Genomic DNA, 55,277 nt, shown 5'->3' with positions numbered 1-55,277 from the left:
CATTCCGAAAGAGGAAGCGCCTTTGTCCGTCTTCAACAACCTGCCCTCCCCGCCCGTCGCTGCGAAGAAGCCCGTTTCCGACACGCGCCACGGCGTCACCCGAACGGACGATTACGCCTGGCTGCGCGCCGACAACTGGCAGGCGATGTTCAAGGACACCTCGATCCTCGATCCTGAGATCCGCTCCTATCTGGAGGCCGAAAACGCCTATATGGAAGCAGCGATGGCGGACACCAAGGAGCTGCAGAAGACGCTGTTTGCCGAGATGAAGGGGCGCATCAAGGAAGACGATTCGTCGATCCCAATGAAGGACGGCGCGTTTGCCTATGGCTCGGCCTTCGTCACCGGCGGCGAGCAGCCACGCTATTTCCGCATTCCGCGTGACGGCAATCCGAAGGACGAGACGATCCGCGACCTCCTGCTCGACGGCGACAAGGAGGCAACGGGTAAGGACTATTTCCGCCTTTCCGGCATCGATCACACCACCGACCACAGCTTCGGCATCTGGGGCTACGACGACAAGGGCTCGGAATACTACACGCTGCGCATCCGCGATCTTTCGACCAAGCAGGATCTCGACGACGTTCTGGAAAACACTGCCGGCGGCGGCGTCTGGGCGCCCGATGGCAAGAGCTTCTTCTATACGCTGCAGGACGAGAACCACCGGCCGTCCAAGGTCTTCCACCATATCGTCGGTCAGCCGCAATCGGCAGATCGTCTTGTCTATGAGGAGAAGGATCCGGGCTTCTTCATGGGCGTCGGTGGCTCGCTGCTCGACGACTTCATCTTCATCGACATTCATGACCACGAGACATCCGAATACCGCCTGCTTTCGACCAAGGACCTGATGGCCGAGCCGATGCTGGTTGCGGAGCGCGAGGAAGGCGTCGAGTATTCGATGACGGAAGGCGGAGACGTTTTCTACATCCTGACCAATGCCGATGATGCCAAGGACTTCAAGATCGTCGAGGCGCCGGTGACTGCTCCCGGCAAGGCGAACTGGAAAGAGGTGGTGCCGCATGAGCCGGGCCGTCTGATCCTCAACCACATGGCCTTTGCCCGCCATCTCGTCTGGCTGGAGCGCCGCGAAGGCCTGCCGGTCATCATGATCCGCGACCGCAAGTCGGGCGAAGAGCATTCGATCGCCTTTGCCGAAGAAGCCTATTCGCTGGGGCTTCAGGGCGCTGCGGAATACGAGACGGATGTCATCCGCTTCTCCTACTCCTCGATGACGACGCCAAGCCAGCTGTTCGACTACAACATGGCGACGCGCGAGCGCACGCTTCTGAAGACCCAGGAAGTGCCATCAGGTCACACGCCGGAAGACTACGTCACGCGCCGGGTCTTTGCCGAAGCGCATGATGGGGAGAAGGTGCCGGTCACCCTGCTCTACCGCCGCGACACCAAGCTCGACGGCTCCGCACCCTGCCTGCTCTATGGCTACGGCGCCTATGGCATCACCATCCCCGCCGGCTTCAACACCAATTGCCTGTCGCTCGCCGATCGCGGCTTCGTCTATGCCATCGCGCATATCCGTGGCGGCAAGGACAAGGGATTTTCCTGGTATGAAGACGGCAAGATGGAAAAGAAGGTCAACACCTTCAAGGACTTCATCTCGGCCGCCGATCATCTGGTGAAAGAGGGCTTCACCGCATACGACCGAATCATCGCCGAAGGCGGTTCTGCCGGCGGAATGCTGATGGGGGCCGTCGCCAACATGGCGCCAGAGAAGTTCGCCGGCATCATCGCCGCCGTGCCCTTCGTAGACGTGCTCAACACCATGCTCGACGACACGCTGCCGCTCACCCCGCCGGAATGGCCGGAATGGGGCAATCCGATCGAGTCGGAGGAGGAATATCGCTGGATTGCGGCCTACAGCCCTTACGACAATGTCGAGAAGAAGCCTTACCCGCCGATCATCGCGCTTTCGGGTCTCACCGACCCACGCGTGACCTATTGGGAGCCGACCAAGTGGATCGCCAAGCTGCGCGAAACCGTACCGGAGGCCGGACCATTCCTGCTCAAAACCAACATGGCCGCCGGCCATGGCGGCAAGTCCGGGCGCTTCCAGCGATTGGAAGAGATCGCGTTTGAATATGCCTATGCGATCAAGGTGGCCGGCAAGATGTGAGGCGGCCGCGCAATAGAGCGCTGCAAGCAATAACGGGTGCGTTTTTGGCATTGTCTCAGCAACTCCTGAAACAGCCACACCTTAACGGCTTGATTCGCTGCCCGTACTTTCAGTCGCGACATTGCGCAAGGGGCAATTCTCATAGCGACACAGCCGGCGCAAGCTTCGCGCAAGGTTGAAAGGTTAACAAAAGGTTAATTCTTCAACTGAGGTGTCCGCCATGAGGATCGATAGCGGCCTGAGCGGCTACTCCTACCAAAGCCGGTACGTGCCAAACACGACCGGCGCAGAGGATGCAGCCCCCGAAACGTCGAATACCAGCACGCCCCGCGCGAGCGGTGCCAGCACGTTTTCCAGCACGCTTCTGTCGAACCAGCTGGCTTCGGCGCTTTGGACCGTCGAAGGGTCGCGCAAGGCGATCGTCGATATCGGCAATGGTCCGAACCGGGACCGCCAGCCCGCCGATTCCCGGGTGCAGGCGGTGGAAGCCGCCTACCGCGAATACGAGATACCCCCTTCGCCCTATCAGGAATTCTGATGAGACGATGCGGTCAAGAAGGCCGGCCGGCATGATGCCAGGCCGGCCTTCTTGCGTCTGGGCATTCCCTTAGGGGTGTCGATGCGCATGATGAGCGTGATCATGGCCATGCCCCGACCCGCAGGATGCCTTCCCCGTCCGACAGCAGGACGAGGACAGGGTGACTGCCTCCCCCGCTCTCCACTCGCGGTAACTCTGGCTGAGGATCTGGACGGAGGAGTAGAGGAAGAGGCCTGCCATGATACCGGCGACGATCAGGTCGGGCCAGGCAGTCGCGGTGCCCCAGACGCCGAGGGCCGCGATCATCACGATGACATTGCCGATCGCATCGTTGCGGGAGCAGAGCCAGACGGAGCGGACATTGGCGTCTCCATCCTTGTAGGACATCAGGAGAAGCACGCTGGCGACATTGGCGGCGAGCGCCAGAAGGCCGATGAGACCCATGACCGGCGCCTCAGGCACACCGCCCTGAAAGACACGCCAGATGGTGGAGCCGAAGACCCAGAGCCCCATCAGGAAGAGGCTTAGCCCCTTGCCTGCGGCGGCGATGCTGCGGGTCTTCAGCGATGCGCCGATCACGGCGAGCGAGATGCCGTAGGTTATGGCATCGGCGAAGAAATCCAGCGCATCGGCCTGAAGCGCCTGGGACCGCGCCAGCTGGCCGGCCGTCATTTCGACGGCAAACATTCCGGCATTGATGGCGATCACCAGCCAGAGCCGGCGCTTGTAGATGTCGGACATACCGTCGAAAGGCGCGTGATCATGGCCGCAGGCTGCACTCATTTCCAGAATCCTTCAGATCTTGATGTGGTCATGCATCCACCTTAGGATCTCTAGCAACTAGAGGTTCAAGAGGTTTTTTTCATGTTTTCGATCGGGGATCTGTCGCGGCGCGCCGGTGTGAAGGTGCCGACCATCCGTTACTACGAGCAGATGGGGCTGATCTCGGCGCCCGACCGCACGGAAGGCAATCAGAGGCGCTACGAGAAAAGCGACCTGGAGCGACTGACCTTCATCCGCCATGCCCGCGATCTCGGCTTCCCGATCGAAGCGATTCGGGAATTGCTGTCGCTCAGCGGCCACCCGGAAGAGCCCTGCGAACGGGCAGACCACATCGCCCGGGAACAGCTCGACGACGTCAGGGCAAAGATCGCCCGGCTGAAGAAGCTGGAGGCGGAACTGGCGCGGATCGTATCGCATGCGGACTGCCATACCGTCGGCGATTGCTACGTGATCCGGGCGCTGTCCGACCACGGCTTGTGCGGGCACGAGCATTGAGGAAGCTCTTTCAGCTCCCGTCGCTCACACCCTGATCGGCTCGATCACGCAGCCGACTCGATTTCGAACTCGATGTGGATCCGGTCATAGGGGAAAACGACGCCTTCATCTGACCTGTCGATAACACCGCTGCTCAAGAGGGTCTCAAGATCGGCATGAACGGCCTTGAAGTCGCGACCGACACGTCGGGCAACTTCGCGCTTGGTCAGCGGACCCTGCCCTGTCATGACCTTCATGATCTCAAGCCTTTTGGGTGTCAAAACCCGATGCATTGCTTCCCAAGAGGGGAAACTGAAGCTGCACTCGCTGCGTGGTGCCGACTGCCCCGTAGCAGCCTTCATGGCATCGGCGAGCGCTTCCATTGTCTGCTCGAGACTTTCGATCTTAACCTTGAGCGTTGTCATCCAACCACCCTTCCACGTCTGCCAGAAAATCCGCAGTCAATTGATCTATGCCACTAAACGCATAAGGAGTTTCAAACGCTCCAATATGCCGGTGATCACCCTTCCCGGCCTCATTGTCATAACGCAACACGCATACACCTTCGGAAATCAGGGCGAGGCTGTACTTGAACTCATGAAGGCTACCCCGGACGACAACCGGGACATGCCAAATCAAGACCTCGACGAAGACCCCGTCGCGCACAAAGCTGCGCATCTTACGGATCAACGTCGCCTTCACCATCCCTCACCTCACGGTCATTGATGGACTTTACTCCATCAGCGACCATCCGAAAAGATCGCCGTTGACAATCGATTTAATCTGGCGCATCTAACCCTCCATGATCGACATTCGCGCAAACATCACCTGCACGTATTTTTGGGCCTACCGGTAACCGGCGGCCCGACAAGATCACATTGTCAACAGGCCGCCGTCAGGCGGCCTTGTTGTTTTCCGGACGACTTTCCCCCTGACGGCACGAAATGAGACCAAGGGAAAGTGACATGACCGAAGATACTGATCTCACCCTACCCCGCCCGCCGATCGTGGCCATTCGCCATGCGAAGCCGCGAGACCTGCCGGAACTCAACGCAATGATCCTGGCGCTCGCGCAGCATCACGGCGATGCTTCCGCGATGACGCCCGATGTCCTTGAGCGCGATCTGTTCGGCCCGATGCCCTGGATCCAGGCGCTGGTCGCCGACAGCGGCGAAGAAGGCCTGATCGGCTACGCGATCCTGGTGCCGCTCTACAAGGCGCAGGAAGGCAAACGCGGCATGGAACTGCATCATCTCTTCGTGCGCGACGGCCAGCGCGGCAATGGCATCGGCCAACACCTCGTCGATCGCGCAAAGCAGATTGCCCGTGCGTCGGGCTGCGATTTCCTCTCCGTCTCGGCCGCCACCGGCAATTTCGCCGCGCATCGCTTCTACGAGAACATGGATTTCATCCCACGCCCGGTGACCGGCATGCGTTACCTGCAGGCTTTGAGCTGAGCCTCACCGACAAACGTAAGGAGGAACCTCATGCCCCGCATCGTGATTGCCCTGCAGAACGACTATGCCGATTGGGAGCCCGCGCTCTTGATGGCGGCAACGCGGTACTGGCTCGACTGCGACGTGGTGACGGCGAGCCCGGATGGCAAACCCGTCATCTCCATGGGCGGGCTGAAGGTCACACCCGACATCGGCTTTGACGCCATCGATGCCGAGCAGTTCGATGCGCTGATCATTCCCGGCGGCTATGCCTGGGAAAAGGGCGGCGCCCATGACTTCACGGCGCTGGCCACGGCGTTTCGGGACAAAGGCAAGGTTCTTGGCGGGATCTGTGCTGCCGCAAGCGCGCTGGCGGCGGCCGGCGTTCTCGATGACGTGGCGCATACCGGCAACTCGCTTGCTTCGCACAAGAAGTATTCCGCCTATCGCGGCGAAACGCGCTATGTCGACCAGCCGCAAGCGATGCGCGATGGCATAATCGTGACAGCCGCCGGCACTGCGCCGGATACGTTTACCGTCGAGGTGTTGAAAGCGCTTGGTCTTTATGGACCCGAAGCGGAAGCAGAGCTGGCGGCCTTTGCCGCCGAACACCGCCGCTAAATGAGTCCCTTGAGGTCAGTGGCGAACGGGCGGGTTTTCCGACCACTTCTGCAGCGTCGTCTTGATCAGAATGAGAGCGGCCTGTTGCGCGTGATCGCGCTCGCGGGGATCGACGATCGCTGAAAGACGCTTTTCGAAGGCGCGAACCGTCTCGTCCACCCAGCGGTGCAAGGCCGGATCAGGATAGTTGTCGAGCAGGGACCGGAGCGCATACTCCATCCGCCGTCGTTCAATGCTCATATCCCCTCCGCAGTCAGTTCGACGACGGAAAGATGACAGGCAAGGCTTGCGCGATGCTGAACAGGCCTGACGCCCGTTATTGCACCGCCGTAATGGCCTTCAGGTAGGCCGCAATGGCCTCTCTATCGGCGGCGGGAAGCTCCGCCATGTTCTTCTGCACTTCGACCATGGAGCCGCCGACGCTGTCGTAGTCGGGCGTAAAGCCGGTCTCCAGATAGCTGACGATGTCGCCCTCGCTCCAGGAGCCCATGCTTCTGGAACCCGGGGTGATATTGGGAATCGATCCCTCGCCTTCAGGGTTCGGACCGCCCGCGAGCCACTGGCCTGCCAGGAAACCGCCAAGCGCGTTGCGTGGCGTGTGGCATTCGCCGCAATGGCCGGGACCTTCGACGAGATATTGCCCACGCTTCACCATGTCGGAGGCGTCGGCCAATTCGACCCGGGGCGCATCGCTGTAGTAAAGGAACTTCCAGCCGCCCAGCACGACACGCTGGTTGAAGGGGAAACCCAGTTCATGCGCAGGTGCCACGGCATCACTCGCCGGCAGCGTCTTCATGAAACCGTAGAGATCGTTGATATCCTCGGGCGTCATGCGCGCATACGAGCCATAGGGGAAGGACGGGTAGAGGTGTTCGCCGTCGCGACCGACCCCACGGGTCATGGCATCGCCGAATTCTGCGAGCGTCCAGGCGCCGATCCCGCCTTCCGGGTCGCTGGAGATGTTTGGCGCATGGAAGGTGCCGAAATCACTCTTGAGCGGCGCGCCGCCTGACAGCACCAGCCGGGCATCCCCCGTGGCGCCTGCCGGTGCATGGCAACTGGCGCAGCCGCCGGCGAAGAAGACCTCACGACCATGCGCGAGATCCGGTTCACCTAGATTGGCCCAGACCGCAGGGTCCTGGCGCTGAGGCGCGGTGATGAAAAGGAACGTGCCGAAACCGGCTGCACCGAGCACGGCGAGCGTGCCGAGCCCCTTGATCCAAGTCGACGCCATCTAGGCCTCCAATGTCTGATAGTGCCCTGCGGGCAACTGTTCGGCGGGCGATCCGACAATCGGAAGGCGCCCGCCGGGAAGGCCTTATTTCTTCAGACGGTAGGTCTGGTGGCAATCGCCGCAGGTGGCGCCGACGGCCTGCATGGCGGCGGCAACACCCGCCTGATCGGCCGGCAGGGTAGCAAGTTGCGCTTCTGCAGCGGAAGCGAGCTTTGCGGACTTGGCCTTGAAGTCGTCCATGTTCTGCCAGATCGCGGGAGCGGCTTCTGAATCCATGCCGGTTTCGCTGCCTGCCGGGAAGTGATCGGGGAAGGTCTTGCCAACTTCGGCAAGCGTGGTCAGCGCAGCCGTCACGGCTTCGGCGTCGTAGGGCTTCTCACCCTTGGCGATGGCGCCGAGCGCACCCATGGCGCCGCCGACCTTCTTCATCTCTTCCTGACGCACGACCTGCGGTTCGCCCGCAGCGATCGCTGCAGACACGCCAAGACAGATCGCCGCCGCGGCGGACAGAACGACTTTCAACTTCATCAGCTTTTCTCCAAAGGGTTCGGCCGGACATGCCGGCGATCGTTAGCGAGCGAGACATGTTTGCAGCCTCGCAACAGACGATTGAAGTCACAAAGGAGTGATAAGCATCGCGCCCGGCAAGTTTCGGATATTTATGACGAAATGACGTCAGCCGACTGTCAGCATTTTGTCAGAAAGGGAGGCGGCATGGCTCCTTTTTGGACGAAGTTCAAGGCTGCGGTCAGGCTCGCGTCCGTGTCCCGCGATCTCGATCCGGTCGTCGAAGACGGAAAGGATCGCGAAGGCGTTCTGATGCTCCGTATCGACCATGCCGCGGAAGTTGACGAAGTGAACGCCGTTCTTCTCGCCATAATTGCCGGTGTGCTGATGGCCGCAGAGATAGGCCAGCGCGGACGGGGAATCGGCGATGAGACCGGAGAGAGCCTCAGCACTCCACAGAGCATGATCGGATGGCGGATAGATCGGATAATGTCCGAGAAGAATGACGTCTTCGTCGCTTTCCTCGGCCGCCGCCAGCTGATCGGCAACCCATGTCATCTGACGATCGGAGATGCCGGCATTCCACCTGTTTGCATTTGTTGCGCCCTTTGCCCGCATTGCTGCAAGACGCTGCTCGGCTTCTATCCGCCGAGGGTCGCCCTCCGGCGGAGCGAAAAGCGAGATCTCGTTGCCATCGGTGACAAGCAGGCGAAGACCCTTGATCTGCACCGCATGGTAGGGAGCCGGCATGCCGAGCCTCGCGTAAACCTCTGGCAGATGCACCGGGTCGACCATGAAGTCGTGATTGCCCGGCAACAGGATGCGCGGCGCCTGCAGCGTCTCGAGGAGATCGAGAACAGGTGGAAAATTGTCCCAGCCGCGATCGATCAGGTCACCCAGCACCACCACGGCATCGAGGTTCTGGGCGTTGAAATGCTCCACGGCTTCCCCGAGCTTGTCGAGCGAGCGGCGGAAGTAGCGCCCTCGCTCGTGATCCGGATCGAGATCGGCATATTGGGGATCGGCAATGATGCCGAGCCGCAGGCGGGCGAGATTTTCAGTCATGGATGCACCGTTTGTCATTTTCGGCGGTGCATAGGCTTTGGCCATGACGGCTGAATGACAGTCGCTCAGTCAGGAAGGTTCGGCTGGATCCGGGTCGGCGGCACGATGCCACCATAAATCGTGATGCAGATCAGCGTCAGCGGGACCGCCAGCATGGCCCCCACCGCTCCCCAGAGCCAGGTCCAGAAGACGATGGCGACGAACAGCATGAAAGCGTTCATTTGCAGGCGCTTGCCCATCACGGCGGGGATCAGCAAATTCTCCAAGAGACCGTTGAGCATGAAGAAGACAATCGCCGGCAGCAGACCCAGCAATATGCCTTCATGTGCCAGCAAACCGCCAAAGGCCATGGCAAGGGTTACGGTCGCGATACCGATAAACGGGATAAAGCTCAGGAGGAAGGTCGCCACGCCCCAAAGCGCTGGCGTTCCCAGTCCACCGAACCAGGCCACCATGGCGGCAACGACTCCGAAGAGGCCGTACACGACGACGGCCGTGGCAAAATAGTAGCCCAGCGCTTCCTCGACCTCGTTGAACAGACGGATGGCCTTCAGCCGACGGGCACGGTCTGAAAAGGTACGGATCAGTTCCCGACGCAGTGCCAGCCGGCAGGAGAGGAAAAGCAGCAGACCGGCAATGAAGATGAACACCTGGATCAAGGCTGGCGTCACGCCGGTTGCAATGGTCGACAGAATGGAGCCTGAATTCTCCAGCATCGTTTCCATGGAATCCGGCCCCCGAGACAGGATCGCCAGCGGGCGTTCCAACCATGGAATGCTCTTCAGGTATTCGATGACCCGGTTGACCATGTCGGGGCCGTTCTCGATCAACATATTGACCGGTGTCCAGACGATGCTGGTCAGGACGATGAGCAGCACGAGGAAGAGCCCGGAGAGAATGATGGCCGTGACGGTCGGCGGAACGCCGAGATTGCCAAGACGGTCGGCCGCAATTCCGAGGATGAGGCCGACCACGATCGCCATGGTCAGCGGGATGAGAACGAACGAGGCCAGATGCAGCGCAACAAGCGCAAAGATCAGAAAAAGACCGATCACCGACCAGGACACGACATAGTCGAGCCCGGTCTTCTTGAAGCGGACCTTGCGGGAAGGGCTTTTGCGATGATTGACCTGGACGTTCACCGGACGCTCCCGGACAGGTAATTCTCTCGGCGGATAGATGGCGACATGATATTGTTCCCTCGCGACGTCTCTCAACGCCCGGGAACAATATCCGTTCCACCGGGAAATCCGCGGTCGACGGTTGGGACCTGGCGGATCAGCCCTGAGGTGCAACCAGCGTCAGACCAATGCCCCATGGGTCTGCGAGACTGAAGCCGCGCGCGGTGCGGTCGACCTTGATTTCCAGGCCCTCCAGGGTGGCGAGCACGCAGGTCAGGAGAGAGTGATCGTTGAAGGCGAGTTCGTAGTCCTGGAGCCCGGTCATCGCCCCTGTGCGGGACGGCGCCTTGCGGCTGTTCCAGATGTTGGCGGCGACATGGTGATGATAGTTGCCGGAGGCATAGAAACTCGCGCCCGGATAGCTCGCCATCTTCTTCAGACCCAGCACGCCTTCATAGAAGCGGTCGGCCTCAGGTACGTCGCCGACCTGGAGATGAATATGTCCGAGCGCGGCCTCGGGAGAGATTCCCGCCCACGGCGTCTTCGGAGCACTGTCATAGAGCGCCTGCAGATCCAGCCGGCGGGTGTCCATTTCGACGGTTCCGTCTGGATGATAGGTCCATTCGCTTGGCTGGCGATCCCGGTAGACCTCAATGCCGTTGCCTTCTGGGTCCGAAAGATAGATCGCCTCGCTGACCAGATGGTCGCTGGCGCCGTCGAACTGGAGACCAAGATGGGCAGCGTGCGCAAGCCAATGGGCAAGCTCGGTGCGATCCGGCATGAGGAATGCGTTGTGAAAGAGACCTGCGGCATTGCGGGGTGCAGAGGCTGCATCGCTGCGCGTCGTCAGGGTCAGGAGAACGCGGTCACCGGCGCCGAGATCGAAACCACTTTGGCCATGCGCAAGCCGCTTCAAGCCGAGGGCCTTCTCGTAGAAACCCGCCATCATCTCCAGATCACGCACGACGAGATGCGCCCGGCCGACATGCACGGGGCGGCTCAGGGCAAAGGATCCGGATTTTTCGTTGGCGGGTGTCATGACGTTTCTCCTGCGGCCGTCTGGGGCCTCTGGACACAGATATGGGACAAAACCGTCGTTCACAAAAGATGACATTTCCTCGAAACATCGTTCGACAAAGATTGACGCTCTACCACGTCCCAAAGTTGATCTTGATCAATGCGGCACAGCGCTACCGGACGCATTCTGCCGCCATAAAGAGGAAACACCCGGCGGGTGACAAAGGAGAGCAAGATGTACAAGAAGATCATCGTTCCGGTCGATCCGGCAGCCATTGCGGTCGGCGAGAAGATCCTCACCAAGGCCAAGTCCCTGCTCGATGCAGGCGGCGAGATCGTGCTTCTGACGATCATCGAAGACATCCCCGGCTATCTGGCGATCGACGTTCCGGTCGATCTCATCGAGGGCGCGATCACCGACGCCAAGGCCAAGCTCGTCACGCTGAAGGAAACGACGGGCGTCACCGCTCATATCGAGATCCGCTCCGGCGCCCCTGCCCGGGAGATCCTGGCAACAGCCGAGGAGCACAAGGCAGACCTGATCATCGTCGGTTCGCATGTGCCCGATTTCTCGAACTATTTCATCGGCGCCACGGCTGACCGGGTGGTGCGCCATTCGAAGATCTCCGTGCTGGTCGATCGGTGAGGGAATGATGGAGAACCCCGTGCAAACCATGGACACCGCGCATTTTGAGCGCATCCTGCTCGCCCGCAAGGACGAGATCGAGCGGCGCCTGAAGAAGATCGATACCGATCTCGGCACCCTGAAAAGCGCCGACAGCGCCGAACGCGCCACTGAGGCGGAAAACGACGAAGTGCTGGAAGAATTTGGCCAGGTCGGCGAAGAGGAACTCAGGGCAATCGACGCCGCTCTGGACCGAATTGCCAAGGGACGGTATGGTCAGTGCATGAAATGCGGTGAGCCGATTTCGATCGAGCGGCTGAAAGCCGTACCGCACACACCATTCTGCCAGGACTGTGCAGCCTCTCATTGAGAGGTAATTTTCGTGGGGCGATGGGCAGGCCGGAGTGATGAGCTCCGGCCTGTTTCTTTTTGTTATTTCTTGCGCATGGCCTCGGCCAAGGCCGCACCCAGACCGCCCATCGAAGACTGCTCAGGCTTCGGCGGACGTGCATTGGCGTTCTTCATGGCATTGGCATTGCCGCGTGCATCGCCGCGCATCGAGGGCTGTTGCGCCTCGCCGCCGTCTTTCCGCATGGTGAGCGCGATGCGCTTGCGCTTGACGTCGACCTCGACGACGCGGACCTTCACCACGTCACCGGCCTTCACCACCTCATGCGGATCCTTGACGAAACGATCGGCGAGCTGGGAGACGTGGACGAGGCCATCCTGATGCACGCCGATATCGACGAAGGCGCCGAAGGCGGCGACGTTGGTCACGGTGCCTTCCAGCGTCATGCCGATCTTGAGGTCGGTGATCTCGTCGATGCCTTCGGCGAATGTCGCGGTCTTGAAGCTCGGGCGCGGGTCGCGGCCGGGTTTCTCGAGTTCGGCGAGGATGTCCTTGACCGTCGGCAGGCCGAACTGCTCGTCGATGAAACGCTTCGGGTCGAGGCCCTTCAAGGTGGCGCTGTCGCCCATCAGCGAGCGCAGGTCGCGGCCGCAGGCGGCGACGATCTTCTTTGCCACGCCATAGGCTTCCGGGTGGACCGAGGAAGCATCGAGCGGCTCCTTGCCGTTCGGGATACGCAGGAAGCCGGCGCATTGCTCGAAGGTGCGGGCGCCGAGACGCGGGACTTTCAGGAGATCCTTGCGGCTTTCGAAGGCGCCGGTGGCATCGCGATGGGCAACGATCGCCTCGGCCGTTGTCTTGCCGAGACCGGACACGCGGGCGAGCAGCGGGGCAGAGGCCGTATTCACGTCGACACCGACGGCGTTCACCGCGTCTTCGACAACGGCATCGAGTGAGCGGCCAAGGCGGCCCTGGTCGACGTCATGCTGGTACTGGCCGACGCCGATCGACTTCGGCTCGATCTTGACGAGTTCGGCCAGTGGATCCTGCAGCCGCCGCGCGATGGAGACGGCACCACGGAGCGAGACGTCGAGATTGGGGAATTCCTTGGCGGCCGTTTCCGAGGCCGAATAGACGGAGGCGCCGGCTTCCGAGACGATCACCTTGGTGGGCTTCGGCGCGGTGGACGGGAATTGGGCGAGCATGTCGGCCACCAGCTTTTCCGTCTCGCGGCTGCCGGTGCCGTTGCCAATCGAGATCAGCTCGACCTTGTGCTTGCGGATCAGCGAGGCGAGTTCGGTCTGCGCTCCTCGAATGTCATTCCTCGGCGGGAAGGGATAGACGGTCGTCGTTTCGACCACCTTGCCGGTGCCATCGACGACGGCGACCTTGACGCCCGTGCGGATGCCCGGGTCGAGACCCATGGTCGGGCGCGAGCCGGCGGGGGCTGCGAGCAGCAGATCTTTCAGATTACGCGCGAAAACGTGGATCGCCTCTTCCTCAGCCCGTTCGCGCAGTTCACGCATCAGGTCGAGCGAAAGGGAAACAGAGAGCTTGACGCGCCAGGTCCAGCCGGCAACGTCCATCAGCCACTGGTCGGCAGGGCCTTTGCCGGCGACCTGATAGGCAGCCGCGATCATGCGCTGGCTGGTTTTGACAGGGGACGTATCGTCGCGGTCGACTTCGATCGAGAGAGACAGGAACTCCTCGTTCCAGCCGCGCAGCATGGCGAGCGCGCGGTGGCCGGGCACGGTTGCCCAGCGTTCGAAATGGTCGAAATAGTCGGAGAACTTGGCGCCGGCTTCGGCCTTGCCGTCGACGAGCTTGGAATAGAGGATCGCGCGATCCTTCATGTCATTGCGAAGGCGCCCGATCAAATCGGCATTTTCCGAGATCTGCTCGGCGATGATGTCGCGGGCACCTTCGAGCGCGGCCTTCACGTCGAGAACCTCTTCGGTGATATAGGCTTCCGCCAGCTTCTGCGGATCGCCCGCGCGGTCCGCGAGGATGGCGTCGGCCAGCGGCTGCAGACCCTTTTCGCGGGCGATCTCGGCGCGGGTGCGGCGCTTCGGCTTGTAGGGCAGATAGAGGTCTTCGAGCTCGGCCTTGGTGGTGACCTGGGAGATCTTGCGGGCGAGCTCGTCGGTCATCTTGCCCTGGCCATCGATGCTTTCGAAGATCGACTTGCGGCGGGCTGCAAGCTCACGCAGGTAGATCAGCCGCTCGGCGAGGTTGCGCAGCTGCGTGTCGTCAAGACCGCCGGTCACTTCCTTGCGGTAGCGGGCGATGAAGGGAACCGTGGCACCCTCGTCCAGCAGGCCGACCGCCGCCGTGACCTGATCGGGGCGGGCATTGATCTCGGTGGCGATGAGGGCAGCAATGGATCTGATATCGTCGGCCATGGGTCTTCCGCATTTTTCGATTGAGGGCGGACCATAGCGGGCGAATGCGGCAAGGCAACGGGCATGCGGCCCACTTCACAGGAAAGCAGGGCCATCCGAGGTCAATTCGGCTTGACCTTTCTCCCCTTCCCCCTTAACCGCCGGGCATTCCCTTGAGCTTTGGAGGCTGGTGATGAAGGTATTGTTGATCGGGTCGGGCGGACGCGAACATGCACTGGCCTGGAAGATCGCCCAGTCGCCGCTTTTGACCAAGCTTTATGCTGCGCCCGGCAATCCCGGCATTGCGGAAGAGGCGGAACTCGTTTCGCTCGATACCGAGGATCACGCTGCCGTCGTACAGTTCTGTAAGGATAAGGCGATCGACTTCGTCGTCGTCGGGCCGGAAGCGCCGCTGGTGGCTGGTATTGCCGACAGGCTGCGCGAGGCCGGCATCGCGGTTTTCGGACCGTCGGCGGCTGCTGCCCAGCTCGAGGGCTCCAAGGGCTTCACCAAAGATGTCTGCGCCCGCTTCAACATTCCGACCGGTGCCTATCAGCGCTTCAACAATGCGCCCAAAGCAAAAGCCTATGTGCGTGAACAGGGTGCGCCGATCGTCATCAAGGCTGACGGGCTTGCCGCTGGCAAGGGTGTCACGGTTGCGATGACGCTCGACGAAGCGCTGGCTGCCATCGACGATTGCTTCGAGGGCGCATTTGGGGCTGCCGGTGCGGAAGTCGTGGTCGAAGCCTTCCTTGATGGCGAAGAGGCGAGCTTCTTCTGCCTCTCCGACGGCAAGTCTCTTCTGCCGCTTGCCACTGCCCAGGACCACAAGCGCGTCGGCGACGGCGATACAGGCCCCAACACCGGCGGCATGGGCGCCTATTCGCCGGCACCCGTCATGACACCTGAAATGGTCGAGCGGACGATGAAGGAGATCATTGAGCCCACCATGCGCGGCATGGCGGAGATGGGGCATCCCTTCCAGGGCGTGTTCTTCGCCGGGTTGATGATCACGGCCAAGGGCCCGGAACTGATCGAATACAATGTCCGTTTCGGCGATCCGGAATGCCAGGTGCTGATGATGCGGCTGAAGAGCGATCTGCTGCCGATCCTACATGCCTCGGCCACCGGCACGCTGGACCAGGTGATGGCTGCGTGGAGCGATGACCCGGCGCTGACCGTGGTGCTGGCATCCAAGGGCTATCCCGGCGCGTACGACAAGGCGACGCCGATTACCGCCCTTCCTCAGGCCGGCGACGGCGCCAAGGTCTTCCATGCGGGTACGGCGATGAAGGACGGCCAACTCGTTGCGACCGGTGGCCGCGTGCTCAACGCCACGGCCCGCGGCCAGAACGTTGCTGAGGCTCAGTCTGCGGCCTATGGCCTGGTTGATGCCGTAAAATGGCAGAACGGCTTCTGCCGCCGCGATATCGGCTGGCGGGCGATCGAGCGCGAGAAGGCCTGACACACAGGCGGTCTCGCACCGCCTGGAGCAGGAAATCGGTCATTCGTTCAAATTTTACCGAAGCTCCTGACCGGATCGAAAGAAACACTCGCTAATGTTTATCCCAACAATCGGGGAATAACGTGATGCGTCTTATCGTTTCGACATCCATGATCCTTGCCGTCTCGGCCCTTGCAATGCCTGCCAACGCCGGGTCGATCTCGACGGTGACGGGCCTTTCTGCGACCCAGCCCAGCATTCTCGCGATCGATTGCGCCCACTGCCCGCCGCCTGCCGCACGGGTCGGACGGACGGCGTACCAGGTCCCCACCGTTCCCGCCGGCAGCCAGACCGCCGAAGTGGTCGATGTCGATGGCGAAAAGAAGCTCAAGCGGGTGGAAAGCTGGCTCGGCGGCTCGCCCGTCGTGGTCTACACCTCCGCGACAGGCTGGGCCACGGACGGTTCGACCATCGTTGCGGGTGGCCTGCCCGCTGTCAACGAGATCGACCATGGCGCAACAACCGCCGCCGTCGATGCGCCGGTCGAGGCCGACAAGGCTCCCGCGCTCGCAGGCTTCGACCTGCGCCTCGACTGATCCCCATCCGCCCGCCTAACGATCCGGGCGCGGCGGTCTCTCGTGGTCGACACGGACATAACGCCCGGCCCAGTCCCGGGCGTTATGCCGTACGGCACCCCTAAATATCACCAGTATATTCTCATAGCGCCATATACGTGGCTGCTTAAAATCATTTCAATCTTTGAAGGCGAGACTGTCTGCAAATCTTCGGGACATGACGTGCCGATCCGTTCGACTGATCCATCTCCCCGGCGCCCGAACCGCACGACAGACGAAAGCTCCCTCGCCCATGAAAAACCTCCGGATTTCCCTCCAGCTGATCTTGCTGATCGGTGGCCTGATGGCGGCCTTTGCCGCCGCCACCTATCTACAGGTCCGCTCCTCCACCGAGACCATCTACCAGCAGCGCTACGAACTCCTGAGAACCCAGGTGGAATCGGCGCTCTCGGTCATGAAGGATTACAATGACCGTGCCGTGGCTGGCGAATTCTCCGTCGAAGAGGCCCAGAAGCTTGCCTACGGCCAGGTCGGCAAGATGCGCTTCGAGCCCGACGGTTATTTCTTCGCCTATGACTATGACGTCGTGATGGTCTTTCATCCCAACGCCAAGCTGGTCGGCAATTCCAGCAAGGGCAAGGGCGACACGAACGGCTTCCTCTATCGCGACGCACTGGTCAAGCTCGGCCGCGCCGGTGGCGGTTTCGTCGAATTCATCGGTCCCAAGCCCGGTCAGGATCCGAACGATTACAGCTTCCCGAAGGCCGCTTACGGCAAGGCCTTCGAGCCTTGGAACCTCGTCGTCGTCACCGGCCTCTATACCGACGACCTGAAGGCCGAGATCCGCTCCAGCATCATCAAGACCGTCGGCATGTCCGCCGGCATCTTCGTGCTTGCGCTGATCGCCGCCTATTTCGTCATCCGCAATATCACCAAGCCGCTCAAGGCCATCCATGACGCGCTGGAGGCCGTGGCCGACGAAAATGTCGACATTGCCATCCCGCATACCGACCTCAGCAACGAGATCGGCATGATGGCAACGGCAACGAAGAGCCTGCAGGACAAGGTGCGCGAGCGCCATGCGCTTGCCGCCCGCCAGGAAGAGCAGCAGCGCGAACTTGACGGCGAGCGCAGCCAGAACGCCGAAGCCCAGCTCGCAGAAGCCCGCCAGCAGGCCCATGTCGTCTCGACCATTGGCCAGTCTCTGGAACAGCTCGCCCATGGCGATCTGACGGTGCGTTGCGCCGATCTCGGACCGAAATATGCGGCACTCCGCGACAACTTCAATGATGCACTGGCCCGCCTCGAAGAAGCCATGGCCCGCGTCAACCTGAAGGGCAACGACATTGCCGTGTCGAAGGAAGAGATCCGCCGCGCCTCGGGTGAACTTGCCACCCGGACAGAACGTCAGGCTGCCAATCTCGAAGAGACGTCTGCTGCCCTCGACGAACTCACCGTCGCGGTCCGCCAGACAGCGGATGGCGCCCGCGAAGCCGCCAATCGCGTCGGCACGGTCAGCGATGAGGCCCGTCAGAGCGACGAGATCGTCACCAAGGCGATCAACGCGATGAGCGGCATCGAGCAGTCTTCCGCCGAGATCACCAAGATCATCGGCGTGATCGATGAAATCGCCTTCCAGACCAACCTCCTTGCACTGAACGCCGGTGTCGAGGCGGCGCGTGCGGGCGAAAGCGGCAAGGGCTTTGCCGTCGTTGCACAGGAAGTTCGCGAGCTTGCCCAGCGTTCGGCGGCGGCTGCCAAGGAGATCAAGGATCAGATCGCCCGCTCGTCGGCTCAGGTCGAACAGGGCGTGCAGCTGGTCGGCCAGACCGGCGAAGCGCTGAAACGCATCTCCGACCAGATCGCCAGCGCCAACGACATCGTCTCGAAGATCTCGCACAGCGCCCAGGAACAAGACACGACGCTCCGGTCGATCTCGTCCGCGGTCAACCAGCTCGATACGGCAACCCAGCAGAATGCGGCGATGGCCGAGGAAACCACGGCGTCCGCCGAGGTTCTCGCCAATGACACCGGCGACCTGCTCGAGCTGATCCGCAGCTTCAAGACCAGCCAGGCCGGTGCCGGCCGAGAGCAGTACCGCCTGGCGAGCTGACACGCCGATCTTATTCGAAATCATAAGGCCGCTGGAGCGATCCGGCGGCCTTTTTCGTTTGCGGTGCGCATCTTCAAACTGCGAATACACAGAATGCTTTATGCACCATATTTTAATATGCTGTTTTCCATATTGATCACACTCAGAATTCCCCCGAGCGCATGAAGCGCAGCCCCCGCCAAATCGAAACGACTGCCCGGACCGCTTGCGGTCCGCATGGTCACGCGCGCATTGTTTTCAGGGAAATCTACTATGAAAAATCTACGAATTTCGGCCCAACTAATCATGCTGGTGGCGGGTCTGATGGCCGCTTTTGCAATCGCCACCGTCTTCCAGATCCGCTCAGCTTCCGAGGCGCTTCACACCGAACGTTATGACATGCTCCGTACGCAAGTCGAGGCCGGCCTCTCGATCATGAAATCCTACGACGCCCGGGCGAAGGCCGGAGAGATGACGCAGGAGCAGGCAAAGGCCGAGGCCTTCAAGGTCTTGACCGCTGTCACCTACGAGCCGAACGGTTATCTCTTCGGCATGGACTATGATGTCACCATGGTCTTCCATCCAGTGCAGCAGCAGGTCGGTCAGGCCCAGAGGGGACAGCCCGACAAGACGGGCAAGCTTTTCCGGGAAGAACTGATCGAGCAGGCACGAAAGGGCGGCGGCATCACGGAATACTTCTGGGAAAAGCCTGGCAATCCGACGGGCCCGGTCTTTCAGAAGGCCGCTTACAGCCGTGTATTCGAGCCGTGGCATATTGTCGTTGGCACCGGCGTTTACGTCGATGACCTGCAGGTCAAGATCAACGCCATGATCTGGAAGGCGCTGCTGATCGGCGGGACCATTGCCCTCATTGGCATGTTTGCTGCCATCTATACGATCCGCGGCATCACCAAGCCGCTCTCTTCCATTCACGACGCGATCGAAGCCGTGGCGGACGAAAACGTCACGATCGATATCCCGCACACACAAATGACCAATGAAGTGGGCCAGATGGCCAAGGCCACCAAAAGCCTGCAAGACAAGGTGCGCGAGCGTCATGAGATGGCGGCTCGCCAGGCAGAACAGCAGCGGGAGCTCGAAAGCGAGCGCAGCCAGAATGCCGAGGCGCAGCTCGCAGAAGCCCGCCAGCAGGCCCATGTCGTTTCGACGATCGGCCAGTCGCTGGCTCTGCTTGCCGACGGGGATCTCACCGTTCGTTGTGCCGATCTCGGGCCGAAATACGCGGCCCTGCGCGAAAACTTCAACGATGCGCTTGCGCGTCTCGAAGAAGCCATGGCCCGCGTCAACCTCAAGGGCAACGACATCGCGATCTCCAAGGAGGAAATTCGCCGCGCATCGAGCGAACTCGCGCAGCGGACCGAGCGTCAGGCCGCCAACCTTGAAGAGACCTCGGCGGCCCTCGACGAACTCACCGTCGCCGTTCGTCACACCGCCGATGGCGCGCGGGAAGCGGCGGCCAGAGTGAATTCCGTCAGCGCCGATACACGCCAGAGCGACGAGGTTGTCACCCGTGCGATCAATGCGATGAGCGGCATCGAGCAATCTTCGGCCGAGATCACCGAAATCATCGGCGTCATCGACGAGATCGCCTTCCAGACGAACCTGCTCGCGCTCAATGCCGGAGTCGAGGCGGCGCGTGCCGGCGAAAGCGGCAAGGGCTTTGCCGTCGTTGCGCAGGAAGTTCGCGAGCTGGCCCAGCGCTCGGCGGCCGCTGCCAAGGAGATCAAGGACCAGATCGCCCGCTCCTCGCAGCAGGTCGAACAGGGCGTACAGCTCGTCGGTCAGGCCGGCGAGGCGCTGAAGCGCATCTCCGACCAGATCGCCGGTGCCAACGACATCGTCTCAAAGATCTCGCACAGCGCCCAGGAACAGGACACGACGCTCCGGTCTATCTCTACGGCGATGAACCAGCTGGATCAGGCAACACAGCAGAACGCCGCCATGGCCGAGGAAACCACGGCGTCCGCCGAAGTTCTCGCCAATGACACGGGCGACCTTCTGAACCTGATCCGCAGCTTCAAGACCGGCCAGGCCGGTGCCGGTCAGCCGCAGTATCGCATGGCGAGCTGAAGTCAGGCCATATCAAAGATCAGAGGCCGTCTGGCAATCCGGCGGCCTTTCTTGTTTCAGCGGATGCTTTCGAGGTGCGCTTCGAGCTTGTCCAAGTCGCGATCCGAGAAGACTTCGATGCCGGCCTGGCGCATCAGGGCTGCCGTGACGCCGAAACCGGGATGGCGGGTGCCGGAAAACGAGCCGTCATAGATGAAGCTGGAGCCGCAGGAGGGGCTGCCATCGATAAGGAGCGCGATCTCGCAGCCCTGCTCTCGAGCAAAGGCGACGGCCTTGCGGCCACCGGCGAGGAATTCCTCCGTCACGTCGCCACCGGTCACTTCCAGCACGCGGGCCCGACCTGCCAGCACATCCTCGCCGTTTTTGCCGCCTTCGATCTCGGCGGGTGGACGTGGTGTCGGCAGGCCGCCGGCCTGTTCGGGACAGTAACCGACGAGGCGACCCTCGGCCTTCCAGCGTTCAATCAAGGGATCGTGGAGGGGCTTGCCCTTGCCGTCGTAACGGACGGGGCGGCCGAGAAGGCAGGCGCTGATGAGGATTTTGGCGGGCATGGAGGTCATTCGTCCAGCTTGCCTGCATGGTCTGCTCGCTCGTGAATGATGCGAACGACCTCTATGCTGTCGGTCTCCACCCCCCCGATAGAAGATCAGATGGTGATTGACGCGCAGCCGCCGATAGCCGTCCGATACCCCTACGGCCTTTTGCCCCAGTTGCGGCGTCTGAACCAGCCGTTCGAACGCATCGAAAAGATCATCGATGTAGCGATCAGCATGAGCGGCGGACCGTGTGCGGCGAGTATAATCCCAGATCGCATCCATGTCCTCTTCGGCAGAGGGACGCAAACGGTAGCCGGTCATCGCATATATTTCTCGCGCATGCGGGCCTTGAACTCATCGCGATCAACCGGACGCGCCGGCCCGCTGTTTTCCCCCTCGATCAGCGCATTACGCAGCCATTCGATCCGGGCCTTCTCTTCCTTCAGAAGCCGCAAACCCGCCTCGACCACTTCTTGCGCCGAGTTGAACTCACCGCTTTCGACTTGGGCGTCGATGAAGCTGTCATAGGGCTCGGCGATGGTCACCTGGACGGGCTTGTTCATGCGAGTGGCTTCCTCTGGGACACCAGGATTTGGATATTATCACCAATGCGCGCGCTGCCAAAGATGCTCAAGCAGCCTTGACTGCGATCTGAACGCCGGTTTCGTCCTGCAGCAGACGGATGACGGCGAAGAGATTGTCAGCACGTGGGTTCCCCGAGGGACCGAACATGCGCATCAGGCTCTTGGGCGGCAGGCCGGATTTTTTGCTGAGTTCGACAAAGCCGATGGTGGCGTTGATGTAATCGCGCAAGAGCGCGCGCCCGGTTTCGACGTCGCCCGACAGCAGGAGCTCGATCGCTTCGCTCATCAGTGCGGCGCGGAAAGCCGGATCCGATTGTGCTCTATCGCGAACGGTTTCTTTGAAGTCTCTGGTCAAAGCCATCTCAGCCTGCCTTCCGCTTTTGTATTCTGCCCAACGAGCCTGTGCCGTCTTGATATCCGCCTGTTGTCGCTTCTTGGTGCCGCCTGCGACCAGCATGACCAGTCTATCGCCGTCCTTGCCGAAATAGATGCGGTAGCCAGGGCCATAGTCGATCCGATATTCCAGAACACCTTCGCCTACGCCCTTGGCATTGGAGAAATTCCCGAGCGACATTCGGGTGATGGCCGTCGTGATCTTCACGGCCGCCATTGGGTCCAGCCCCTCGAACCACAGCCCGAAGGGACTACGTCCTTGATCGCCCAGGAACTCACGGCTCTGCACGGCGCGATAGTACCATATAAGACACCATCATCAAGATTGAAAGACCCCGCCGAAGCGGGGTCCCAAAGCGTCAGCCTGTGATCTTGGAGAAATCCGCGACCGTTGCGGTCGCCTCGCGGATGGCCTTCAACAGCGCCAAGCGGTTGGCACGGATGGCGGCGTCTTCGTCGTTGACCAGAACATCCTCGAAGAATTTGTCGACCGGGCCGCGGAGCGTCGAGAGTGCCTGCATGGCGGAGCGGAAGTCTTCCGATGCCACGGCCTCAGCCGCCGATTTCGACGCGGACTGGATGGCGGCGAAGAGAGACTTTTCGGCGTCGAGCTTCAGTAGGGATTCGGAAACGCCATCGGCGACGACGGTGCCCTTCTTCTCTTCGGCGGCCAAAAGCTGCGTGGCGCGCTTGGTGCCGGCGAGCAGGTTCAGGCCGTCTTCCGAGGTGATGAAGGCGGTCAGGGCTTCGGCCTTGCGGGCGACCATCAGGAGATCGTCGGCCTCGGGCGTCAGCACGGCATCGATGATGTCGTGGCGGGCGCCCTGATCGCGCAGGTAGACTTTCAGGCGGTCGTGGAAGAAGGACAGGAGGTCGGCATCCTTGGCGACGGACGCCAGTGGCAGACGGATCCCCTTCTCCAGGATCATGCGCACGACACCCAGCGCTGCACGCCGAAGCGCATACGGATCCTTCGAACCGGTCGGCTTTTCGTCGATGGCCCAGAAACCGACCAGCGTGTCGAGCTTGTCGGCGAGCGCGACCGTCAGGCCGACCTTGTCTTCCGGCAGACGGTCGGAGGGGCCGTTCGGCTTCCAGTGGTCTTCGATCGCGGCAGCGACGGAGGCGTTCTCTCCCTGCAAGAGCGCATATTTGCGGCCCATCGCGCCCTGGAGTTCGGGAAACTCGCCTACGGCTTCGGTGCGCAGGTCTGCTTTCGCCAGCACTACGGCGCGGTCAACGAGGGCGGCATCGGCGCCGACAACAGGCGCCAGCACCTTGGCCAGTTCGCGGATGCGCGCGACGCGCTCCCCTTGCGTGCCGAGCTTGGCGTGGAAGGTGACGTTCAGCGCATCGAGCTTGGCCATGCGCTGGTCGAGCGGCTTCCTCAAGTCCAGATCGAACTTGGCAGCGGAGGCCTTAAGCGTATCGAGGTCGGGCAGGTCGCCCTGGTCGCGCTTCCAGAAATGCAAGGCATCGGAGAGGCGGGCGCGCACAACCTTGCCATTGCCATGCATGATCTCACGGCCGCCATCGGTGGCCTGGATGTTGGAGATCAGGATGAAATGGTTGGAGAGCTTGTCGGCCTCGCCCTGTGGGCGCACGACAAAGCACTTCTGGTTGGTCTTGATCGTCAGGCGGATGATTTCGGCCGGGATCGAGAGGTAATCCTCTTCAAACGTACCGAGCAGGACCTGCGGCCATTCGACGAGGCCGGAGACTTCCTCCAACAGGCCTTCGTCCTCGACCAGTTCGAGGCCATTGGCGAAGGCGATGTCGCGGGCGTCGTGCAGGATCATGTCCTTGCGGCGCTCGGCATCGAGGATGACCTTAGCGCGTTCCAGGCTCGAGACGTAGTCGTCGAAGCGCTTGACGGTGATGGCGTTAGGCGCGTGGAATCGGTGACCATAGGTGACGTTGCCGGCGACGATACCGTCGATCTCGAAGGGGATGACCTGAACTTCGTCATGCTCGGGGCCGAAGGTGCAGACGATCGACTGGAGCGGGCGCACCCAGCGCAGGCTTTCCATGCCCTTGCCCTCAATGCCGCCATAGCCCGAGCCCTTGGGCATGGAGGCGAAACCGGATCGCATCGATTTCGGCCAAGGGAATGTGCGGATGATGCCGGGCATGACATCGGCGATGATCTCTTCCGCCGCGCGGCCGGGCTTTTCCAGATAGGCGACGTAGAAATCACCCTTCTTCGGATCGGTCTTGACGATGGCCTGGTCGATGGAGGTCAAGCCTGCGCCACGCAGGAAGCCGTCGATGGCTCCTTGAGGCGCGGAAGTGCTCGGGCCCTTCTTCTCTTCCTTGATGTCGGCCGAACGGGCTGTGAGGCCACGGATATCCAGCGTCAGGCGGCGTGGCGTCCAATACTCGCGCGCGCCCTCATAGGTCAGACCGGCATCAACAAGCGCATCGGTGACCATCTTCTTCAGATCGCCAGCCGCCTTGCGCTGCATGCGCGCGGGGATTTCTTCGGAGCGGAGTTCGAGCAGGAGATCGGGCATGGGGTCTGACTTTATGAGCTGTTGCGGAAGGCTGCGCGGGACTTAGCAAGCCGCGCGGCAAAAGTCATCCATGGATCAACGCAAAATGGCGGGTGGATCAAGCAGCGGACAATGGATCATCACCATTCAGCCAGTGGTCACCCCCACCCGCGCGTTCCGCGCGACCTCCCCCCTCAAGGGGGAGGTGGGTAGTGCGGCGCCGGCGTCTCAAACACCCTCCCCTTGAGGGGGAGGGTCGGAGCGAAGCTCCGGGGTGGGGTGATCGCCGGCAAGGGATTCCGAAAGATTTTCCAAGCCGATCCGTTTGGTGAGCGCTACTGATTTCACGAGCTTTCGGCGAGGAGAACCACTCTCCGGATGGACCTCAAAGAATACCTCGCGCTCGCGGACCGCCGCATAGATCGTATTCAGGACCGCTTCGAGTTCTGTCAGGACTTCAGCATTCCAGAAGCGGATCACCTTGTATCCCTGGGCCTCCAAGAAAGCCGTGCGCGCAGCATCGCGGTCAAGCCCCTCATCCGTCGCATGCTGCGAACCGTCCAGTTCAATGACCAGTCCGATCTGGTGACAGGCGAAGTCCGCAAAATAGGGCCCGATCGGGACCTGGCGACGAAAATGGCTGCCGTCGATTGGAATGCGCCAGAGATGACGCCAGAGTTTTCGTTCTGCATCCGTTGTCGCCGAGCGCAGGCGTCTGGCATTGCTGCGGCGAATGCGATCCATGAATGTTGGAGGTCTGGACATTTCGCTGGTTCCCCAACCGTTATCTGTTCATGGAACGTCAGATGTCTTGGTCTCGCAACTCCGGAGATTGAGGGGAAATGGCTGGCTTCAACGACGGATCACCCCCACCCGCGCGTTCCGCGCGACCTCCCCCCTCAAGGGGGAGGTGGGTGGTTACCACCCTCCCCCGCCACCACCTCCACCGCCGCCGCCTGAGGAGCCACCTGAGAAGCCTGACGACGACGAGGAGCTGGATGGAGGGGGTGTCGGGATGGTGGAGGCGATCGTCGAGGCCATGGAGGAGGAGAAGCCGCCGATCCGGTCGCCGAGATTGCTGCGATTGCTGCCGTGGTACCAGGCCGGATTGTAAGCTGTCGCGGCTGCAGCGCCGGCAGCGGCTGTCGCTAGCCAGGTTTCGAAGGTGCGCGACCAGGGCTTTTCGACGCCGAGGGCCACGGCATAGGGCAGGAGCTTTTCGAAATGGCTGGGCGACATGGTCGGGGCACCCGCCATGTTCATCCGGTCCTTCTCGGCGAGCGTCAGATAGATGCGCAGACCCTCGATGCCGTCCATCAGCTTGCGGCCAAGCGGCGTCGGCGCGCCCATCAGGAAGAAAAAGAGGAGGTTGACCAGGAGGATGCCGCCGAAGGCGATGAGCACTGGGAACTGGTGGGTGGCCTCGAGATCAATCCACATGGAGATCAGCATCAGGCCCATGGTGGAGAGCGCGACAAAGCCGATCAGTGCCAGCGCCAGGATGGCGATGATCTTGCTGAACAGAGAGCGGCCCCGCCTGAACGAGTTGACCAACCCGATCGTGAAAGTACCGAAGAAGACCGAGAAGAAGGTGGGGACGAAGATCAGCGCATAGACGTCCTCGTCGAGGTCGCCAAAGATGAAGAGCGAAGCGACCACGGCAATCGAGAGGCCGATGCCGAGCGAGGTATAGCCGGCATTGCCCTTGTAATACTTATTGCGGTGTTCCTTCTCGATCGCCTGTCGGAAGCGGTTGCCGACCGATTGCACCTTTTTGCCATTGGCCTTGTCGATGATGAGCGCGTCGCCGGCAGACGGGATTTCCGCAATCAGTGCGGCCTCACCGGACTGCAGCTTGCCGGTGACGGCCTTCTTCGTGCGGCGGATGGTGATGCTGCTGTCGAGATCGTCGAGTTCGACATACCCAGCCACGGCGAGATTGAGTGCGGCTGCCGAAAGCGCGGTCCAGCCGGCACCGGAGAAACCCCTGTTGTCGATGTAGTTGACCAGCGCCGGTGAAATCCCCTCCGGCGGATCCCAGCGCGGGACCACGACGCCCTTCGGCGGATCGCGGCCGACGGCTGCCCAGGAGCGCAGGTAGTAGAGGAAGATGACGGCTAGGCCGCCGAAGCCGATGATGGTGTTGAGGTTGTCGCGGATGAACCACCAGGTGCTGTCTTCCGACGTGGGTGCTGCGACCAGACCCTTGTCAAAGGCGAGCACGATGGTCAGGCCTTCCCCCGGGCCAAGCGGCCGTGTGGTCTCAAATTCGAGACCGTTCGATCCTGGGATTTCACGGGCGTTTTGAGCGGTGGAGCCGGATGGACCTGTGTACAAGGTGGTTCTTGTCGGAACGGCACCATCTGGCAGCGTGACGGTCGCGCCGGCGCGATCGATCGGGAAGAGCCAGCCATTGCCGGTGACGTTCCAGTAGAGTTCGTCATGGTCGTCGAAATAGCGGATCTGACGACCGGTGCGATAGGTGATCGCGTAGGTGTATTCGCCCGGCTGGAGGAAGACGTCGGCCGAGCCGGTATAGATGCGGATGCCGCCGGAGACGGATTCGGTGCGACTGGCTTCCGGCCGGCCGTCGCGCTCGACGGAGATCAGCTCGAAATCGACCTGCTGGCGACGGCCCCGCGCGTCCCGCGCATAAAGCGGGAAGTCGCGAAAAATGCCGCGCCTGATCTCGTTGCCCTCGGCATTGACGGTGATCGTCTCGGTCACCTCAATCGTAGCATCGGGCAGGACGGTGATGTCAGCGTGGTAGTCGCGGATGACCTCTTCGGCCTGCGCGCCGCATGCCATCCAGATGAGGAAAAGGAAGGCGGAGCACAGGCGAAGAAGCGTGGTCATTTCGGGTCGTTCCTGACGAGTTCGACACCGAGCGAAGCGAGCGCATCCCAGTAGCCGGGATAGGTCTTGGCCACGCAGCCGGGGTCGAGAATGGTGATGTCGCGGATCTTCAGGCCCGCGAGCGCAAAGCTCATGGCGATGCGGTGATCGGCAAAGGTGTCGATCTCGGCCGGCAGCGACTGGCCGGCGAGCGCGGGGTCAGAGAAGACCAAGAGATCGTCGCCCTCTTCCCTGGCCAAACCTTCGCGGATGTTGTTGAGGCCCGTCGAGACGGCGCGGATGCGGTCGCATTCCTTGACGCGCAGGTTCTCAATGCCGACGAAGCGCACAGGTGTGGCGTTGAAGGCGGCGAGCACGGCAATCGTCGGGATTGCATCCTGCATCTGGCTGCCGTCGATGACGGCGGGCATGTTGGGAAACTGGGCGATTACGTCATAGGCCTTGGCATCCGGCTGAGTGAAAGCGTCCGATGGCGTGCCGATATCGATCTGGCCCTTGGTCAGCACTTCCGCGCCCCAGAGATAGGTAGCGGCGGAGGCATCCGGCTCGATGTGGAAATCGGTCGCGGTGTAACCGGTCGGCTGGATGACCCAGGACGATGGCGTCGGCTGCTCGACCTTGGCACCGAAGGCGCGCATGGCCGACAGCGTCAGATCGATGTAACCGCGAGCGCCGATATCGGCACCGGCAAGCTCGATCGTGAACGGCTCCGAACCGCAGGCCGCCGCCATCTGCAGGGCCGAGACATACTGGCTTGACAGGCCGGCATCGATGACGACGTGGTTCTTCTTGAAGGCGCCGTTTGCGTCGATCGCGACCGGCGGGCAGCCCGAGGGCGCTGCGATGGCCACGCCGAGCGACTGCAGCGCCTCGACCAGCGGCTTGATCGGCCGCTTGCGCATATGCTCGTCGCCATCAACGATATAGCGGCCCTTGCCCAAAGCGAGGGCAGCGGTGAGAAAGCGGGTGGCGGTGCCGGCATTGCCAAGAAAAAGCGCTTCGGCTGGCGACTTCAACTCGCCCGTGCTGGTGACGACGAAGGTGGTAGCATCCGGTTCGTCTACGGTCACACCCATCTGGCGGAGCGCTTCAGCCATATAGCGCGTGTCGTCGCTCTTCAGCGCGCCGGTCAGGCGGCTTGTGCCTTTGGCGAGACCTGCCAAGAGAAGCGCGCGGTTGGTGATCGATTTCGAACCCGGAGGGCTCACCTTGCCGGTCAGGGCATGGGTGGGCGGGAGGATGGTCACACTGTCAGTCTTCATGAATCCGGTCTCTCAAGCGCGTCCTTGTTTGGACGTCAGAACTTGACCGTCGGTACCGCACGGTCGGCCTCGTTGGCAATCTCGAAATAGGGTTTCTTCGAGAAGCCGAACTGGCCGGCAACGAGGTTGTTGGGGAAGCTCTCGACCTTGACGTTCAGATCGCGGGCGGCACCATTGTAATAGCGGCGCGACATCTGGATCTCGCCTTCGACCGTTTCCAGCGAGCGCTGCAATTCGATGAAGTTTTCATTGGCCTTGAGATCGGGATAGGCTTCGGCAAGCGCAATGATCTTGCCCAGCGCTGCACCCAGCAGGCCTTCAGCGGCAGCACGACCGGCGACATCGCCCGCCGGTACGGCCTGCGCCTTGTTGCGCAGCTCGACAACGCTTTCCAGCGTGCCCTTCTCGTGGGTGGCATAGCCCTTCACCGTTTCGATCAGGTTGGGAATGAGATCGGCGCGACGCTTCAGCTGCACGTCGATGCCCGACCAGGCTTCCTCGGCCATCTGCCGGGCCTTCACCAGGCCGTTGTAGATGAAGACGAGATAGGCGCCGATGGCGGTAAGAATGGCAAGTGTCGTGAACATTGCGTAGAATCCCCAGTTGTCGATCGGCACCTTAAAGTAATCGGAGCTTTATTGAAGAGCGTGATCGGCGAAAATGGCGCTGCAAATCCGTTGAAAACTCGTATCTGATTGGATACAATTGCCATGAGTACGTTTGAGAAAACGGAGCCCTTTGACGTATGGCTACGTGCACTCAAGGACCGAACAGGCAAACTTCGTATCCTTGCCCGACTGACCTCGGCAGAGCAGGGGAATTTCGGCGATTGCGCACCGGTGGGCGGCGATGTGTTCGAGATGCGTATTCACTACGGCCCTGGCTACCGGGTTTATTACACACGTCGCGGCACGACGGTTTACCTGCTTTTGATTGGCGGCAACAAATCGACTCAGAAGCGGGACATCAAGCGGGCCATCGCGATGGCTGGCAACCTGTGAAAGATGGAAACATGACAGAAACCAGCAAACTCGAGATCTCGGATTACCTCGACGATCCGGAGGCGATGCTTGAATATCTCGAACTGGCAATCGAAGACGAAAATCCCGATGTGTTCATTGCAGCGCTGGGGCATGTCGCCAAGGCCAGGGGCATGTCGCAGATCGCAGACCTGTCCGGGCTGGGCCGGGAAAGTCTCTACAAAGCACTAAAATCCGGGTCGAAACTACGCTATCAGACGGTTCAGAAAGTGGTGACCGCGCTTGGTTTCCGGTTGTCTCTGGAACGCAACGACGCCGCCTGAGGCCGCGTCGTCTGTCCCTCAGGCCGCCCGGCCGAAATTCGCGCCACCCGCATCCGTCAGCAGAAACGCCTCGCCACAGCTTTTCGCCAGCGCGCGGACGCGGCCGATATAGGCCTGGCGTTCGGTCACCGAAATGACGCCGCGGGCGTCGAGCAGGTTGAAGATGTGGGATGCCTTGATGCACTGGTCATAGGCCGGGAAGACGCATTTGTGCAGGCGCTGATTTTCCGAGTCCGAGGGGGCGCCGGCAGCAAGCAGGGCCTGGCATTCCTTTTCGGCATCGATGAAATGACGATGCAGCATCTCGGTATTGGCGAATTCGAAGTTGTGGCGGGAATATTCCTGCTCGGCCTGCAGGAAGACGTCGCCGTAGGAGATCTTCTCTTCGCCTTCGCGACCGTTGTAGTTGATGTCGTAGATGCTATCGACGCCCTGGACATACATGGCGAGACGCTCGAGACCATAGGTCAGTTCGCCCGCGACCGGCGAGCAGTCGATGCCGCAAACGGCCTGGAAGTAGGTGAACTGTGAGACTTCCATGCCGTCGCACCAGCATTCCCAGCCGAGACCCCAGGCACCCAGCGTCGGGCTTTCCCAGTCGTCCTCGACGAAACGGATGTCATGCAGAAGCGGATCGAGGCCGATCGCCTTTAGCGAACCGAGATAGAGCTCCTGCAGGTTGGACGGATTCGGCTTCAGGATGACCTGATACTGATAATAATGCTGCAGGCGGTTGGGATTTTCGCCGTAGCGGCCATCGGACGGACGGCGCGAGGGCTGCACGTAAGCGGCGCGCCAGGGCTTCGGCCCGAGTGCCCGTAGCGTCGTTGCAGGATGGAAGGTGCCGGCGCCGACTTCCATGTCGTAGGGCTGCAGCACCGCGCAACCCTTGTCCGCCCAATAGGCATGCAGCGTCAGGATCAGCGCCTGAAAGGAGCGCTTGGGGTCCATGTGCGGGGCAAGGGGCGTGGTCATCGGGCTATCCATCGGGTTGGCTCAGGTTGCGGCCCGTCTGGTGCCATGAGCGGGCGGAAGGGTCAAGCGTCTCTGCTCTCGGCTCGGCGTGCCCGGAAGCATCAGTTGTCGAGATCATCCGCATTGTGCAGCTTGCCGATCAAGGAAAAGGACACGCCCGTGGGCTCGAAGCGGATCGCGGCCTGCCCCTGGAAGAGATCGGAGACGACACGTTCGGTCAGCCGCGAGCCGAAACCGCGACGGGTCGGCTCCGTCACCGGCGGGCCGCCGCTTTCCTGCCAGTCGAAGGTGAAACGGTTGTCCTCGCCCTTGCTCCAGCGGACGCTGATGCGCCCCTCGGGTCGCGAAAGGGCGCCGTATTTCGTGGCATTGGTGGCGAGCTCGTGAATTGCGAGCGACAAACCCAGTGCCTGCTGGGCGGAGAGATAGACCTGAGGACCGACGATCGAGATCCGGTCGTCGCCGTCGACATGGGGCGCAACGGCCGTTCGTGCGATCGCGGTGATCTCAGCGGCCGTGACACTCATGCCGGTCAGCACGTCCTGCGCCTTGGCGAGCGTCTGGATGCGTCCGCCGATCGTCTTTGCCGCTTCCGGGATCGAGGTCGCGCCCCGCAGGCTCTGACTGACGATCGACTGGACCATGGCGAGCGTATTTTTCATCCGGTGCGCGAGTTCACGGTTCAAGAGCTTGAGTTCGTCCTCATGCCGTTCACGCTCGTCGAGATGCTTCTGCGCCTCGAGATAGGCCTGCTGCAGCGCCTGACGGTCCAAAACCGCGCTCGTGGTCTCGGTGACCACGTTCAAGATGCCGGCAATCGCTCCCTGATCATCATAGAGAGGGCTGTAGGAAAAGGTCCAGAAGCTGTCCTGCATCACCCCGTTGCGGAGGATGCGCAAGGGAAGGTTCTCCATCCAGGTGCCCTCGCCCGCCTGTGCACGCTGCACGAACGGCTCGACGCCCTCCCAGAGATCGGCCCAATATTCGCGAAACGGCTGACCGAGCGCACTTGTCTCCCGGCCGGCAAGCATCGGCAGATAGGCGTCGTTGTAAAACTGGAGAAGATCGTCTCCCCACCAGAAGCACATGGGTTGACGCGTGGCGAGAACCTGCCGAAGCGTCGTCACCAAGGCGGGCGGCCAGGTTTCGGGCGGGCCGAGCGATGTGCTGCTCCAGTCGAATGCACTGATATCGTCTGCCACTCGTCCCGGCACACCGAGAAAATGCATGGTCTGGCTCATGGGACTCCGGGATTGGGCGATACGCGAAGCGGGGCTTGAAACGCCCTGAACGCCACTGTGTTTGCTTAGATATCGGCTCGGTGTGCTGAACTCAAGTCACAAGCATGTCGATCAAACGTCATCCTCCCGACGGGGGCGGTACTCTCCGGTCTCGGGATCCTGAATGAGGGTTCCGATCGCCTGGTTCTCGCGCTCTTTTTCCTCGGCACGCGATTTGGCCGCCAGTTTCTCCGCATCCGCGACGAAGCGGCGATAGAGCAACCAGGCGCCACCCACCAGGATCGTCAGAAATATCAGCTGCGCCATGTCCCCTCGCCCGTCAGCCTTTCTTCATCACACCGGTCAAAGACCGTAGCGACCCCATAGTGCCTTCTCTTCGAGCGTCTCGGCAAGACCGGCAACCGCCTGAACCGCCATCTGCTCGGGCGCCGCGAATGCACCGATGCCAGGCGCGCGGCGGCCGAAAAGGCTCTTCTGGGCACCGATCAGTTCGAGGCGCGCATCCTTGCCGTAGCGGGTCTTGATCTCTTCGCGCAGTCCGCCGAGGCGATCGACGAGGCCGAGTTCCAGGCCCTTGCGCCCCGTCCAGAACAGACCGGAGAACAATGTCGGATCGTCTGCGAGCATCGTGCCGCGCCGCGCCTTGACCATGTCGATGAAGATTTCATGGATCTCGAGCTGCAGCGTCTTCAGGTATTCGATATCGCTTTCCTTTTCCGGCTGGAAGGGATCAAGGATCACCTTGTTCTCACCTGCCGTGTAGACACGGCGTTCAACGCCGATCTTCTTCAGAAGCTCCGGAAAGCCGAAACCGCCAGAGACGACGCCGATCGAGCCAACGATGGACGTGGCATCGGCAATGATCTCGTCGCCCGCGATGGCAATCATGTAACCGCCGGAGGCTGCGACATCCTCGACAAAGACGAGCACGCGCTTGTTCTTTTCCTCGGCGAGCGCGCGAATGCGATCATAGATCATGCGCGACTGGACGGGAGAACCGCCCGGTGAATTGATCGAGAGCGCCACGGCGGGGCTCTCCTTCATGCCGAAGGCCTTTTCCAGCTGGCCGGCAACCGAGGAAAGGTTCAAGGCGGGGCGAAACCGCGATCCGCCGCTCATGATCGGACCGTGCAGCCTGACGACCGGGATGACGACGCCCTTTTTCTGGAAGCGCTTGGGAACCAGTCGTTTCAGAAAGTCTGCCATGGTCGCGTTTCAACTCCTCACGATCTTCGCTCTGAGCGGAGATGTAAGACGCGCCGGCGCAAACACAATGGTTTGCTCAAAAAAATCAGTGTTTTCAACGCAGCCGCGCATAGCCGGCGCGGCCGTTGTTCAGATTGTCGACAAAGGTCGCGAAGGCGTGACTGTCGGGATTGTCATGCATCAGGAGCGGCGCGCGCAGTTGCAGCCTTGCCCGCGAGCCCTTGATCCCGGTGACGAGAATGCGTGTGGCGTTTTCGCCAGGTCGCGGGTGGATCGCCGTGATCTCAAGGCCACCGAAGCGCCGGCCGCAAGCTGCGATGATCTCGGCGATCGACTGCGGCCTGGCAATCAGGGAGAGTTGACCGCCGGGCATCGCGATCGCGCCTGCCGTGCGGATCCAGCTCTCGAACAGATTCTCCGTCATCGCGTGGGCTTCCGCCTTCAGGGCATCCGGCGTCTTGCGGTCGCCGGGATCGTTGAAGGGCGGGTTCATGATGACATGATGGAAGCTGTCGTCGGTGAGGCCGGCTGCGATGCGCGCCTTGCCGGTCAGCGTGACATCGGCCTCGATGACCTCGGCCCGCGTTGCAAGTTCAGCGTTCTCCGGCAAGGCGAGGCTCTTGCGGGCGAAAGCGGCCATGTGCGGCGAGCGTTCGACGAGAACGACAGATGCGGTCGGCAGGCGGGCTGCGACCGCGAGGCCTGCCGCACCCGCGCCCGCACCGAGATCGGCAATCCGGATCGCTCGCTCGTCGACCACGAGAGAAGCGAGCACCATTGCATCCATGCCGGCGCGATGGCCTCGCCCCACAGGCTGCACGAGATGGAACCGGCCGCGATGAAAGGCATCGACGGTCTCTGCTTCTGTCTGTTCGACAATGGTCTCCGGCCCGGCCGCCATGGCGTTTTCAAGCCTCGGGATCGCGCAGTTCAGCGCCGAGGCCGGCATCGGTCAGAATGCGGCGGGCCTGATCGACGCAGTCGGAATCGACCAGCAGGCGACGCTGCAACATGCCGAGCGAGCCCTCGAGGATGCTCATGGACTGGTCGGCGATCATCGAGGCAATCCCGGCGTCGCGCATCAGGCTTTCGGCAAAGGAGAGCAGGACGACGTCGTTGCTGCGAATGATCTCATGCATCGATTTCAGAACTCACTGTTAACAGCTAAACCGGCTCTCAAGCCCCGACCGAGGCAATTCGCCCCTTGCCGTGGCCTTCCCGGCTTTTTATTGTCGGCATCCAAACTGAACAGGAGTCCGGTGCGTTGGGCGTAGTCATACCGCTTGAGGAAAGCAAAAACAAACAGGCATCCGTCAAGCCTCTGGTGGACCTGACCAAAAGCGGCATGGAGCGCGTCAATCAGCTGATCCTGTCGAAGGCGGGCTCGGACGTTCAGATGATCCCGGAGGTGGCAAACCACCTGATCTCATCGGGCGGCAAGCGGCTTCGCCCGATGCTGACGCTCGCGACAGCCGCCATGTTCGGCTACGAGGGCGATCATCACATCAAGCTCGCGACCTCCGTCGAGTTCATGCATACAGCAACGCTTCTGCATGACGATGTGGTCGACGAAAGCGATCTGCGTCGCGGCAAGTCCACCGCCCGGACCATCTGGGGCAACCAGGCGAGCGTGCTCGTCGGCGACTTCCTGCTTGGCCAGGCCTTCCGGATGATGGTCGAGGTCGGCTCGCTCGACGCGCTCGACGTTCTCTCCACCGCGGCCTGCGTGATCGCCGAGGGCGAGGTGCTGCAGCTTTCAGTCGCCAAGAATATGGAGACGACGGAAGACGATTATCTCGCCGTCATCCGTGCGAAGACCGCGGCGCTCTTTGCAGCGGCCGCCGAAGTCGGCCCGATCGTTGCCGGCACCGACAAGTCGACCCGCAGCGCGATGAAATCCTACGGGATGAATCTCGGCCTCGCCTTCCAGCTGGTCGATGACGTTCTCGATTACGGCGGCAAGGCTGCCGAGACCGGCAAGAATGTCGGCGACGATTTCCGCGAAGGCAAGATCACGCTTCCGGTCATTCTTTCCTATCGACGCGGCACGGCCGCCGAACGGGAATTCTGGAAGGAATCCATCGAAGGTGGACAGAACGACGATGCAAGGCTCGAAAAGGCGCTCGGCCTGATCGGCAAGTACGGCGCGCTCAACGACACGATCCAGCGGGCGCAGCATTACGGCACGATCGCACGCGATGCCTTGGCGCCCTTGCCCGAGACGCCGTGGAAAAGCGCCCTCAACGACGTGATCGACTTCTGCATCGCGCGCGTGAATTGACGCAGATCCAGCGATTGCCTTGCGAGGCTGCTTCAAAAAAGCCATTCTGTCCGTGAATCATCGCCAATCGCCCGCGCGCGGGCGACCCGCGCTTGCTCTCGGTTCTTGAAAGGCTCGTTCATGCGGCAAAGCTTTGCCCTTCGCACTCTCGCCGGCACCGCGCTCGCGCTGCTGCTCAGCGTCTCGCAGGCGCCGCTGGCTCTTGCTGCTGCCAATGCCCAGCCGACGGAAGCCGAGAGTTTCGATCTCGGCAGCGTCGATTCTTTCGCAGGCGCCTTTCTGGCTGCCCGGACAGCCGAAGCGGATCGCGATTACCCGAGTGCGGTGAAGTTCTACAAGAAAGCCCTGGAATTCACGCCGAACGAGCTTGAGCTTCAGCAGCGGCTGATGATCGCGCTCATCATGAACGGCGAGTTCGACGAGGGCGTGGATCTGGCCAAGGTTCTGGAGAACGATCCGGCCGTGGAGCGGGTCACCTCCGTGGCGCTCGGCTTTCGCGCCATCCGAGACGGCGACTACACGCAAGCGCTGAAGCACTTCAAGTATCAGGGACCGAACGATCTCGACCGGCTGATGAACCAGCTGCTGATCGCCTGGACCAAGGTCGGCGAAGGCAAGGGCAAGGAAGCGCTGAAGCTCGTTCAGGATCTCGAGGGTCCGAGCTGGTACGGTATCTTCCGCAACTACAATGTCGGCGTCATGGCCGCGATGATCGGCGATGTCGATGCCGCCCGAAAGGCACTCACCGATACGGTGACAGACCGCAATGGCGGGGCAACCGCGCCCGACACCTTCGCCCGCTCGGTGATCGCGCTCGCGACGCTGGAAGCCCAGGCCGGCAACAAGCAGAAGGCGCTCGACGCCCTCTCGGCCGGTGACGAACTGATCACCAATTTTGCCCCCTTCAAGGCGCTCCGCACTGAGATTGAATCCGGTGGCCAGCCGAAGCCGGTCGTCGCAACGGCGGCACAGGGTGCGGCCGGCGTTCTCTTCTCGATCGGTGGCGCGCTGAACCGCGAAGGTGCCGAAGACACGGTCATGCTCTATCTCCAACTGTCCCATGCGCTGGACAAGGATGCCGCCGACACGCTGATCCTGCTCGGCGGGATCGCAGAGAATGCAAAGCAGCCGGAAAAGGCGATCGCATTCTACCGTCAGGTGCCCGAGTCCTCGCCGATGCGGCGCATCTCCGAGCTGCAGCTTGGTCTGACGCTTGCCGAGACCGGCAAGGTTCAGGAAGCGCGCGAACATCTGCTCGCCCTGATCGCCTCCGATCCGCAGGATATCAGAAGCTATCTCGCCTATGGCAGCGTGCTGTCCGATGCCAAGGACTATGCGGCCATGGCGGACAATTACGACAAGGCGATCGAGATCATCGGTCAGAACCCGGCGCGGAACCACTGGTCGGTCTTCTTCCAGCGCGGCATCGCCTATGAGCGGCTGAAGAAGTGGGACAAGGCGGAGCCCAACTTCCACAAGGCGCTGGAACTCAACCCCGATCAGCCGCAGGTGCTGAACTATCTCGGCTATTCCTGGGTCGACATGAATCGCAACCTCCAGGAAGGCCTGGAGATGATCAAGAAGGCTGTCGAGCTGCGGCCGGATGATGGATACATCGTCGATTCGCTCGGCTGGGCCTATTACCGCCTCGGCCGCTTCGAGGAAGCGGTGGTTGAGCTCGAACGGGCCGTCGAGCTGCGCGCCGGGGACGCGACGATCAACGACCATCTGGGCGATGCCTACTGGCGCGTCGGTCGCAAACTCGAAGCCAAGTATCAGTGGAAGCGGGCGCTGGCCTCCGAGCCGGAAGAGGCCGAGGTTCCGAAGATCCAGGCGAAGATCGAAAAGGGCTTGCCGGCGATCGAGGCGGATGCTGCCAAGGTCGAGACCAAGCCGGTCGAAGAGCCCAAGAAAGACGACAAGAAGACCTGAGCCGCATGACAGACACTGCAGAGCGCCGGCCGGAGCGGATCGTCGAGACGGCTCCGGCCAAGATCAATCTTGCTTTGCACGTCACAGGTCGGCGGGACGATGGCTATCATCTTCTCGACAGTCTCGTGACCTTTGCCGAGGACGGCGACGAACTCACGTTCGAGACGGCAGACAGCGACAGCTTTAGGGTCGTCGGGCGTTTCGGACCTGAGCTTTCTGGCGAGGACAATCTGGTTCTGCAGGCCCGCGACCTGTTGCGGGCCGCCCTCGACCAATGCGGCCAACCATACGGCGCCGTTGCCATTCTCCTCGACAAGAGCCTGCCGATTGCGTCGGGGATCGGCGGCGGCTCGGCAGATGCGGCAGCGACGCTGCGCGGTCTCCTCAGGCTCTGGAGGGCGGAACTGCCGGCCGAGACGCTGCAGCAGATCGCAATGCAGCTCGGCGCCGACGTGCCGATGTGTCTCGCCTCGACGCCGCTGCGCGCCCGCGGGATCGGTGAGACAATCGAGAAGGTAGATATGCCATCCGTTCCGCTGGTGCTCGTCAATCCGCTGAAACCGGTATCGACACCGGAGATCTTCCGCAGCCTTCAGCGCCGCGACAATGAGCCTATCGGTGAGATGAGCGCGGGCTCAACCGCGGCTGACTGGATGCAGTCGCTTTCTGTTCTGCGCAACGACTTACAGCCGCCGGCGGAAGCGCTGGTGCCGGAGATTGCCGAGGCCTGCGACCTGCTGGGACAGAGCCTGGCGGGCTTCGTGCGCATGTCCGGCTCTGGTGCTACCTGTTTCGGTCTCTACGAAACCGAGGCTGCGGCGATGAAGGCGGCCCTGGCGCTTTCGGCCTATCGGCCGAACTGGTATGTGCTGCTCACGCGCACCGTTCCGGGAGAAAACTGATGAGCCGCATCGACGAGAGCCGCCCCTTCATCCCCGTCGGCATTGCGGTGCTCACCGTTTCCGACACACGCAGCCTTTCCGACGACAAGTCAGGAGACACGCTCGTCGCCCGGATCGAAGAAGCCGGCCACCGGCTTGTTGCCCGGGCGATCGTCAAGGATGACAAGGCCCAGATCCGCGAACAGGTCGAAAGCTGGACGAAGACGCCCGAAATCGATGTCGTCATCACCACCGGAGGCACGGGCTTCACCGGGCGCGACGTGACGCCCGAGGCGCTGGAGCCGCTGTTCGAAAAGCGCATGGATGGCTTTTCGGAGGTCTTCCACCGCATCTCCTACGACAAGATCGGCACATCGACGATCCAGTCGCGGGCGACAGGTGGCGTTGCCAATGCCACCTTCATCTTCGTGCTGCCGGGCTCTCCCGGCGCCTGCAAGGATGCCTGGGATGGGATCATCAAGCTCCAGCTCGACTATCGCCACATGCCCTGCAATTTCGTGGAAATCATGCCCCGGCTCGACGAGCATCTGAGACGCAGCCAGAGCTGATTAGCGGCGCGCTTCGCGGGCCACCCAGGAGGGAATGATCTCGGAGGCAAGGCGGCGCGGCTTGTGGCCGCGGGCCAGCTGAAGCAGTTCCCTGCCCTCGCCTGCGAGCCCCTGTGCCTGACACTTCGGGATCAGCAGGCCATTCTCGAGCAGCGGTGTGCTGCGCGTCAGGCGGCGGTAGAAGGGCAACCGGTAAAGCCGCGATTCGGAGAACCGGGCCGGCGCCTTGTTGAGCGCGACATATTCCCCGACCTCGTCCACCCAGCCCTGGCCGAGCCGCGCGCCCGGTTCGATCAGCAGCAGCCATTCGCCCCGCGCCGTCGCCAGCACATGCTTCATGTCCCATTGCTGATAAAAGCGGCACCCGGCAGCGTCGGCAACCACGGACGAGCCATCAGTCGAGCCGTGATCGAGGACGATGACATCGCTGACCAGACCCTCGACAGCGCCGGCGACCAGCACGGACAAGGTCTGTGCGAGCTCGGGTTCCTGGTCGTGGCATTCCATGATCACTGTCAGCATTGCCTATATCTATCGCATTGCACAAAGTTTTGCCACAGCCAGTTTCTTGAAGTTTGTTCTTGCATTGTTCTCTTTTTGTCGCTAGGAATAAAGTCATTGAGCGAGGCGGCAACGCCCGCGAGGAGCCAAACATGACCGAGCTGTCTCTTGTGAGCCAGGCTGCATTTCAGCCTGGCAATACGGCAGATATTGCCGATGCGCTGATGAATGCGTCCGGTATGCGGATCGAGATCGATCGGCGGCGCGGACGTGCGGCCGGGATCAATCCGGCCGGCCGGTTCGAGAGCCAGGAACGCGTCGCCTTCGATGACGGCTGGCACACGCTTGAGGACATGCCGCCCTTCAGGACCGAAGTTCAGGTCGAGAAGCCGCGCACGGTCATCACCCGCAACGATTCACCCGACATTCCCTTCGACCGGTCGATCAACCCCTATCGGGGCTGCGAGCACGGCTGCATCTACTGCTTTGCCCGGCCGACCCACAGCTATATGGGCCTGTCGGCAGGTCTCGACTTCGAGGCGAAGCTGTTTGCCAAGCCCGATGCGCCGCGCCTGTTGGAACGGGAACTGTCGAAGCCTGGCTACAAGGTGAAGCCGATCGCGATCGGCACCAACACCGATCCCTATCAGCCGATCGAGCGGGAATGGCGCATCATGCGACAGATCCTCGAGGTGCTGGACAAGGCGAACCACCCCGTGGTGATCGTGACGAAGTCGGCGCTCATCCTGCGTGATATCGACATCTTAAAGTCGATGGCCGAGCGCGGGCTGGTGAAAGTCGGCATCTCGGTGACCACACTGGATCGCAAGCTCGCACGCACGATGGAGCCCCGCGCCTCGACGCCGGCCAAGCGGCTGGAGGCGATCAAGACCCTGTCGGAGGCCGGCATTCCCGTGGCTGTAATGATGGCGCCTGTTATTCCGGCCCTCAACGACCACGAGATCGAGCGGATCCTCGACAGCGGCAAGGCCGCAGGTGCGACGGAGGCGAGTTATGTGCTGTTGCGCCTGCCGCTCGAAGTGAGCCCGCTGTTTCGCGACTGGCTGCTGCAGCATTACCCGGATCGCTATCGGCACGTGATGTCGCTGGTGCGTTCGATGCGCGACGGCAAGGATTACGATGCCGAATTCGGCAAGCGGATGAAGGGGGCAGGTCCCTATGCGTGGCAGATCAGCCGTCGCTTCGAGATGGCGACCAAGCGGCTCGGCCTGATGCGCCGTAGTCTGCATCTCAGGGAAGACCTGTTCATCTCACCCAATAGCGACGGCGTGCAACTGTCGCTGCTCTGATTTGGGTTTGTATTTGCATTCCGGTGCCGTTGTCCGCCGCCTCGCACCGGATGTAGTCCCTGGTAAGCCGCCCCCTTCGCCATGATCGCGATCGGGACCGGGGACTTGCAGGAGGTCGGGTGCGCGTGCGATTTCTGCCGCATGAAACGTCGCACGCCACCCGATTCTCCTGGCCTCTTTCCAGACATGCCGCTTGTCCCGGATTTCTCGCTGGAGAGCCGCGCCAAGCGTCAAGGCCTTTGGCCGGTGGCTGGGACGGACGAGGCCGGCCGCGGGCCTCTGGCAGGCCCTGTGGTCGCCGCAGCCGTGATCCTCGATCCGAAGCGGATCCCTGATGGGCTGAACGATTCCAAGAAGCTCTCCGCCGCCCAGCGCGAGGTGCTCTATGAGCGCATTCTTGCCGAAGCAACCGTTTCGATTGCCTCCTCTTCGCCCAAGCGTATCGATCTCATCGATATCCGCAAGGCGAGCCTCGATGCCATGCGCCGGGCCGTGGCCGGTCTCGACCACGAAGCCCGGCATGTGCTCGCCGACGGTCGCGACGTACCGCTCGGCCTCCTGTGTTCAGGGGAAGCGGTGGTGAAGGGTGACGCCCGATCGGTCTCGATCGCCGCCGCCTCTATCATCGCCAAGGTGATGCGGGACAGGATGATGGTGAGGGCGGGTGTCGTCTATCCTGGCTATGGTTTCGAAGTCCATGCCGGATATGGCACGGACCGCCACCGCAGCGCCATCGTGACGCACGGCCCCTGCCCCTTGCATCGGATGAGCTTCCGGCCGTTGAAAATCGCGGCGCCAGCGGACGAAAAAAATTTCTAAAATCCTTGTCGGCGCCTAGCCACGGTCTTGCCCGCGCATGTGCACCGCAGAGGCACAGCCGATCAAAGGTCGCCCCGCTTCACTCGACGACCATCGGCCGAACAAGAAAACGCCCCGAGCGGAAACCGATCGGGGCGTCAGAATGACGATGATGTCAGCGGTCGGCCGGCCTTAGTTCAGGCGCGACTTCACTTCCCCGACGGAGGCCCTGAACAGCGTCTGCTGCACGGCTTCGTCAGCCTTCTTCGCCAGAACCTTTTCGGCAGCGGCGATCGCCAGGTCGACGGCTGCGGCGCGAACGGCGTTCACGGCTTCAGTCTCGGCCTGCTTGATCTTCTGCTCGGAAAGCGCGTTGCGGCGCGCAACGAACTCTTCGGTCTTCTGCTTGGCTTCCGCGGTCAGGGCAGCGGCTTCGCGCTCGGCGGCAGCAACAATGGCTGCAGCCTCGGCTTCGGCTTCCTTACGCTTGCGCTGGTATTCGGCCAACAGGTGCTGGGCCTCTTCGCGCAGGCGCTTGGCTTCGGCCAGCTCGTCACGGATCTTGTCGGCGCGCTCGTCGAGAGCCTTGCCCATCATGCCCGGTACCTTCAGGTAGGCGAGCAGGACGAAGAAGAGAACGAGGGCAACGAGTGCGAAAAATGAAGCGTCCATGATGCTTACGCTCCCTGCTTGGCGACGCCGGAGACGGCGGCCTTGATGTCGGCTGCGGTCGACTTGGCGCCGATCAGTTCTTCGACGATCGTGCCAACGGTGTCGATGGCGATCGTGTCGACTTCAGCGAAAGCGCGCGCCTTGATATCGGCAATGCGGCTTTCGGCAGCAGCGATCTTGGCGGAGAGTTCCGTCTCAATCGAAGCACGCTCCGCATCGGCCTTGGCCTTGGATGCGTCACGAGCGGCAGAAGCGATCTGGCCGGCTTTCGCCTTGGCCGCGGTCAGCTCGCGCTCGTAGGTTTCGATGGCGGCATCGGCTTCGGACTTCAGACGAGCAGCCTCGTCGAGATCCTGAGCGATGCGGTCGTGGCGGTTCTCGAGAATGCCGCCAACGCGCGGAACGATGACCTTCTGCATGAGCATGTAGAACACGCTGAACGTGATCACCAGCCACAGAAGCTGCGACGGATAGGTCGAAAAATCGAACGGCGGGAACACGCCGCCGCCATGAGCCTCGTCGTGGGCCACGCCGGTCTCTGTGTGAAGCTGGCCTTCTGCCGGGGTTTCCTGGGCAAAGGCGGGGGTCACAAACATGCTCACCTCCAGGTGTATGCTCAAATGCGCGAGATCACGGCTGCCTTGTCGGCGCGCCGTGATCTCAAACTCCAGCCGTTATTAGACGGCGAACAGGAGAAGGAGAGCGATGAGCAGCGAGAAGATGCCCAGAGCTTCCGTAACGGCGAAGCCGAATACCAGACGGCCGAACTGGCTGTCAGCAGCAGACGGGTTGCGCAGTGCGCCGGTCAGGTAGTCACCGAAGATACGGCCGAGAGCGAGGGACGTACCAGCCATGCCGAGGCATGCGAGACCCGCGCCGATGTACTTTGCTGCTTCCGCTTCCATATGGATACTCCTTCGAATGGGTTGTTGCGGCTGTTTTTGACACCCGGGACACCGGGGCCAGCGACTTTATTCTCAGTGACCACCATGCACGGCGTCGTTCAGGTACATGCAAGTCAGTACCGCGAAGACGTAAGCCTGCAGGAAGGCAACGAGAAATTCGAGACCGGTCATGGCGACCGTCATGATGAGGGGCAGGATGGAGCCTGCGACGCCGACGGCGCCGGCAGCACTCATCGACACGACGAAGCCTGCAAAGACCTTGAGCGTGATGTGACCGGCCAGCATGTTGGCGAAGAGACGAACCGAAAGGCTGATCGGGCGCGACAGGAAGGACACGACCTCAATCGTCGAGACCAGCGGCAGGAGTGCCACCGGCACGCCAGACGGCGCAAAGATCGAGAGGAAGTGCAGTCCGTGCTTGTAGAAGCCGTAGATCAGGACCGTCAGGATCACGAACAGGGCCAGCGCGAAGGTCACGATGATCTGGCTGGTGATCGTGAAGAAGTAGGGGAACATGCCGAGCAGGTTTGCCGTCAGGACGAACATGAACAGCGAGAACACCATCGGGAAGAAGTGCATGCCCTTGGCGCCAGCACCTTCGCGCAGCATGGAGGCAATGAACTCATAGGCCATTTCGGCGACCGACTGCATGCGCGTCGGGATCAGGCCGCGATTGGCGGTCGAGAAGTAGAGGAAGCCCGACGCAGCGGCAACGGTTGCCACCATGAACAGGGATGCGTTGGTGAACGAAAAATCAATCCCGCCGATTTCGATCGGTACAATCGGCTTCACAAGGAACTGGGAAGTGGGATCGTTTGCCACGTTCTGCTCTTTCGCTTTCGCCGCCGAAGCGGTCATTCTCGTTTCCGGGCCGGCGCGTCAGCGACCGTTGCCCTTGTCGTCCAAGTCCAGTCTGCGATCCGCAGGATGTGGCGATGCCACGACCCCGACGACGCGCATGACGTTCAACACGCCGGCGCAGAAACCGATCATAAGCATGACGATCATGCCCCACGGCCCCGTGCCCACAAAGTAGTCGAAAAGATAACCCAGGAGGGCACCGACAATGATGGCGGAGATGAATTCGCTCGAGATTTTCATTGCCATACCATATCCCTTACGGGTCTGGTCGGCATTGATCTCGGCTCGCTCGTCGTCCTTGACCTTGGCATCCCGCTCAGCGAGTTCCGTGGTCAGCCGTCTGCGGCGCTCTTCCAGATCTTCTTCCCGGTGGTCCGTCATGGCTTTCTCCGACCGTCGCCTGTCTCAAGCGCCGTTTATGCGCCCGAATTGAATGCAGAAACGGCGAGATAGAACCCCTTCTGGCCCGCTTTGAAGTCGGGCGCACCATAATTTTGAGCCCCTGCATAGTCAAGGCGTGACAGCACCAAGTTTCACCACAAATTAACCCCGAAAAATCATAGACTTAAGTCCAAGATGCAGAATCGTCGCAGATGACGGACGACAAATCCGGTCAATCCGTCGCAACCATGGACCAGAATCTGCCACATTCACGGAGACGTGTGGCTCGGTTCATTGCAGGCCTTGGGCGGGCATGGCGTGACGATTGCGGAACGAGGACGGACATGGGAGGCTCCTGGGAGACGTCCTGCCCGGGGGGGAAGAGATGACGCGCTTTCTAGTCCGCATCCTGATCAGTGTCATCCTCGGCTGGATGATCGGCGTGCAGGCAGCATTCGCCTTCGGCCCGGAAGGCAATCTGACGCCAATGCTTTACATCTTCGTCACGGTACCACTCACCTATGCCTTGTCGTTCCTGATCGTGCCGCTGCTGTCGAACTGGCTCGACAGGCTGCGCTGAAGGGTTTTCAGCTCCAGCCGCCGCCATAGGTGCGATAGAAGATGTGCTTGCCGATCTTGTCCACGCGCTTCATCGTCGGGCCCCAGGCGGGCTTCACATAGGTCGCGTGGTAGTGGGTGGCGGAGCCGACATCCTTGAACCAGATCTTGCCGGCGGTGACGGCCATGGCAATTTCCTTGGCAATCTTCCAGTGGCGCGGAGACGTGACGATATCGGGGATGCGATCGCAGGCGAAGGAGAACTGGCAGCGATTCCGCCAATTTTCGTTCTGATAGACCACGCCGCAGATCGTGTCGGGATAATGCGGATTGCGCACCCGGTTGAGGATGACCTGGGCGACGGCAGCCTGGCCCTTCACCGATTCGCCGCGGGCTTCAAAGTAGATGCCTTCCGCCAGGCACTTCTGTTCCTTGTCGGAAAAGACGGCTGCCGGCAGCGGCGTGGCGGCCCAGGCGTGATCCTTCGGGTCGATATCGGGGATGAAACGGCCCTGGTCCTGTTGCTTGTCGGTCAGGATGCTGTCGAAGGGCGAAACGCTCGCATAGTCCGGAGCCGGCGGCGCATAGGCAGTCGCCAGCACATCAGGCACGGAATTAGTCACGAGATCTGCAATCATCGGCGACAGGGAGGGATCGGCGACCGGCTTTTCGCGCTTGAAATAGAAGCTTGCGAGTTCGACGGGCTTGGCCTTGTCTTCCTCGCGGGCAAAGACGGACGGTGTCTTGAGCTCCGGCTCCATGAGCGAGCTCGTCCGCTGCAAGATAGATCCGGCGGAGAAGGCGCGCGGCGGCAGCATGGGCTCGACGGCCATGACCCGGCCCTTCTTCTGATCGCGGGTGACACGCATTTCATCCGGCAACGAATCAGGATCGGCCTTGCCGCCATCGAAGGCGATGCGGCGACCGTCGGGCAGGATCAAGCCCGCACCACCGGACAGCGCCTCGGATGCCTCCCCTTCCGAAAAGGCGAGACTGGCTTCGTGGATCGAGCCGGCCGGCGTCGAGGTCATCACCATGCGCCAATTGCTGGCACCACGGTCGAGACCGGTCAACAGACCTGCCATATCGGCCTGGGCGGCGACGGTGGGGAAAATCAGCCAGGACGCGAGGCCGAAGACCAGGGGAGAGGTCCAATTCTCCAGTCGGGAGAGGACCTTCTTCGAAGGACGAAACTTGGGACGCAAGGCCACACTCCAACACACGCTGACACGGGTCCGACGCTTCGAACCCAAACAGGATTACATTAGAGGAATATCTCTCGTTAACCTTGATGCTTGGTTAATGCGCGATCACAGCTTTGGGAGCAGCGGGGCAAAAATGGCAGGACCGCCGGGCATGCCGACGGTCCTGAAGCTCATGGAGGAATGTTGGGCCGGTCAGATGATGACGTGTGATCCAAGCTCAATCACCCGGTTGGCCGGCAGGCGGAAATAGTCTGACGGGTCGGCCGCTGCCTCCGCAAGCGCGATGTAGAGCCGGTCCTGCCAGTGGGGCATGCCCATGCCCTGACCGGCGACCAGCTTGCGACGGCCGAGATAGAAGGAGGTCGACATGATGTCGAACTTCAACCCGCCACGGCGCAGGCTCGCCAGCGTCTTCGAGACGTTCTGCGTTTCCATGAAGCCGAAGCGGATCTCGACCCGCGAGAAACGTTCGGACAATTCCTCGACCGCAAACCGATCCACCTCGGCGATACGGGGGCGTCCGAGCGTGCGGATCGTCAGGATGATGTTGCGCTCGTGGATGACATGGTTGTGCTTCAGATTGTGCATCAAGGCGGCCGGCGCACAGGTCGGGTCGCTGGTCAGGAAGATGGCCGTGCCGGCGACGCAGGTCGGGCCGTGTTCGCCCTTCTTCTCGATCATGGCGATGAAGGCTTCAAGCGGGACATCGTCGCGGCGGGTCTTCTGGAAGAGGATCGCCGTGCCGCGGCGCCAGGTCCACATGACCACGGTGAAGGCTGCGGCGAAGAGGACCGGTATGTAGCCGCCATCATGGATCTTCAGAAGGTTCGCGCCGAGGAAGACCAATTCGAGAAGGAGTAACGGGGTCAGCACCGCGGCCGCGAGCGCCAGGCTCCAGTTCCATCTCTTGCGAACGAATTCGAAAGCCATGACGGTCGTCACCACCATGGCACCGGTCACCGAGATGCCGTAGGCGGTCGCGAGCGCCTCCGAGCTTTCGAAGAGCAGAACCAGCGAGAGCACGCCGACGAGCAGAAGCGTGTTGACCGAGGGCAGATAGATCTGGCCGCTCTGGGTTTCGGAGGTGAAGAGGATCTGCATGCGCGGCAGGAAGCCGAGGTGGATCGCCTGGCGGACCAGCGAGAACGCGCCGGTGATCACGGCCTGGCTGGCGATGATGGTTGCGAAGGTTGCCAGAATCACGATCGGCAGGAGCGCCCAGGACGGAAACATCAGGAAGAAAGGATCCGAGGCCGTGGAGGGATCGCTGAGGACCAGAGCCCCCTGCCCAAGATAGTTCAGGACGAGCGCCGGAAAGACCAGCGCGAACCAGGCGAGCTGGATCGGCTTGCGGCCGAAATGGCCGAGGTCGGCATAGAGCGCTTCCGCACCCGTGACCGTCAAGAAGACCGCGCCAAGCACGATGATGCCGAGGAAGCCTTCGCGCAGCAGGAAGCTCACCGCATACCAGGGATTGAAGGCTGAGAAGATGCCGATGTCATCGAAGATATGCATGATGCCGCCGGCTGCCATGACGATGAACCAGACCGCCGTGATCGGCCCGAAGAAGCGCGCGACGGCCCCCGTTCCGCGTGACTGGACCGCAAAGAGGCCAATCAGGATCGCGAGCGAGATCGGCACGATGTAATCGGACATATCGGGCGCGACGAGCTTCAGGCCTTCGACGGCCGACAAGACCGAGAGCGCCGGCGTTATCATGGAATCGCCGAGAAAGAGGGCAGCACCAATCAGGCCCAGCACCATCAGGACCGGACCGTGGCCGTTGGCCGTCTTCGAAAGCAGCGCCAGAAGCGAGAGGGTTCCGCCTTCGCCGTCATTGTCGGCCCGCAAGAGGAAGAGGACGTACTTGAGCGTGACGATGATCGTCAGCGACCAGATCATCAGCGAGACGAGGCCGATGATTTCGACGCGGGTAATGCCGTCGACACCGATCGGCTTCAGGGCCTCGCGGAAGGCATAGAGCGGGCTGGTGCCGATGTCGCCGTAGACGACACCGACCGAACCGAGGGCGAGAAGAAAAAGACTGCGTGCATCCTTCGGACCAGCCGAGGGCTGGTGATCGATTTGTTGCATGAGGTACCAGGCTCTTTAGAGCCAGCCTTTCCAACGGAAAAACAAGAAGGGGATGATGGCGGAAAGCAGCATGGCGAAAAGCGCCATGGGGTATCCGAAGTTCCATGCGAGTTCCGGCATGACTTCAAAGTTCATGCCGTAGATCGACGCGACAAGAGTCGGCGGCAGGAAGACCACCGAGGCGATCGAGAAGATCTTGATGATGGCATTCTGCTCGACATTGATGAGGCCGAGCGAGGCATCGAGCATGAAGGTGATGTTGTTGCCGACGAAGGCTGCGTGCTCGCCGAGCGACTGAATGTCCCGCGCGACGATGATGTAGAGTTCGGCTGCGTCTTCCTCGCGCCGGACGACCGGCTGCGCCTGCAGGAAAATGACGAGGCGCGACAGGGAGACGAGGCTGTCGCGCAGCTTGCTGACCATCTGGTGATGGCCGGCAATATCGAGGAGCTTGTCTTCGAGAAAGCGCGGCGGGCGGCGCTTGGCCGCCTTGCGATTGACGAACACCGTGATCGACAAGGCATCGAGCCTCGAAGCCAGTGTTTCCAGGATCTCGGCAGTGCGATCGACGATCGTCTCGAGCAAGTGGCCAAAAAGCTTGGCGCCCGTATCGCACTGACCGTTCAGCCGCAGGAGGCTGGCGCTGAACAGAGCGAAGGATTTCGGCTCGGCATAGCGGATGGTGATCAGCCGTCCGCGATGGAGGATGAAGGCGACGTCGGTGAGCAGCGGATAGGTGGAGTCGGTCCGATAGATCAGCGAGGCGGTCATGTAGATCGCCTCGTGCTCGACATACAGGCGGCTGGAGGGCTCGATGTCCTTCAGCTCTTCCGGCGTCGGAAGTGGAATGCCGATCAACCTCTCGACGAGGTGCTCTTCCCCGAGGGTCGGCTTGATCAGGTCGATCCAGATGATGTCTTCAGAAAATTCGCCGGGTGCCGGCTCCGTGTCGATGATTTCGACACTTCCGTCTCTTCGATAGGCCCTGATCAAGGACTGGTCACCTTCATGGCATGCCGCGCGGTTTGAAGTTCCGGAGACAATCATAGACCCGGAACGAAAACCAAAGCAATTGCCGCAGCACAGCAATGCAGCCAGCGCAGGACTGGCCCCGGAAAAACCGGGGTCACCGGCCTTGGATCGATCGATTTATTCGAAGACGATCGCCGGGGCTGCGCGGCCGGAACGGGCTTTGACCTGCTCCCAGGCCTTGGTCGCGATGTCGCGGTAGATCTTCGCCTGCGGCCCGTCGGGCTCGCTCACCACAACAGGCGTTCCGGCATCCGAGGTCTCGCGGATCGAGATGGTGAGCGGCACTTCGCCGAGGAAGGGCACGCCGATCTTTTCGGCCTCGGCCCGCGCGCCACCATGACCGAAAATATCGTAACGGTTTCCGGTGTCGGGCGCGATGAAGTAGCTCATGTTCTCGACGATGCCGAGGACCGGCACTTCGACCTTGTTGAACATGTTGAGGCCCTTGCGCGCGTCGATGAGGGCAAGGTCCTGCGGGGTAGAGACGATGACCGCTCCCGAAAGCGGCACCTGCTGCGCCATGGTCAGCTGCGCGTCACCGGTGCCCGGCGGCATGTCGACGACCAGCACGTCGAGATCGCCCCAGGCGACTTCGCGCAGCATCTGCATCAGGGCGGACTGGACCATCGGACCACGCCAGATCATCGCGGTCCCTTCATCGACGAGGAAGCCCATCGACATGACCTTGATGCCGTAATTTTCCATGGGAACGATGATGCGGTTCTCGATCTGCTGCGGGCGCCCGGAAATGCCGAGAAGGCGCGGCATGGAAGGGCCGTAGACATCGGCGTCGAGAATGCCGACGCGCAGACCGTTTGCCTTCATCGCGAGAGCCAGGTTGACCGCTGTGGTCGATTTGCCGACGCCACCCTTGCCGGAGGCGACCGCGATGATGGCTTCGATGCCGGGGACGCCGGCCTTTGTGCGCTGAGGTCCGCTCTGCGCCGGGCCATGACTGTGGCCGTGGCTGTGGGCGGGCGCTGCAGGCTGCGGGCGTGGCGGCGGCGGGGTGGAGCCCTGCTTGCGCTCGGCGGTCAGGCTGACCACCGCACCGTTCACACCGGGCAAGGCCTTTACCGTCCGCTCTGCAGCCTGACGCAGCGGTTCCAGTTCCTGGGCGCGCTCGGCCGGCACATTGATGGAGAAATAAACCTTGCCGTCAGAGATGAAGACATCCGAGACCATGCCGAGGTCGACTATATTGCCATCGAGATCCGGTCCGCGGATACCCTTCAGTGCCTCAATCACCCGATCACGCGACAGTTCGGCCATGTCCATCTTCTTTCGCTTACGTCTCTTACGTCTGCGAAATCAGATAATGGAGCGGGAGACATTCGCCAACAGCAAATGCGGCGTGGGGCTGCGACCTTTGCGGCCAAGACAGACAAGCCGCCTGCGGAGAGCACCCCCCGCGGCGGCTTGTCAGGCTGCACCCTTTTACGGGTGTCGTGCAACGTCCCCTCTGGACTGACACTAGCAATGCAGAAAGCGTGCCAGTCTCGAAAAGACCGAATATCAGGCCGCGGAGCGGGCCACGTGCGCCACTTCATGGAGATTGTGCCGGGAAACTAGGCTGACATGATGCGTGGCGCACAAAAATGCACCAGCGTTTACCTTTACTTGATCAAGCCGAGCCTGAGAGCCTTGGCGACGGCCTGGGTGCGGTTCACCGCATCCAGCTTTTTCGTCGCGCGGTTCAGGTAGTGGTTAATCGTGTGCTCGGAGAGCGTCAGGATTTCCGCGATCTCGACGCTGGTCTTGCCGGCCGCCGTCCAGTTGAGGCAGTCGAGCTCGCGTTCGGTCAGCATGTCGCTGTTGCGGCTGTCCATCTCGCGGATTTCAGCGAGGCGATTGAAGACATGCGTCGCGATATAGGCGAGTTCCATCATCTCGAGCGCGTTGAAAGGCTCGCGGTCGCCAATGAATGAGACGGCGCCCCGCGCACCCGTTGCATCATGGACGGGGAAATAGGATCCGCGGTTCATGCGGAAGCGGGTGAACAGCGCCTTCGAGACCTCGCCGGATTTGGAATCACGCTGCAGCGCCACGTCATCGATGTCGAAGCGCAAAGGGATCGACGAGCGGCGCAGATGGGCCAGCACGGGGCTACCCGACAAAAGAGAAATCTGATCGAACTCGGTCAGGAGATCGGACGGCCAGTTGGTGATGATCGAACTGCTGCCGAGTTCCTGCGCTGTGGCGCCCGGCATATTGAGCACCATGAAGGCACGGGCGCCGTAAAGCTCCGTCACACGTTTCATGAAGCGGAAGACGTCGAACTGCGTCTTGAAACCCTTCACGTCAGTGATCAGACCTTCGACCCGCTCTGCGGCTGCCATGTCCTGGTTCGCCATCACACACCCGTCCATACCGGGTCACCGGTCGTGATTATCGAGGAGATTGTCCAAGACGTATACGTCAACTGCTACAACACCTGCCATTGGCTGCGGATCGAAGGCGTGGCGAAACCTGGCTTCAGCCGATCCTTTGATCTCGCCTGCTCCCGTGTCGGAGACCTTGCGATAAGAATGCTTGAAGGACACCCAAAGGCGATATCAATGCCGAATCTGTTCCCTTGGGTTGCCGGAGCATAGACTTGTAAAGCGCCGAGGGTCCAGATACCCCATAAATTTTACCGTAAACCCCTGTTTGCGACCTTAGTCGCACGGCAGAGATAGACGAAATCGACAAGGAGGATGAGCGTGATCGCGACAGAGAGCTTCACCGGCAGGACGCTAACCGAAGAGCGTATGGAACTGGGAGAGGGTCCGACTTACGATCCGACGACCGGCGCGCTGTTCTGGTTCGATATCCTCGGCAAGACGCTGTGCGAACTCGATGTTGCCGGCGGCCGTCTGACCAGGCATGCCCTGCCCTTCCTCGGCAGCGTGCTGGCCATCATCGACGAGACGCGGCAGCTGATTGCGTCCGACCTGGGGCTCTTCCTGCGCGATACGATGAGCGGCACCCTATCGCCCTATGCGAAGATCGAGGACAAGCCGCAGAACCGATCCAATGACGGGCGCATGCATCCGAGCGGCGCCTTGTGGATCGGGACGATGAGCCGGACGGCGGATAACGGTGCCGGCGCCATCTACCATGTCGCCGGAACGACCGTGACCAAGCTCTTTGACGCCGTCAGCATTCCGAACGGCATCTGCTTCTCGCCGGACGGGTCTGTCGGTTACTTCAACGATTCGAAGGTCAACCACATGATGCGGGTCGAACTCGATGCCGCGACCGGTCTTCCCGTTGCCGCTCCGACCGTGTTCATCGATCAGTCTCAGCGCCAGGGCGTCATCGACGGATCGGTGGTCGATCTCGAAGGTACGATCTGGAATGCCAATTGGGATGGCGGCGCTGTGGATCGCTATGCGCCCGACGGTCGGCATATCGCCCGCTACGCGGCGCCGATGCGCCGCCCGACCTGCCCGGCATTTTACGGCGCCAATCTCGATCGGCTGGCCGTGACCTCCTGTTGGGAAGGCCTAAGCGACGCGGAACGGTCCGAGGACACGTTTGCGGGCGTGACCTTCGATCTTGGCGTAAGCGTCAAGGGCAAAGCCGAGCCGCGCTTCAAACTCTGAGTTTCTGGATTGACGGGGCGGGGCCGAAAGCGGCCCCGCAAACTGCGTTCGGCGCATTTTGTTCCTGCAACCCCCTCAAAATATTCAGGACTTCGCCGGCGGAACGATCGGGGCCGCCGGACATTTTCCTCTCGAACCGACGCCGCCCAGCACTTCAGCAAGGGCAGTGTCAGTCGCAGACCATCTCAGAGGAAAGGTAGGTCCACCATGAACAAGTCTCTCAAGACCCTCGCCGCAGCCATGCTGCTCGGTTCCACCGCAATGGCCCCGTTTGCCGTCGCTCAGGACGCAACCCCGGGTGCAACGACGACGCCGCCGGCCACTATGGACGGCACCACGACGACGCCTGCTCCGGTCACCCCGGGCGCTTCGACGGACGGCACGATGGGCACCACTGCCCAGGCTCCCGCTGACGCTGCCGGCTCGGCCACCTATCTGACGGAACAGGCTGAAAACCAGATCTCGGTCAACGATTTCATGGGCCAGCCGATCTACACCTCCGACAACCAGTCGATCGGTGACATCAACGACCTGCTCGTGCAGGAAGACGGTGGTATCGTCGCGGCAGTCGTCGGCGTAGGTGGCTTCCTCGGCATCGGCCAGAAGAACGTTGCCATCCCGTTCGACAACATCACCATCACCCGCGAAATGGATGATGCGACCATGACCGGCACGGGCGATGCAGCCACGACCACCACCACGACTGAGGCCGTCGCTGACGCAGAAGTCCGCCTGGTGACCACGGAAACGGCTGACAGCCTGCGCAACGCTCCGGAGTTCCGTACTCTGGAAGACCAGGCTGCAGACGCTGGTAACACGGGCACAATGGCTCCGACCGACGGCACCACCACCTCGTCGACGGATAACTAATCCCGGAACGTGGGACGTGTTAAGGTCCTAAGGGGCGGCGCTTCGGCGCCGCCTTTTGCTGTTTGTCCTAGAGCAGGCTGCAGTAGCGCAGGGCATCATAGATGGCCGCATGGACGTTGCGGCTTTCGACGGCATCCCCGATGCGCACGAGGTCGAAGCGTGCCGCCTCATCCTTGATCGGCAGCGGATCGCGTCTCTCGATCAGCGCGGCATAGTCCACAGCGCCCCGATTGCGCGAGAGCGGCTTGAGTTCCAGATAAAGATCGGCATTGGCCATGGTGCCGTGCTCCACGACCACCTGGGCGACGCGTCGCTCCACCCGCACATCCGAGAAATCCGAACCGAGTGTCGCGAGCAAAGCATTGCCGTCACGGCGGACGCCCACCAGCTTGGTGTTGATCGTGACCCGGACATTGTTTTCAGCGAAGGTCTTGGCATAGGGCACATGGTTCATGCCGCCCATCTCTGGCGCGAAGAAGCGTTCCGGTGAGACGACTTCGAGTTCGACGCCGGCATTGGCGATGATTTCCGCCGCACTCATGCCGGGATGGCCACCATTGTCGTCGTAGAGAAGAACCGGCCCCTCGGGTTTCACGCTGCCGGCGAGGATATCCCAGCTGGAGACAACGAGATCATCGCCCGCCTCCAGTTCCGGCGACTGGGCGATGCCGCCGGTGGCGATGACAACCAGATCGGGATCGAAGCCAAGCACGTCGTCGACACCGGCATAGGTGTCGTAGTGGATGCTCACCCCCAGCCGCTCCAGTTCCGCCAGACGCCAATCGACAATGCCGACCATTTCCTTGCGGCGCGGACTGCGGGTCAGCAGGTTCACCTGACCGCCCGCCCGGCTCGACGCTTCCAGTACCTCGACATGATGGCCGCGTTCGGCGAGCACGCGCGCGGCTTCCAGGCCTGCCGGCCCTGCCCCAACCACCACCGCCTTGCGTGGCTTTTCCGCCTTTGGCAGATCATGCGGGATCAGTGCCTCGCGACTGGTCGCGGCATTGTGGATGCAAAGCGCCTCGCCGCCTTCATAGATGCGGTCGAGACAATAGGTAGCGCCGACACAGGGGCGGATCTGGTGCTCCCGGCCCTCGATGATTTTTCTGACGATATGCGGATCGGCGATATGGGCGCGGGTCATGCCGACCATGTCGAGCTTGCCCTCGGCAATCGCGTGGCGGGCGGTTGCGACATCAGCGATACGAGCGGCATGGAAGACCGGGAATTTCGTCGCCGCCCTGATATCACCGGCGAAATCGAGATGCGGCGAGGCCGCCATGCCCTGGATGGGGATCACGTCGTTCAGCGAGGCGTCGTGCTCGATGTGCCCCCTGATAATGTTGAGGAAGTCGATCTTGCCGCCGGATGCGAAACGCTTGGCGATCTCGACGCCTTCGTCGCGGGAAAGCCCCTTGTCCCAATCCTCGTCGGCGACCATGCGGATACCGACGATGAAATCCGGGCCGACGGCCTTTCTGACGGCCGATATCACCAAGTTGGAG

The 55,277-nt window shown here is 61.7% G+C and carries 58 protein-coding genes and 2 pseudogenes (1 of these 60 only partly in view); 22 read left to right on the top strand and 38 right to left on the bottom strand.

Features of this window, described 5'->3' with window-relative positions:
• Window positions 1–22: 22 nt before the first annotated feature.
• Both QWE_RS13425 and QWE_RS13420 read left to right on the top strand, forming a co-directional pair.
• Complete coding sequence (locus QWE_RS13425; RefSeq protein WP_006726680.1) at window positions 23–2,131, top strand: S9 family peptidase; 2,109 nt, start codon at window positions 23–25, stop codon at window positions 2,129–2,131.
• A gap of 220 nt (window positions 2,132–2,351) precedes the next feature.
• The gene (locus QWE_RS13420) at window positions 2,352–2,669 is read left to right on the top strand and encodes a hypothetical protein (protein WP_040300139.1); all 318 of its coding nucleotides are present in this window, start codon (window positions 2,352–2,354) and stop codon (window positions 2,667–2,669) included.
• Window positions 2,670–2,738: 69 nt separating this feature from the next.
• Here QWE_RS13420 and QWE_RS13415 read toward each other — a convergent pair whose 3' ends face one another.
• Window positions 2,739–3,452, bottom strand: a complete 714-nt coding sequence (locus QWE_RS13415; RefSeq protein WP_006726679.1) for a cation efflux transmembrane domain-containing protein — start codon at window positions 3,450–3,452, stop codon at window positions 2,739–2,741.
• An 81-nt stretch (window positions 3,453–3,533) separates the two neighbouring features.
• Between QWE_RS13415 and QWE_RS13410 the strand changes: the two genes are divergently transcribed.
• Complete coding sequence (locus QWE_RS13410; protein ID WP_006726678.1) at window positions 3,534–3,947, top strand: MerR family transcriptional regulator; 414 nt, start codon at window positions 3,534–3,536, stop codon at window positions 3,945–3,947.
• Window positions 3,948–3,991: 44 nt separating this feature from the next.
• On the opposite strand, the gene QWE_RS13405 is transcribed toward QWE_RS13410, so the two are convergent.
• Together QWE_RS13405 and QWE_RS13400 are read right to left on the bottom strand one after the other, a co-directional pair.
• Window positions 3,992–4,351, bottom strand: a complete 360-nt coding sequence (locus tag QWE_RS13405) for an HVO_A0114 family putative DNA-binding protein (protein ID WP_006726677.1) — start codon at window positions 4,349–4,351, stop codon at window positions 3,992–3,994.
• Entirely contained in the window at window positions 4,332–4,631 is a 300-nt protein-coding gene (locus QWE_RS13400; RefSeq protein ID WP_006726676.1) for a toxin-antitoxin system TumE family protein, read from the bottom strand. Before QWE_RS13400 ends, QWE_RS13405 begins: the two co-directional genes overlap by 20 nt.
• 260 nt (window positions 4,632–4,891) lie before the next feature.
• Between QWE_RS13400 and QWE_RS13395 the strand changes: the two genes are divergently transcribed.
• Both QWE_RS13395 and QWE_RS13390 read left to right on the top strand, forming a co-directional pair.
• Entirely contained in the window at window positions 4,892–5,383 is a 492-nt protein-coding gene (locus tag QWE_RS13395) for a GNAT family N-acetyltransferase (RefSeq protein WP_006726675.1), read from the top strand.
• A gap of 30 nt (window positions 5,384–5,413) precedes the next feature.
• Complete coding sequence (locus QWE_RS13390) at window positions 5,414–5,983, top strand: DJ-1/PfpI family protein (RefSeq protein WP_006726674.1); 570 nt, start codon at window positions 5,414–5,416, stop codon at window positions 5,981–5,983.
• A 15-nt stretch (window positions 5,984–5,998) separates the two neighbouring features.
• Here the strand turns inward: QWE_RS13390 and QWE_RS13385 are convergent, their stop codons facing one another.
• The 6 genes from QWE_RS13385 to QWE_RS13360 all read right to left on the bottom strand — a co-directional run bounded on the left by QWE_RS13385 (window position 5,999) and on the right by QWE_RS13360 (window position 10,949).
• Entirely contained in the window at window positions 5,999–6,223 is a 225-nt protein-coding gene (locus QWE_RS13385) for a hypothetical protein (protein ID WP_040300136.1), read from the bottom strand.
• Between the two features lie 76 nt (window positions 6,224–6,299).
• Entirely contained in the window at window positions 6,300–7,217 is a 918-nt protein-coding gene (locus tag QWE_RS13380; protein WP_006726672.1) for a cytochrome c, read from the bottom strand.
• 84 nt (window positions 7,218–7,301) lie between these two features.
• Window positions 7,302–7,745, bottom strand: a complete 444-nt coding sequence (locus QWE_RS13375) for a c-type cytochrome (protein WP_006726671.1) — start codon at window positions 7,743–7,745, stop codon at window positions 7,302–7,304.
• Between the two features lie 147 nt (window positions 7,746–7,892).
• Window positions 7,893–8,789: a metallophosphoesterase gene (locus QWE_RS13370; RefSeq protein ID WP_040300222.1), complete on the bottom strand. Its 897-nt coding sequence runs from the start codon at window positions 8,787–8,789 to the stop codon at window positions 7,893–7,895.
• 65 nt (window positions 8,790–8,854) lie between these two features.
• A complete protein-coding gene (locus QWE_RS13365; RefSeq protein WP_006726669.1) occupies window positions 8,855–9,931 on the bottom strand; it encodes an AI-2E family transporter in 1,077 nt (358 codons plus the stop codon).
• A 136-nt stretch (window positions 9,932–10,067) separates the two neighbouring features.
• Window positions 10,068–10,949 (bottom strand): VOC family protein, encoded by an 882-nt coding sequence (locus QWE_RS13360; RefSeq protein ID WP_006726668.1) that lies wholly within the window; start codon window positions 10,947–10,949, stop codon window positions 10,068–10,070.
• Between the two features lie 213 nt (window positions 10,950–11,162).
• Here QWE_RS13360 and QWE_RS13355 point away from each other — a divergent pair, with 213 nt between their 5' ends.
• Both QWE_RS13355 and QWE_RS13350 read left to right on the top strand, forming a co-directional pair.
• Entirely contained in the window at window positions 11,163–11,573 is a 411-nt protein-coding gene (locus QWE_RS13355; RefSeq protein ID WP_006726667.1) for a universal stress protein, read from the top strand.
• Between the two features lie 28 nt (window positions 11,574–11,601).
• Complete coding sequence (locus QWE_RS13350) at window positions 11,602–11,922, top strand: TraR/DksA family transcriptional regulator (RefSeq protein ID WP_040300134.1); 321 nt, start codon at window positions 11,602–11,604, stop codon at window positions 11,920–11,922.
• Between the two features lie 62 nt (window positions 11,923–11,984).
• Here QWE_RS13350 and QWE_RS13345 read toward each other — a convergent pair whose 3' ends face one another.
• Window positions 11,985–14,303 (bottom strand): Tex family protein, encoded by a 2,319-nt coding sequence (locus QWE_RS13345; protein WP_006726665.1) that lies wholly within the window; start codon window positions 14,301–14,303, stop codon window positions 11,985–11,987.
• Between the two features lie 172 nt (window positions 14,304–14,475).
• Between QWE_RS13345 and purD the strand changes: the two genes are divergently transcribed.
• The 4 genes from purD to QWE_RS13325 all read left to right on the top strand — a co-directional run bounded on the left by purD (window position 14,476) and on the right by QWE_RS13325 (window position 20,484).
• Window positions 14,476–15,747 (top strand): phosphoribosylamine--glycine ligase, encoded by a 1,272-nt coding sequence (purD, locus tag QWE_RS13340; RefSeq protein ID WP_006726664.1) that lies wholly within the window; start codon window positions 14,476–14,478, stop codon window positions 15,745–15,747.
• Between the two features lie 125 nt (window positions 15,748–15,872).
• Window positions 15,873–16,322: a plant virulence effector HPE1-like domain-containing protein gene (locus QWE_RS13335; protein WP_006726663.1), complete on the top strand. Its 450-nt coding sequence runs from the start codon at window positions 15,873–15,875 to the stop codon at window positions 16,320–16,322.
• 271 nt (window positions 16,323–16,593) lie between these two features.
• Window positions 16,594–18,414, top strand: coding sequence for a methyl-accepting chemotaxis protein (locus QWE_RS13330; protein WP_006726662.1), 1,821 nt, complete (start codon window positions 16,594–16,596; stop codon window positions 18,412–18,414).
• Window positions 18,415–18,666: 252 nt separating this feature from the next.
• A complete protein-coding gene (locus tag QWE_RS13325; RefSeq protein WP_006726661.1) occupies window positions 18,667–20,484 on the top strand; it encodes a methyl-accepting chemotaxis protein in 1,818 nt (605 codons plus the stop codon).
• A gap of 56 nt (window positions 20,485–20,540) precedes the next feature.
• On the opposite strand, the gene QWE_RS25760 is transcribed toward QWE_RS13325, so the two are convergent.
• The 10 genes and pseudogenes from QWE_RS25760 to QWE_RS13285 all read right to left on the bottom strand — a co-directional run bounded on the left by QWE_RS25760 (window position 20,541) and on the right by QWE_RS13285 (window position 29,194).
• Window positions 20,541–21,044, bottom strand: coding sequence for a 2-thiouracil desulfurase family protein (locus QWE_RS25760; protein WP_040300220.1), 504 nt, complete (start codon window positions 21,042–21,044; stop codon window positions 20,541–20,543).
• Between the two features lie 87 nt (window positions 21,045–21,131).
• Window positions 21,132–21,341 (bottom strand): annotated as a pseudogene (locus QWE_RS26045) (type II toxin-antitoxin system RelE/ParE family toxin); the annotation flags it as partial.
• Complete coding sequence (locus QWE_RS13315; protein ID WP_006726659.1) at window positions 21,338–21,583, bottom strand: type II toxin-antitoxin system ParD family antitoxin; 246 nt, start codon at window positions 21,581–21,583, stop codon at window positions 21,338–21,340. The pseudogene QWE_RS26045 and the gene QWE_RS13315, both read right to left, overlap by 4 nt.
• Before the next feature lie 67 nt (window positions 21,584–21,650).
• Complete coding sequence (locus tag QWE_RS26040) at window positions 21,651–21,965, bottom strand: helix-turn-helix domain-containing protein (protein ID WP_006726658.1); 315 nt, start codon at window positions 21,963–21,965, stop codon at window positions 21,651–21,653.
• An 84-nt stretch (window positions 21,966–22,049) separates the two neighbouring features.
• A pseudogene (locus QWE_RS26035) lies at window positions 22,050–22,214 on the bottom strand (type II toxin-antitoxin system RelE/ParE family toxin); the annotation flags it as partial.
• A 142-nt stretch (window positions 22,215–22,356) separates the two neighbouring features.
• Entirely contained in the window at window positions 22,357–24,510 is a 2,154-nt protein-coding gene (glyS, locus tag QWE_RS13305) for a glycine--tRNA ligase subunit beta (protein WP_006726657.1), read from the bottom strand.
• Window positions 24,511–24,717: 207 nt separating this feature from the next.
• Window positions 24,718–25,254 carry an endonuclease domain-containing protein gene (locus QWE_RS24450; RefSeq protein WP_240532542.1) on the bottom strand — a complete coding sequence of 179 codons (537 nt, stop codon included), beginning with the start codon at window positions 25,252–25,254 and terminating at the stop codon, window positions 24,718–24,720.
• A 153-nt stretch (window positions 25,255–25,407) separates the two neighbouring features.
• On the bottom strand, window positions 25,408–27,345 hold the full coding sequence (locus QWE_RS13295) for a DUF2207 domain-containing protein (protein ID WP_006726655.1): 1,938 nt from the start codon (window positions 27,343–27,345) through the stop codon (window positions 25,408–25,410).
• On the bottom strand, window positions 27,342–28,607 hold the full coding sequence (locus QWE_RS13290) for a 3-phosphoshikimate 1-carboxyvinyltransferase (RefSeq protein ID WP_006726654.1): 1,266 nt from the start codon (window positions 28,605–28,607) through the stop codon (window positions 27,342–27,344). Before QWE_RS13290 ends, QWE_RS13295 begins: the two co-directional genes overlap by 4 nt.
• Before the next feature lie 35 nt (window positions 28,608–28,642).
• The gene (locus QWE_RS13285) at window positions 28,643–29,194 is read right to left on the bottom strand and encodes a LemA family protein (protein WP_006726653.1); all 552 of its coding nucleotides are present in this window, start codon (window positions 29,192–29,194) and stop codon (window positions 28,643–28,645) included.
• Window positions 29,195–29,317: 123 nt separating this feature from the next.
• Between QWE_RS13285 and QWE_RS13280 the strand changes: the two genes are divergently transcribed.
• Together QWE_RS13280 and QWE_RS13275 are read left to right on the top strand one after the other, a co-directional pair.
• Window positions 29,318–29,608: a type II toxin-antitoxin system RelE/ParE family toxin gene (locus QWE_RS13280; protein ID WP_006726652.1), complete on the top strand. Its 291-nt coding sequence runs from the start codon at window positions 29,318–29,320 to the stop codon at window positions 29,606–29,608.
• A gap of 11 nt (window positions 29,609–29,619) precedes the next feature.
• Window positions 29,620–29,910, top strand: a complete 291-nt coding sequence (locus tag QWE_RS13275) for an addiction module antidote protein (RefSeq protein ID WP_006726651.1) — start codon at window positions 29,620–29,622, stop codon at window positions 29,908–29,910.
• Between the two features lie 18 nt (window positions 29,911–29,928).
• On the opposite strand, the gene QWE_RS13270 is transcribed toward QWE_RS13275, so the two are convergent.
• The 6 genes from QWE_RS13270 to QWE_RS13245 all read right to left on the bottom strand — a co-directional run bounded on the left by QWE_RS13270 (window position 29,929) and on the right by QWE_RS13245 (window position 34,471).
• Complete coding sequence (locus tag QWE_RS13270) at window positions 29,929–30,861, bottom strand: glycine--tRNA ligase subunit alpha (RefSeq protein WP_006726650.1); 933 nt, start codon at window positions 30,859–30,861, stop codon at window positions 29,929–29,931.
• A 125-nt stretch (window positions 30,862–30,986) separates the two neighbouring features.
• A complete protein-coding gene (locus QWE_RS13265; protein WP_006726649.1) occupies window positions 30,987–32,126 on the bottom strand; it encodes a sensor histidine kinase in 1,140 nt (379 codons plus the stop codon).
• A 111-nt stretch (window positions 32,127–32,237) separates the two neighbouring features.
• Window positions 32,238–32,432: a hypothetical protein gene (locus QWE_RS13260; protein WP_006726648.1), complete on the bottom strand. Its 195-nt coding sequence runs from the start codon at window positions 32,430–32,432 to the stop codon at window positions 32,238–32,240.
• Window positions 32,433–32,468: 36 nt separating this feature from the next.
• Window positions 32,469–33,332, bottom strand: coding sequence for a S49 family peptidase (locus tag QWE_RS13255; RefSeq protein ID WP_006726647.1), 864 nt, complete (start codon window positions 33,330–33,332; stop codon window positions 32,469–32,471).
• 94 nt (window positions 33,333–33,426) lie between these two features.
• Complete coding sequence (locus QWE_RS13250; protein WP_006726646.1) at window positions 33,427–34,233, bottom strand: tRNA1(Val) (adenine(37)-N6)-methyltransferase; 807 nt, start codon at window positions 34,231–34,233, stop codon at window positions 33,427–33,429.
• 7 nt (window positions 34,234–34,240) lie between these two features.
• Window positions 34,241–34,471 (bottom strand): putative signal transducing protein, encoded by a 231-nt coding sequence (locus QWE_RS13245; RefSeq protein ID WP_006726645.1) that lies wholly within the window; start codon window positions 34,469–34,471, stop codon window positions 34,241–34,243.
• A gap of 125 nt (window positions 34,472–34,596) precedes the next feature.
• Between QWE_RS13245 and QWE_RS13240 the strand changes: the two genes are divergently transcribed.
• From QWE_RS13240 to moaB, 4 genes are all read left to right on the top strand, one after another.
• Complete coding sequence (locus QWE_RS13240; protein ID WP_006726644.1) at window positions 34,597–35,613, top strand: polyprenyl synthetase family protein; 1,017 nt, start codon at window positions 34,597–34,599, stop codon at window positions 35,611–35,613.
• 120 nt (window positions 35,614–35,733) lie between these two features.
• Window positions 35,734–37,545 carry a tetratricopeptide repeat protein gene (locus tag QWE_RS13235; RefSeq protein WP_006726643.1) on the top strand — a complete coding sequence of 604 codons (1,812 nt, stop codon included), beginning with the start codon at window positions 35,734–35,736 and terminating at the stop codon, window positions 37,543–37,545.
• Window positions 37,546–37,550: 5 nt separating this feature from the next.
• Window positions 37,551–38,447, top strand: a complete 897-nt coding sequence (locus QWE_RS13230; RefSeq protein WP_006726642.1) for a 4-(cytidine 5'-diphospho)-2-C-methyl-D-erythritol kinase — start codon at window positions 37,551–37,553, stop codon at window positions 38,445–38,447.
• The gene (gene moaB / locus QWE_RS13225; protein WP_006726641.1) at window positions 38,447–38,995 is read left to right on the top strand and encodes a molybdenum cofactor biosynthesis protein B; all 549 of its coding nucleotides are present in this window, start codon (window positions 38,447–38,449) and stop codon (window positions 38,993–38,995) included. Before QWE_RS13230 ends, moaB begins: the two co-directional genes overlap by 1 nt.
• On the opposite strand, the gene QWE_RS13220 is transcribed toward moaB, so the two are convergent.
• Window positions 38,996–39,517 carry a glycosyltransferase family protein gene (locus tag QWE_RS13220; RefSeq protein WP_006726640.1) on the bottom strand — a complete coding sequence of 174 codons (522 nt, stop codon included), beginning with the start codon at window positions 39,515–39,517 and terminating at the stop codon, window positions 38,996–38,998.
• 131 nt (window positions 39,518–39,648) lie between these two features.
• On the opposite strand from QWE_RS13220, the gene QWE_RS13215 reads away from it, so the two are divergent.
• Together QWE_RS13215 and QWE_RS13210 are read left to right on the top strand one after the other, a co-directional pair.
• The gene (locus QWE_RS13215; protein WP_006726639.1) at window positions 39,649–40,806 is read left to right on the top strand and encodes a PA0069 family radical SAM protein; all 1,158 of its coding nucleotides are present in this window, start codon (window positions 39,649–39,651) and stop codon (window positions 40,804–40,806) included.
• Window positions 40,807–40,947: 141 nt separating this feature from the next.
• Window positions 40,948–41,625 (top strand): ribonuclease HII, encoded by a 678-nt coding sequence (locus QWE_RS13210; RefSeq protein WP_040300128.1) that lies wholly within the window; start codon window positions 40,948–40,950, stop codon window positions 41,623–41,625.
• 171 nt (window positions 41,626–41,796) lie between these two features.
• Here the strand turns inward: QWE_RS13210 and QWE_RS13205 are convergent, their stop codons facing one another.
• The 5 genes from QWE_RS13205 to QWE_RS13185 all read right to left on the bottom strand — a co-directional run bounded on the left by QWE_RS13205 (window position 41,797) and on the right by QWE_RS13185 (window position 44,423).
• Window positions 41,797–42,276 (bottom strand): F0F1 ATP synthase subunit B, encoded by a 480-nt coding sequence (locus QWE_RS13205; protein ID WP_006726637.1) that lies wholly within the window; start codon window positions 42,274–42,276, stop codon window positions 41,797–41,799.
• Window positions 42,277–42,281: 5 nt separating this feature from the next.
• On the bottom strand, window positions 42,282–42,872 hold the full coding sequence (locus QWE_RS13200) for a F0F1 ATP synthase subunit B (RefSeq protein WP_006726636.1): 591 nt from the start codon (window positions 42,870–42,872) through the stop codon (window positions 42,282–42,284).
• Between the two features lie 81 nt (window positions 42,873–42,953).
• A complete protein-coding gene (locus tag QWE_RS13195; protein WP_006726635.1) occupies window positions 42,954–43,181 on the bottom strand; it encodes a F0F1 ATP synthase subunit C in 228 nt (75 codons plus the stop codon).
• A gap of 72 nt (window positions 43,182–43,253) precedes the next feature.
• Window positions 43,254–44,003, bottom strand: coding sequence for a F0F1 ATP synthase subunit A (locus tag QWE_RS13190; RefSeq protein ID WP_006726634.1), 750 nt, complete (start codon window positions 44,001–44,003; stop codon window positions 43,254–43,256).
• 57 nt (window positions 44,004–44,060) lie between these two features.
• Window positions 44,061–44,423, bottom strand: coding sequence for an AtpZ/AtpI family protein (locus QWE_RS13185; protein WP_006726633.1), 363 nt, complete (start codon window positions 44,421–44,423; stop codon window positions 44,061–44,063).
• Between the two features lie 385 nt (window positions 44,424–44,808).
• On the opposite strand from QWE_RS13185, the gene QWE_RS13180 reads away from it, so the two are divergent.
• Entirely contained in the window at window positions 44,809–45,003 is a 195-nt protein-coding gene (locus QWE_RS13180; RefSeq protein WP_006726632.1) for a hypothetical protein, read from the top strand.
• A gap of 7 nt (window positions 45,004–45,010) precedes the next feature.
• Here the strand turns inward: QWE_RS13180 and QWE_RS13175 are convergent, their stop codons facing one another.
• The 5 genes from QWE_RS13175 to QWE_RS13155 all read right to left on the bottom strand — a co-directional run bounded on the left by QWE_RS13175 (window position 45,011) and on the right by QWE_RS13155 (window position 51,666).
• Window positions 45,011–46,186, bottom strand: coding sequence for a cell wall hydrolase (locus QWE_RS13175; RefSeq protein ID WP_006726631.1), 1,176 nt, complete (start codon window positions 46,184–46,186; stop codon window positions 45,011–45,013).
• Window positions 46,187–46,378: 192 nt separating this feature from the next.
• The gene (locus QWE_RS13170) at window positions 46,379–48,280 is read right to left on the bottom strand and encodes a potassium transporter Kup (protein ID WP_006726630.1); all 1,902 of its coding nucleotides are present in this window, start codon (window positions 48,278–48,280) and stop codon (window positions 46,379–46,381) included.
• Window positions 48,281–48,295: 15 nt separating this feature from the next.
• Window positions 48,296–49,273 (bottom strand): magnesium transporter CorA family protein, encoded by a 978-nt coding sequence (locus QWE_RS13165; protein ID WP_006726629.1) that lies wholly within the window; start codon window positions 49,271–49,273, stop codon window positions 48,296–48,298.
• Window positions 49,274–49,429: 156 nt separating this feature from the next.
• Entirely contained in the window at window positions 49,430–50,584 is a 1,155-nt protein-coding gene (gene apbC / locus QWE_RS13160) for an iron-sulfur cluster carrier protein ApbC (protein WP_006726628.1), read from the bottom strand.
• A gap of 344 nt (window positions 50,585–50,928) precedes the next feature.
• Window positions 50,929–51,666 (bottom strand): helix-turn-helix transcriptional regulator, encoded by a 738-nt coding sequence (locus QWE_RS13155; protein ID WP_006726627.1) that lies wholly within the window; start codon window positions 51,664–51,666, stop codon window positions 50,929–50,931.
• Between the two features lie 342 nt (window positions 51,667–52,008).
• Here QWE_RS13155 and QWE_RS13150 point away from each other — a divergent pair, with 342 nt between their 5' ends.
• Both QWE_RS13150 and QWE_RS13145 read left to right on the top strand, forming a co-directional pair.
• On the top strand, window positions 52,009–52,899 hold the full coding sequence (locus QWE_RS13150) for an SMP-30/gluconolactonase/LRE family protein (protein ID WP_006726626.1): 891 nt from the start codon (window positions 52,009–52,011) through the stop codon (window positions 52,897–52,899).
• Window positions 52,900–53,106: 207 nt separating this feature from the next.
• On the top strand, window positions 53,107–53,769 hold the full coding sequence (locus QWE_RS13145; RefSeq protein WP_006726625.1) for a PRC-barrel domain-containing protein: 663 nt from the start codon (window positions 53,107–53,109) through the stop codon (window positions 53,767–53,769).
• Between the two features lie 67 nt (window positions 53,770–53,836).
• Here the strand turns inward: QWE_RS13145 and QWE_RS13140 are convergent, their stop codons facing one another.
• Window positions 53,837–55,277: the 3' portion of an NADH:flavin oxidoreductase gene (locus QWE_RS13140; RefSeq protein ID WP_006726624.1), read on the bottom strand. 605 nt of this gene lie beyond the right edge of the window; the window shows 1,441 of its 2,046 coding nt (coding positions 606–2,046); its start codon lies off the right edge, out of view — the gene reads right to left on this strand; the stop codon is at window positions 53,837–53,839.

Source organism: Agrobacterium albertimagni AOL15 (genome assembly GCF_000300855.1).
Taxonomy (GTDB): Bacteria; Pseudomonadota; Alphaproteobacteria; order Rhizobiales; family Rhizobiaceae; genus Allorhizobium; species Allorhizobium albertimagni.
This window is presented reverse-complemented; position numbering and strand designations above follow the sequence as displayed.

Coding starts and splice junctions, on each gene's coding strand:
- QWE_RS13420 (WP_040300139.1), top strand. CDS start 2,352: ATGAGGATCGATAGCGGCCTGAGCGGCTACTCCTACCAAAGCCGGTAC.
- QWE_RS13415 (WP_006726679.1), bottom strand. CDS start 3,452: ATGAGTGCAGCCTGCGGCCATGATCACGCGCCTTTCGACGGTATGTCC.
- QWE_RS13410 (WP_006726678.1), top strand. CDS start 3,534: ATGTTTTCGATCGGGGATCTGTCGCGGCGCGCCGGTGTGAAGGTGCCG.
- QWE_RS13405 (WP_006726677.1), bottom strand. CDS start 4,351: ATGACAACGCTCAAGGTTAAGATCGAAAGTCTCGAGCAGACAATGGAA.
- QWE_RS13400 (WP_006726676.1), bottom strand. CDS start 4,631: ATGGTGAAGGCGACGTTGATCCGTAAGATGCGCAGCTTTGTGCGCGAC.
- QWE_RS13395 (WP_006726675.1), top strand. CDS start 4,892: ATGACCGAAGATACTGATCTCACCCTACCCCGCCCGCCGATCGTGGCC.
- QWE_RS13390 (WP_006726674.1), top strand. CDS start 5,414: ATGCCCCGCATCGTGATTGCCCTGCAGAACGACTATGCCGATTGGGAG.
- QWE_RS13385 (WP_040300136.1), bottom strand. CDS start 6,223: ATGAGCATTGAACGACGGCGGATGGAGTATGCGCTCCGGTCCCTGCTC.
- QWE_RS13380 (WP_006726672.1), bottom strand. CDS start 7,217: ATGGCGTCGACTTGGATCAAGGGGCTCGGCACGCTCGCCGTGCTCGGT.
- QWE_RS13375 (WP_006726671.1), bottom strand. CDS start 7,745: ATGAAGTTGAAAGTCGTTCTGTCCGCCGCGGCGGCGATCTGTCTTGGC.
- QWE_RS13370 (WP_040300222.1), bottom strand. CDS start 8,789: ATGACTGAAAATCTCGCCCGCCTGCGGCTCGGCATCATTGCCGATCCC.
- QWE_RS13360 (WP_006726668.1), bottom strand. CDS start 10,949: ATGACACCCGCCAACGAAAAATCCGGATCCTTTGCCCTGAGCCGCCCC.
- QWE_RS13355 (WP_006726667.1), top strand. CDS start 11,163: ATGTACAAGAAGATCATCGTTCCGGTCGATCCGGCAGCCATTGCGGTC.
- QWE_RS13350 (WP_040300134.1), top strand. CDS start 11,602: ATGGACACCGCGCATTTTGAGCGCATCCTGCTCGCCCGCAAGGACGAG.
- QWE_RS13345 (WP_006726665.1), bottom strand. CDS start 14,303: ATGGCCGACGATATCAGATCCATTGCTGCCCTCATCGCCACCGAGATC.
- purD (WP_006726664.1), top strand. CDS start 14,476: ATGAAGGTATTGTTGATCGGGTCGGGCGGACGCGAACATGCACTGGCC.
- QWE_RS13335 (WP_006726663.1), top strand. CDS start 15,873: ATGCGTCTTATCGTTTCGACATCCATGATCCTTGCCGTCTCGGCCCTT.
- QWE_RS13330 (WP_006726662.1), top strand. CDS start 16,594: ATGAAAAACCTCCGGATTTCCCTCCAGCTGATCTTGCTGATCGGTGGC.
- QWE_RS13325 (WP_006726661.1), top strand. CDS start 18,667: ATGAAAAATCTACGAATTTCGGCCCAACTAATCATGCTGGTGGCGGGT.
- QWE_RS25760 (WP_040300220.1), bottom strand. CDS start 21,044: ATGACCTCCATGCCCGCCAAAATCCTCATCAGCGCCTGCCTTCTCGGC.
- QWE_RS13315 (WP_006726659.1), bottom strand. CDS start 21,583: ATGAACAAGCCCGTCCAGGTGACCATCGCCGAGCCCTATGACAGCTTC.
- QWE_RS26040 (WP_006726658.1), bottom strand. CDS start 21,965: ATGGCTTTGACCAGAGACTTCAAAGAAACCGTTCGCGATAGAGCACAA.
- glyS (WP_006726657.1), bottom strand. CDS start 24,510: ATGCCCGATCTCCTGCTCGAACTCCGCTCCGAAGAAATCCCCGCGCGC.
- QWE_RS24450 (WP_240532542.1), bottom strand. CDS start 25,254: ATGTCCAGACCTCCAACATTCATGGATCGCATTCGCCGCAGCAATGCC.
- QWE_RS13295 (WP_006726655.1), bottom strand. CDS start 27,345: ATGACCACGCTTCTTCGCCTGTGCTCCGCCTTCCTTTTCCTCATCTGG.
- QWE_RS13290 (WP_006726654.1), bottom strand. CDS start 28,607: ATGAAGACTGACAGTGTGACCATCCTCCCGCCCACCCATGCCCTGACC.
- QWE_RS13285 (WP_006726653.1), bottom strand. CDS start 29,194: ATGTTCACGACACTTGCCATTCTTACCGCCATCGGCGCCTATCTCGTC.
- QWE_RS13280 (WP_006726652.1), top strand. CDS start 29,318: ATGAGTACGTTTGAGAAAACGGAGCCCTTTGACGTATGGCTACGTGCA.
- QWE_RS13275 (WP_006726651.1), top strand. CDS start 29,620: ATGACAGAAACCAGCAAACTCGAGATCTCGGATTACCTCGACGATCCG.
- QWE_RS13270 (WP_006726650.1), bottom strand. CDS start 30,861: ATGGACCCCAAGCGCTCCTTTCAGGCGCTGATCCTGACGCTGCATGCC.
- QWE_RS13265 (WP_006726649.1), bottom strand. CDS start 32,126: ATGAGCCAGACCATGCATTTTCTCGGTGTGCCGGGACGAGTGGCAGAC.
- QWE_RS13260 (WP_006726648.1), bottom strand. CDS start 32,432: ATGGCGCAGCTGATATTTCTGACGATCCTGGTGGGTGGCGCCTGGTTG.
- QWE_RS13255 (WP_006726647.1), bottom strand. CDS start 33,332: ATGGCAGACTTTCTGAAACGACTGGTTCCCAAGCGCTTCCAGAAAAAG.
- QWE_RS13250 (WP_006726646.1), bottom strand. CDS start 34,233: ATGGCGGCCGGGCCGGAGACCATTGTCGAACAGACAGAAGCAGAGACC.
- QWE_RS13245 (WP_006726645.1), bottom strand. CDS start 34,471: ATGCATGAGATCATTCGCAGCAACGACGTCGTCCTGCTCTCCTTTGCC.
- QWE_RS13235 (WP_006726643.1), top strand. CDS start 35,734: ATGCGGCAAAGCTTTGCCCTTCGCACTCTCGCCGGCACCGCGCTCGCG.
- QWE_RS13230 (WP_006726642.1), top strand. CDS start 37,551: ATGACAGACACTGCAGAGCGCCGGCCGGAGCGGATCGTCGAGACGGCT.
- moaB (WP_006726641.1), top strand. CDS start 38,447: ATGAGCCGCATCGACGAGAGCCGCCCCTTCATCCCCGTCGGCATTGCG.
- QWE_RS13220 (WP_006726640.1), bottom strand. CDS start 39,517: ATGCTGACAGTGATCATGGAATGCCACGACCAGGAACCCGAGCTCGCA.
- QWE_RS13215 (WP_006726639.1), top strand. CDS start 39,649: ATGACCGAGCTGTCTCTTGTGAGCCAGGCTGCATTTCAGCCTGGCAAT.
- QWE_RS13210 (WP_040300128.1), top strand. CDS start 40,948: ATGAAACGTCGCACGCCACCCGATTCTCCTGGCCTCTTTCCAGACATG.
- QWE_RS13205 (WP_006726637.1), bottom strand. CDS start 42,276: ATGGACGCTTCATTTTTCGCACTCGTTGCCCTCGTTCTCTTCTTCGTC.
- QWE_RS13200 (WP_006726636.1), bottom strand. CDS start 42,872: ATGTTTGTGACCCCCGCCTTTGCCCAGGAAACCCCGGCAGAAGGCCAG.
- QWE_RS13195 (WP_006726635.1), bottom strand. CDS start 43,181: ATGGAAGCGGAAGCAGCAAAGTACATCGGCGCGGGTCTCGCATGCCTC.
- QWE_RS13185 (WP_006726633.1), bottom strand. CDS start 44,423: ATGACGGACCACCGGGAAGAAGATCTGGAAGAGCGCCGCAGACGGCTG.
- QWE_RS13180 (WP_006726632.1), top strand. CDS start 44,809: ATGACGCGCTTTCTAGTCCGCATCCTGATCAGTGTCATCCTCGGCTGG.
- QWE_RS13170 (WP_006726630.1), bottom strand. CDS start 48,280: ATGCAACAAATCGATCACCAGCCCTCGGCTGGTCCGAAGGATGCACGC.
- apbC (WP_006726628.1), bottom strand. CDS start 50,584: ATGGCCGAACTGTCGCGTGATCGGGTGATTGAGGCACTGAAGGGTATC.
- QWE_RS13155 (WP_006726627.1), bottom strand. CDS start 51,666: ATGGCGAACCAGGACATGGCAGCCGCAGAGCGGGTCGAAGGTCTGATC.
- QWE_RS13150 (WP_006726626.1), top strand. CDS start 52,009: ATGAGCGTGATCGCGACAGAGAGCTTCACCGGCAGGACGCTAACCGAA.
- QWE_RS13145 (WP_006726625.1), top strand. CDS start 53,107: ATGAACAAGTCTCTCAAGACCCTCGCCGCAGCCATGCTGCTCGGTTCC.